The organism is Acinetobacter haemolyticus, assembly GCF_900406815.1.
Lineage (GTDB): Bacteria > Pseudomonadota > Gammaproteobacteria > Pseudomonadales > Moraxellaceae > Acinetobacter > Acinetobacter haemolyticus_A.
Genome location: NZ_OVCN01000010.1, coordinates 1 through 57,671 on the forward strand (window position 1 = coordinate 1; position 57,671 = coordinate 57,671).

Genomic DNA, 57,671 nt, shown 5'->3' on the forward strand with positions numbered 1-57,671 from the left:
GTTATGCTGAATCGTTGATAAATAATAAATTTTCATTTCAATGTTTTAGTTGTTATAATTTTTTAAAATCAAAGGGTTATTCATTTAAAAACTTTGATTCTCATAAACTTAAAGGGTGCTTAGATCATGCAATGCTATAAAAATGGACAGTTAATTGATTCCATTCCTTTACTTGATCGGGCATTTCATTATGGAGATGGTTGTTTTACAACGGCACGTGTTTTTGATGGGTGTTTTGAGTTAAAAGAACTGCATTTTGCACGTTTACAACTGGCTTGCCAGCATTTGAGTTTAAAAACGGATTTATCTTTGATCGACAAGGTTTTTGAACAATTACAACAGCAATTTCAAACTTTAAATGGCACACTCAAAGTTGTGATTAGCCGTGGTGAAGGTGACCGAGGTTATAGTTTACCTTTGCACGCTGCTGATCTTTACGTATGGTATTACCCTAAAGTAACGCAAGCTTTTCAACCAGAATGGATTGAGAGTGGCTTATTAAATCATGCCATAGGTTTAAATATGCCACACCTTGTAGGTTTAAAAACATTGAATCGCCTTGAGCAGGTTTTACTTAAACAAGAAGCAGATCAACGTGGTTGGTTAGAAGCTTTAGTGAGTGATGTGCAGGGTTATATCGTTGAAGGGGTGAGCAGTAATTGTTTTATTCGTATAAATGATCAGTGGATTACGCCTGAACTTCGCTATAATGGCGTCCATGGTGTGATGCGAGCCAAAATCCTATTTCGAATGCAACAATACAATGTGACATGCGAACAACGTTGTATCGGCATGGATGAGATTGATCGTATTCAAAGCCTATTTTTTTGTAATGCATTGCATCCAATGCGAGCGGTTGTACGATTGAATGATCGCGCTTTAGCGCAACAACCATACCTTGATTTATTTGAAACTTTAAAACTTAGCCAGATTGATTAATATGCCGAAGCCACCAAACTCAAGCAAAAGTAAGAAAAAACCAAAAGCAAAGCCGAAATCCAGATTTACATTTAAAGCATATTTTGTATTTATCTGTGTTTTCACCGTGGTGGTCTTTGGCGTGATATGGGCAAATTTATTCAAGCCTTATCCAATGGAGAGTAAAAAACAATTATTGGTGATTTCATCTGGAGATACATATTCTCGTTTTATTGATCGTTTGGCTGAAGACCAGAAGGTGAGTTTTCCGATTATTTTAAAGCTCTATCAGAAATTTCTGATACATGACACGATGAAAGCGGGTGTCTATGAGCTGACCAAAGGAATGAGTGTTCGTCAGGTTTTGGATATGCTTGCCAATGCAGATAATGCCCAAATGAATCGAGTATTGGTTATTGAAGGTACAAACTTCAAACAATTGGTGCAGAAATTAAAAAATGATCCGAATGTGACCAAAACAATTTTAGATTTGCCACAAGATCAATTATTAAAAGCTTTAGATATTTCGTATGCTCATCCTGAAGGGTTATTTGCACCGGATACTTATTTTTTTGCGAAGGGTGAAACTGACAAGAAAATTTTAACAGATCTCTATCGTCGTCAGATGAAAGCACTGGATGAGGCATGGGTCAATAGAGCGGAAAATCTTCCTTATAAAAATAAATATGAAGCATTAATCATGGCTTCGATTATTGAAAAAGAAACCAGTTTAGATAGTGAGCTTCAGCAAGTGTCGGGTGTGTTTGTTCGTCGGCTAAAGGTCGGCATGCGCCTACAGACTGATCCAACGGTCATCTATGGTATGGGAGATAATTACAGAGGTAATATCACGCGTAATGACCTACGGACACCGACTGCATATAACACCTATACCATTTTTGGTTTACCTCCAACGCCAATCGCTTTGCCAAGTAAAAAAGCAATTGAGGCAGCTATGCATCCTGATGATTCACAGAACCTTTATTTTGTTGCTACAGGAACAGGTGGGCATACATTTACAACCAATTTGCAAGATCATAATCGTGCAGTACAAGAGTATTTGGCGGTTTTACGTGCCAAGAAGCAGGAGCAACAGTAAATGTTTATTAGCTTTGAAGGTACAGAAGGCGTAGGTAAAACTACACTGATTCGTAAAATTCATCAGTATTTTGAACAACAAGGTAAAGAAGTTGTATTAACCCGTGAGCCGGGTGGGACGCCTTTGGCTGAACAAATTCGGTCTTTATTATTGGCAGTCAATCATGAAGAACAAATGAGTCATGATACTGAGCTGTTACTGATTTATGCAGCACGTGCACAGCATTTACAGCAAGTGATTTTACCTGCCTTAGAGGCGGGGAAGATTGTGTTGAGTGATCGTTTTACCGATGCCAGCTTTGCTTATCAGTGTTCTGGTCGTGGCTTAAGTCAGGAAAAGTTGCAACTGTTGAATCAAACTTTTGTGGCGAAAATGCCGAATATTACCTTTTGGCTGGATGCACCAATTGAGTTGGGGATGACACGTGCGCGAGAGCGTGGCGCATTGGATCGTTTTGAGCAAGAGAAATTGAGTTTCTTCGCTAAAGTTCGTGCGGGTTATGAGACTTTGTGGCAAGCAGAGCCGGAACGGATCAAGCGCTTGGATGCAACACAGAATGCGGATGTTGTGTTTGCAAATGCTTTAAGTTTTTTTTAGTATAAAGATTATTACTCTAATAAACTTTTAAATATGAAATTTCATATAAAACAAGACTTAAGCATAGGGCTAAATTTGTTTTTTATGGCTATAACAAATATTCTCATTCTGTATATTTGTTATAGTTTTTTCACTAGACATATTTTTCATTTAAATCCAAATATTTTTTTCATTGTACTAAATGTTTTGTCATTTTATTTAGCTTTTAAACTATCTAAGTACAGAATTTTTATTCCAATAAAAATAACGTTCATCATGATTTTTTCTTTTTATATAGCAGCATTATGCTCTTGGGTTCTCACTAGAGAGTATTATCAATATTTGGGAGCTGAAGACCTATTAATATTGATAATATTGCCATTTTTAGGCTTTATATGGATGAAATTATATATAATCATTCCACTAATTATTGCTATCTATACATTTATGATTTTTATTTTAAATAGAAAGCATTAGTCTGATCTTATCTTTGAATAAGACCAGACTATTTAGATTTCTACTCATTCACCAACGGCTGTTCCACCTTAAAGTTTGGTGGAGTTAACACGGTCTTGCGAATTTCATTTGAAAGTTCTGGATAATCCAGTGTGTAATGCAAACCACGCGATTCCTTACGTTCCATTGCACAACGTACAATCATTTCCGAAACCAAAACCAAGTTACGCAATTCAATCAAGTTCTTGCTAACACGGTAATCTTGATAGTATTCATTGATTTCGCGCTTCAACATCTCGATACGGTGTAAAGCACGTTGTAGTCGTTTAGTCGTACGAACAATACCAACATAGTTCCACATGGTAGAACGTAGCTCATCCCAGTTTTGTAAGATGACAACATCTTCATCCGCATCGGTGACTTGAGATTCATCCCAAGACGGTACATCTGGAAATTCAAAGCCCGCATTGTGTTTGCTCTGTATATCTTCTGCCGCACTCATGCCATAAACAAAGCATTCAAGCAATGAGTTACTTGCCATACGGTTAGCGCCGTGTAGACCTGTATAAGAGGTTTCACCAATCGCATATAAGCCATCTAAATCAGTTTGGCTATGTTCATCGACGACGACACCACCACAGGTATAGTGAGCCGCAGGAACCACAGGAATCATATCTTTGGTAATGTCGATCCCAAGCTCAAGCAAACGTGCATATAGTGTAGGGAAGTGCTCAGTAATAAACTCAGGTGATTTATGTGTAATGTCTAACCAAACATGACGAATACCTAAGCGCTTGATTTCATGGTCAATGGTACGTGCCACAATGTCACGCGGTGCTAATTCCGCACGTTCATCAAAACGCAACATGAAACGTTCGCCGTCTGGTAAACGTAGATATGCACCCTCACCACGCATTGCTTCGGTAATTAAGAAAGAGCGCGCTTTCGGATGATATAAACAAGTTGGATGGAATTGGTTAAATTCCATATTGGCGACACGGCAACCTGCACGATATGCCATTGCAATACCATCACCTGTCGCAATGTCAGGGTTTGAGGTATAAAGATAAGCTTTCATTGCACCGCCACATGCAAGAGCAGTGAACGGTGCTAAAAAGGTATGAACTTGTTCGCTATCTTCATGCAGTGCATATAAACCAATTGCACGATTCGTTTGATCTTGATGACCGAGTTTATGTAGAGTAATTAAGTCAATCGCGATGTAATTTTCAAAAATTGTAATATTTTCACGTTCTTTAGCGCGCTCAACCAAGGTTGTTGAAATGGCTTTACCTGTTGCATCGGCAGAGTGAATGATACGCCGTTGGGAGTGGCCACCTTCACGAGTGAGGTGAAGTTGTTCATCCTCGTCTAAAGTGAATTGCACACCTTGTCCAAGAAGAAAATCAACAGAAGGTTTTCCGCCTTCAACTGTATGTTTGACAGCATCTAATTCACATAGATGCCCGCCTGCAATCATAGTGTCATTAATATGTTGTTGAATAGAGTCAGTTTCGTCTAAGACCGCAGCGACACCACCTTGTGCATAAAAGGTGCTGGCTTCTGTCAATGCCGCTTTTGCTAAAATCGCAATGTTGTAATGACTTGGTAAAGAGAGTGCAAGACTTAAACCTGCACCACCACTGCCCACAATAATCACATCAAAATGGTGAATTGTTTTTAAATCAGGCATGTCGATCTGCTTCAGTTTTAAACGTTCGCTAATGACACCGCTTTTTTATCAAAAAGGCAAGGGCTAATCTGCCTGAAATTGGGTGAATTTTTAGCGAATGCGATTTATTTGCCGATTATTTTTTGCTGAATGTGTCTTGATGATAAAACGATTATGTTTCAGTACATTGTTTTAATCTAGACTTAAGCTGTCCAGTATAAAACCTTTAAATGAAAAGTGAATGCTTGGAATTGTCTCCATAATTCATTCACATTTCATCATTCTATTTCGTTGTATACATTGAAAATATAAACATTTTTTTACGAAAAGAATGGTGGGGTTATGCTACAAACATAGACCATAACTTTTATTTTAATCATCAGTATGTAGGTTCTTGCTTCATGAAAAGTCGCTATTTACAACAAGGAATGTATGCTGCGGTATTTACGATAGCAGCTTCTCAAGTCAACGCTGCTGCGCCAGTAGATTTTTCAAACCTCGTTGAGCAGGTGAGTCCTGCTGTTGTGAGTGTCAATGTTGTCAAGAAAATGACTCAGGAAGAGTTGTTGCAGCAACAAGTTCCTGAAATTCTAAGACGCTTTTTCGGCAATCAGGTCATCATTCCACAACGACAAGGACCACAAGAAAAAACCGCATTTGGTAGTGCTTTTTTTATCAGTAAAGATGGCTACCTCGTGACAAACCATCACGTCATTGCAAATGCGTCACGTATCAGTATTACGTTGAATGACCGTCGTGAATTTGATGCTACTTTAGTGGGGAGTGATGAGCGTACTGATGTCGCTGTGCTAAAAGTACAAGGGGCAAATTTCCCAGAATTAAGAGTAGGGGATGTCAATCAATTGCGAGTAGGTGAACCTGTCCTCGCGATAGGATCACCATTTGGATTTGATTATTCAGCATCAGCTGGGATCGTCAGCGCGAAGTCTCGTAATATGAGTGGGGAAACATCCGTACCCTTTATTCAAACAGATGCAGCATTGAACCCTGGTAACTCAGGTGGGCCATTATTCAATCAAAGAGGTGAAGTGGTGGGCGTAAACTCTCGTATCTTTAGTGGTACGGGTGGTTATATGGGCTTGTCCTTCTCGATCCCGATCGATGTTGCGATGGATGTGGTTCAGCAATTAAAAGCTAACGGAAAAGTAACCCGTTCTTATCTAGGTATTATGCTGCAGGATATTGATCGTAACCTCGCCGAGGCTTATAAATTATCAAAACCTGAAGGTTCGTTGATTACTCAAGTTGCACCTAAGTCGCCTGCTGAAAAAGCGGGATTGAAATCAGGTGATGTGATTTTAAAAATTAATGGTGCGCCAATTTCACGTACCAGTGATTTACTTTATACCTTGAACCGGATTTCTCCGAATCAGACCATTCGATTGGAAATTTTGCGTGATGAAAGAGTTCGTACTATTTCTGCGACATTAGATACAGCACCTGATGATACACCTGCAACAGGTGATAAAAATAGTCCGACGAGTGGATTGGGGATGAGCATCCGGAATCTTACGCCAACTGAGCAATCTCGCTTGGATATTCGTGGTGGTATCCTTGTGCAAGAAGTACAACGTGGCGGTTTAGCTTCTTTATCTAATATTGTTGCTGGCGATGTCATCTTGCAAGTTAACGGCACTGCAATTAATGATAGTGCAAGCTTCGCGAGAGTGATTGCTGGCTTACCGAAAGGCAGTGTTGCCCGTGTAGCGATTATTCGCCAAGGACAACGTGCAATCTTAGGTTTGCGTCTCCAATAAAATTGCATAACGTCATAAAAACCACTCGATTCAGAGTGGTTTTTATTTTGTAATCTTGATGTGTTTGGACTACTGTATGCAGCAGCGGATTGAGGTAAGAAGTACAGCGAAAAATGAGTACGATTTTTGATTTAAGAATAACTGTTCGACCTGAGCATATTGATGTTCTAGGCCATGTTAACAATGTGATGTATGTTCAGTGGATGCAGGATGTAGCGGCTGCACACATTGAAACTTTAGGTTTAGGTGTGGCTCAATATTTGGAGCTTAAACATGCGATGGTTGCAGTGGAGCATCATGTCCAATATCGCAAAGCTGCACTTGAAGGCGAAGAAATTATTTTGCGCACTTGGCTAGACGATATTAATGCACTGTATTCTTTTAGGCAGTACGCATTTTATCGTGAAAAAGATCAAAGTATATTATTTTTAGGAAATACCAAGTGGGCGTGTATTGAGATTGCCACTGGTCGTCCAAAACGTATGTCCCCAAGTTTTATCCAAGCTTATCAACCGATTCCAACTGATTTAAATCCCTTGGATTTTTCCGTTTTATATGAGCAGATATAAATCATAAAATCATGACAGCGTGGTTTAGATCGGTAATAATTATTTTGAATACTTTGAAAGGTCGTTCTGTTATAATCCCCAACAATTTTGTTAAACCGTTTTGGCTCATAACTTTTTAAAAGTATAGGGCGATTTATTTTCTCAAGGTAACCCATGGCGCAAGCTAAAAAATCCGTAGATATCAAAAATATACGCAATTTCTCGATCATTGCTCATATTGACCATGGAAAGTCGACTTTGGCTGACCGTTTTATTCAAATGTGTGGTGGTCTGCAAGACCGTGAGATGCAAGCTCAGGTACTAGACTCTATGGAGCTTGAGCGTGAGCGTGGGATTACCATTAAAGCTGCATCGGTGACGTTGTATTATACGCATCCAAATGGTCAAGAGTATCAATTGAACTTTATTGATACCCCAGGACACGTTGACTTCTCTTATGAAGTATCACGTTCTTTAGCAGCATGTGAAGGGGCTTTATTGGTCGTCGATGCTGCACAAGGTGTTGAGGCTCAATCCGTAGCAAACTGCTATACCGCTATTGAACAAGGTTTAGAGGTATTACCGATCTTAAATAAGATTGATTTACCACAAGCAGAACCTGAACGTGTAATCCATGAAATTGAAGAAATTATTGGGATTGAAGCAACTGATGCACCGACATGTTCAGCAAAAACTGGCTTAGGTGTTGAAGGCGTTTTAGAGCGTTTAGTTGATGTGATTCCAGCACCTGAAGGTGATCGTGACGCGCCACTTCAAGCTTTGATTATTGATTCATGGTTTGATAATTATCTAGGCGTTGTCTCGTTGGTTCGTATCAAACAAGGTCGTATCCGTAAGGGCGATAAAATGTTGGTTAAATCAACCGGTCAAACTCATCCAGTTACTTCAGTTGGTGTATTTAATCCAAAACATACAGAAACTGACATCCTCGAAGCGGGCGAAGTTGGCTTTGTGATTGCAGGGATTAAAGACATCTTTGGTGCGCCTGTGGGTGATACCATCACTTTGGCATCTTCGCCTGAAGTTGCAACTTTACCGGGTTTTAAAAAGGTTAAACCGCAAGTATATGCTGGTCTTTTCCCGATTGATTCAAGTGATTTTGAACCATTCCGTGAGGCTTTACAAAAGCTACAGATTAACGATTCGGCATTATTCTTTGAACCTGAGAGTTCAGATGCTTTAGGCTTTGGTTTCCGTTGTGGCTTCTTGGGTATGCTGCACATGGAGATTGTACAAGAGCGTTTAGAGCGTGAGTATGATCTTGATCTGATTAGTTCTGCACCTACTGTAATTTATGAAGCTTTAACGAAAAAAGGCGACATTATTTACATTGATAGCCCATCGAAAATGCCTGATGGTTCAACGGTTGAAGATCTGCGTGAACCTATTGCAGAATGTCATATTCTTGTGCCACAAGAATACTTAGGTAATGTGATGACGCTTTGTATTGAGCGCCGTGGCGTGCAAAAAGACATGAAGTTCTTGGGTAACCAAGTGTCTGTTACCTTTGAAATTCCAATGGCTGAAGTTGTGATGGATTTCTTTGATAAATTGAAATCTTGTTCACGTGGATTTGCATCACTCGATTACAACTTTGTACGTTTTGAAAGTTCAGCCTTAGTTAAGGTTGACGTGTTAATTAATAGCGAAAAGGTAGATGCCTTAGCGATGATTTGTCACCGCCAAGATGCTCGTCATCGTGGTATTGCCTTGGTCGAAAAGATGAAGGATTTAATTCCTCGTCAAATGTATGATGTAGCGATTCAGGCGGCAATTGGTGCACAAATTATTGCTCGATCTACCGTAAAAGCCATGCGTAAAAACGTTTTGGCAAAATGTTATGGTGGGGATGTGTCTCGTAAGAAGAAACTTCTTTCGAAACAAAAAGAAGGTAAGAAGCGTATGAAACAAGTGGGAAGTGTAGAAATTCCACAAGAAGCCTTCTTAGCTGTATTGAAAGTAGATAGATAAAGAAAGATCAGGCTGGGAAAAGCATCGCTTAACCCAGCCCTAAGACGAGCAGTCAGACTGCGGGTGAGGGTTTGTGGATTTTGATTTTAATTTGATTCTAGTACCAGCGACACTTATTTTTTTCCTGGTGTGGTTGCTTGATAAGTTCGTATTCAAACAACGTGCAAATCGTGGGCGTAACCAAGAAAACTTTATCATTACATGGGCTTATGATTTCTGGCCTGTGTTGGCCGTTGTGCTCGTTTTGCGTTCTTTCTTATATGAACCATTTAATATTCCTTCTGACTCGATGGTCCCAACCTTAGAGACAGGCGATTTTATTTTGGTAAATAAGTTTGATTATGGGGTGCGCTTACCGATCGTTAATACCAAAATTATTGACGTTGGTGAACCTAAACGTGGTGAAGTGATCGTTTTCCGTTACCCACCACAACCGAGTATCAGTTATATCAAACGTGTAGTTGGTTTGCCAGGTGATCATATTCAGTTTAAAGATGGTCAATTGGTCGTAAACGGTGAACGCGTTGCTAAAGTTGTAACAGAGGTGAGTCGTGAAAAAGACGCTTTAGAAACCCCAGCAGTTTCATATTTTAAAGAAACTTTAGGTGATCATCAGTATTCAGTTCGCTATTTAGATGGACGAAATACACTTGTTGAAGCTTATCAGTTTGCTCAAGCCAAAGGTGCGGATTCATTCATTCCATTTGTTGCAAAAACCAATGATGTGTTTATTAATACACAAGGGCATAATTGGGATGTAACTGTACCAGAAGGCCAGTATTTTGCGATGGGTGATAACCGAGACCAAAGTGCAGATAGCCGTTTTTGGGGATTTGTGCCTGAACAGAATTTAACTGGTCGTGCTTTTTATGTATGGATGCATAAAGAACCAGGTCTAAAACTTCCAAGTTTTAGCCGAAATGGTAAAATTGATTAATAAATATAAAACACATAGGAAAGACAAAAATGCGTAAATCTCAACAGGGGACTTCGTATATTGCAATTTTATTTGGGGTGGTTTTATTTGCAATTGCTGTGAAAGCAGCGATTGCAATTTGGCCAGCATATTGGGATGACAAAATTATTGACAGTCAGATTGAAGGCTTATTGAAAGATAGTCCACAAAATACGACGCCAACCAAGTTTGCATCTCAGATGGATCAACGTTTGGATATGAATGGTGTACGAGATCTTCGCTTTAAGGATGTCGCACAAGCTACATATAAAGATGATTTGATCGTCGTGAAAAAGTATGAAGTGCGAAAGCCTTTCATGCTGAATATTAGTTTAGTGATGACTTTTGAGAAGACTTTTGACCAAAAATCTGCCAAACAAGCTCAATGATACAAGACTGCAAGCAAGGATAGGTTACCAATTTCAACAAATTGATTTATTGAAATTGGCTTTAACTCACCGCTCTGTTAGTCATAAACACAATTATGAACGCCTAGAATTTCTAGGCGATTCGTTATTGGGGATGATCATTGCGAATTATTTATACCATACTTATCCAACTGAAAACGAAGGTCGCTTGACGCGTATGCGTGCAACTTTGGTTCGACAGGAGGCGCTAGGTAAAATAGCCAATGACCTGCAATTGAGTCGGTCATTAATTTTAAGCACTGGTGAATTAAAATCGGGTGGTCATCATCGTGAATCTATTCTCGCTGATACGGTGGAAGCCATTATTGGTGCGATATATATAGACAGTAATGATCTCAACTTGCTACAAGGCATTGTGTTAAAATGGTATGAACCTTACTTCGACCATATCGAACCGACGGACCAACTGAAAGACCCAAAATCACGGCTACAAGAGTATTTACAAGCACGTAAAAAACCTCTCCCAGTTTACGAGGTTGTAGATATTCAAGGCGATGCACCCAATCAACATTTCAAAGTGGAATGTTTGGTTGATGGATTGCCGAAACTTCAAGGCGAGGGCTCAAGTCGTCGTTTCGCCGAACAAACGGCAGCGGCTGAAATTTTAAAATTATTGGAGCAATAACCTGATGTCTCATTCAAATGACAATAAGCCAGAAGCAACTGAACAGCAAGACGGCAATAACTTAATTGATCAATTCTTTAGTTCTCAAGGAACTACGATTCCTTCTGATTTTAAGAGCGGTTTTGTTGCAATTGTAGGTCGCCCAAATGTGGGTAAATCGACCTTGATGAATCATTTACTGGGTCAAAAATTATCGATTACATCACGTAAACCACAAACCACTCGTCATAAGATTGTTGGTATTGATTCACGTGAGAAATCACAGGCTGTATTTGTCGATACCCCAGGGATGCATAAAAAAGAAGTGCGTGCGATTAACAAGATGATGAATCGCGCCGCGCACTCAGCGTTGCGAGATGTAAATTTAGTCTTATTTGTAGTGGATGCTCAGAAATGGACTCAAAATGATGAGCTCGTTTTGGAAAAACTTAAAAATGCAGATATGCCTGTCATTTTGGTGATTAATAAGCTAGATACTTTTGAAAATAAAAATGAAGCTTTACCTTTGATTCAAGAACGTGCCAAGTTAATGAACTTTGCTGAAATCGTTCCTGTGTCGGCTTTACGTGGTGCAAATTTAGAACATTTGCGTGACACGATTGAAAAATATCTGCCTTATCAACCGCCATTGTATTCATTGGATCAAATCACTGATCGTTCTGAGCGTTTTCTTGCGAGTGAAATCATTCGTGAAAAAATCATGCGTCAGTTGGGTGAAGAGCTTCCATATGATTTAACTGTACAAATTGAGTCATTTAAAACAGAAGAAGCCACAGTCAATGAAAAAACAGGCCGTTTAAAACCGCCTTGTACCTATATTGATGCAACGATTTTTGTAGAGCGTCAAGGTCAAAAAGCAATTGTAATTGGTGATAAAGGTGCCAAACTCAAGAGTATTGGGATGGATGCACGTGCAGACATGGAAAAAATGTTTGAGCAAAAGATCATGCTGACGCTTTGGGTAAAAGTTAAAGGCGGTTGGTCTGATGATGAACGTGCTCTTAAAAGCTTAGGTTATAGCGATATTTAATTGGGTAAATCAGGTATGAAAGCAACAATCCGTGTATTCGCAATTGTAGTCTGTATGTCTCTACTACAAGGTTGTATCCATAAAGTTGTCACTGTACCTGTTAAAGTCGCTTATAAAACTACCAAGGGTGTAGTGAAAGGAACGGCTGCTGTTGTGGGAGCTGTGATTCCTGATGGCGACGAGGATGAAAAGGACCAAGTCAAAAAGGATTAGTGTCGCCTTATGATGCGTAATGAAGTCCTACATGGCTATTTGATTCATCATCGTAAATATCGGGAAAAGAGCCATATTGTGCATTTGTTTACACAAGAATATGGTCGGGTGGATGGAATTTTAAGACAAATTCCACCACCACAATATCAGCCGATTCGTTTACAAGCTACTGGAAAATCAGAGCTTAAAAATCTCACCAAACTGGAAATTTTGAATCAACCTGTATTTTTTCATGGTGATGCTTTTTTTGCAGGCTTTTATTTAAATGAAATTGTATTGCGCCTTTGTCCTTTAGAGGAGGCAATGCCGCAAACTTTTCAACAATATCAGCTAATTCTTTTGCAACTTCAATTATTAGCAACACATGAACAACCTTCATTGTTTCTTCGCCAAATTTTAAGACAGTTTGAGCATGTGTTATTACAAGAATTGGGTTATGCCATTGATTTTTCGATTGATGCTAATCAACACGTCATTCAGCATGAACAAAATTATCAGTTTCAATTGAATGATGGCTTTATGCCTGTTGCTCAAGCGTCACGCTCATCCATGGTTGGACGGCTTATTGCGACGATGCAAAATTATGAGCAAGGACAAGATTTTACTCACGATCAATTGCAATTATTGGCTAAACTATACCGCCAAATGATTAGTTCTTTATTGGGTGATCGACCATTAAAAAGTCGTCAACTTTGGATTCAAAATACACAAACTTAATCTATTTAAAGTATTAATTGCTTTAATTTGATAAACAATAGGATATTTTTATGGCTGCAATCTTGGGTGTAAACATTGATCATGTTGCAACATTAAGACAAGCACGAGGTACTGTTTATCCTGATCCTGTACACGCGGCTCTGGTTTGTGAACAAGCTGGTGCAGAAGGGATTACCTTGCATTTACGCGAAGATCGCCGCCATATTCAAGATGACGATGTTCGTCGTATGCGCCCATTATTAAAAACAAGGATGAATCTTGAATTGGCTGTCACCGACGAAATGGTCGCATTTGCTCAAGAGATTCAACCACAACATGTATGTTTTGTTCCTGAGCGTCGCCAAGAAGTCACCACTGAAGGTGGATTAGATGTGGTGGGACACTTTGAAAAAGTTAAGGCAGCAACAGAAGCATTGAAAGCAATTGGTAGTGATGTGTCACTTTTCATTGATGCTGATCTTGCTCAAATTGATGCAGCGGTGGCATGTGGCGCGCCAACAATAGAAATCCATACAGGCGCATATGCAGATGCTGAAACAGATGAGCAGCAACAAGCTGAATTGGCACGGATTATCAAAGGTGCGGAATATGCTGCCTCTAAAGGTTTAGTGGTCAATGCGGGTCATGGATTAAACTTGAATAATGTGGCACCTATCGCTGCAATTCCACAAATTCATGAACTCAACATTGGGCATTCAATTATCGCTGATAGTGTGTTTGTTGGTTTGGCTCAGGCTGTGAAAGATATGAAAACAGCGATTCAGGCTGCGGCGAGATAAGTAAATGAGTAGTGTAAATTATGATGAGTTGATGCAACCTGTGATCAAGTTTTTGGGTTGTACAACACCTCAGGCTTGGCTAGATGAAGCCATCAATAATTTAGATATTCTCATGCAGGATCATGCGAATTGTGAGAAAAAAGCAGCGGGGACAGCAATGAATTTGATGTTCCGTTATAGCTTTTTCACTGACTTACAAGTAAAGCTAGCACAGCTCGTACGTGAAGAAATGCTGCATTATGAGCAAGTTTTAGAATTTATGACCAAACGTGGTCAAGAGTGGAAAGGTTTGAGTGCTGGACGCTATGCAGGTGAACTGCGTAAAGAAATCCGTACTTATGAGCCTGAAGCTTTAATTGATGTCATGATCATTGGTGCATTTGTAGAAGCGCGTTCTTGTGAGCGATTCTATTCGCTGGCGCCCATAGTCGATGATGAGTTAGGGCGTTATTATCGCTATTTGCTTAAATCGGAATCCCGACATTTTGAGGATTATTTGGCTTTGGCTTTGGATGTTGCAAAAACAGCAAAACTTAAAGATCCAGAAGAAAATATTCAACAACGGATTGATCACATTCGTGAAGTTGAAAAGAACTTGATTTTAAGCCCAGATGATACTTTCCGTTTTCATAGTGGTGTACCAGCGAAGACTACTATCTTATCTTAATGAGATAGTAATCTTTACCTATAAAAACAACTTGCTTGAGAATTATAAATGAGGCTTTTTCCGAAAATAGTATGTGTACTATTTTGTATTTGGGGTGGGATTATTCATGCTAAGAATATTGAGTTTATCAATGTTGATCGTCATGTTATAAAATGGAAAAAAATACCACAAATTCTATTTAGTCCTTCGGTGCTGCAAGGTAAAGATAGGGATCTAAATGTTGTGATAGATGTAAACGAGAAGGGGGAGGTCGTTGCATTAAGAATTAAGGAAAGTAGTGGTATTTCAGAACTAGATGCTTTGGTTATGACTGAAATTAAGAAATATAGCCTCTATCCCTATGAAATAAATGGTAAATACTATCCTGTGCGTGTTGAGCAACCATTCAAATTCCTTATTAATTCTGATCAAGTCAGTGATCCAGCTTTAAAAGAAATTGATAGAAGAAAATTAATAGAAGATAGAATGCATAAAGAAATAATGGACTTATGGGACGTTCCTGCTGGTAGTGAAAATTTAAGTAATTTAGTGAGATTCAATATATCAAGAAATAATTCCATTGACTCTATACAGATTCTTCAGAGTAGTGGAAATAGAAGTTTTGATTTGTCTACGAGGCAAGCAGTGCGATATTCAACACTTGTGAAAAAATTGACTAATGATGAGAAAAATGCTTTTTTTGATGGGTTGGAATCAAGGATGATAACCATATCATTCCGAGCAAGGTGAATTATATTTTTGTGTATTAAAAAAGCCCATATCAATGATATGGGCTTTTTTGAATCTTGGCTCTCCCACCTGGGCTCGAACCAGGGACCTGCGGATTAACAGTCCGTCGCTCTACCGACTGAGCTATGGGAGAATCTGAGAGCCATTATAGGCAGCTTTTGAAATCGGTCAAGCTAAAAATGTCATGTTTCTTTCATTTTGATGCCATATGCTTTTTATTTGCACAATTGACGGTAAAAATCAAAAAAAACTTGAACTTTGATTTGGCTATTGTTAGATTCGAGTCAGAAAGAGCGTTTAGGTAAGACCTAAACAGTGTGGATTTAACTCTACTTGCCAGCACTAAAATGGCTAAACCGGAGGTCAAAATGACTATTCTTAATATTCAAACTATTTTCTCAAATTTCTCTTTTTATCAACAAAACTATCTCGATATTTTGCAGGATTCTGAGCGTTATTACACACCTGTAGAAAATGCATTTTTAAATACTTTTCCGTTTAAGCAAAATACCTTGTATTTAGGTGACTTGTTACAGCTATGGTTTGGAAATAAATGGAAAATTGAAAATTCTAGTAATTTGTTAACTCAAAAGAATTCACTTTTAGTGAATGACCAATCCCCATTATATTTATTTCAACTAGGTGGGGAACTTATCCTCGGTGCAAATACTGCATTAGCATGGTCTGTTGCTGAGCAGAAAGTAGTTACTGTACAAGTTAAAAGTATTTGGCAATATGCTGTTTTTAGTCATTTATGTGATCGTCCAAAAAATGTGAAGTGTAATAAGGCAATTGCATAATTGCCTTAGTTTATTTTTATGGGTGGTATCTTTGGATTAAAATGTAGCGTAGCGATGTTAGAAGTGTATCAATAGCACCCTGTGATAGCACTGCGCTGATGACAAGCTAAAACCTATATTTACAAATTATTCATTGCGAAAGAGATGAAGTGTTTTAAGCTATTTATTCATGAATAATAATTTAAACAAAAGGTAAATTTTAAAATGAATGGACGGTGTATTTGTGGTGAAACCACTTTTGAGGTGAAATTAAAAAATCATGATGTTCATGTCTGCCATTGTTCCATCTGTCGGAGACAGACCAGTGGTGTGATTATGACGGTTGATGTAGAACAAGGGAGTTTAGTGTTTTTAAAGCACGATCATCTTACCGTTTATAATTCATCAGAATGGGGAGAGCGTGGCTTCTGCAATGCTTGTGGTACCAACTTATTTTGGCGTACAAAGGATCAGAACTATTGCAATATTAACGTATTTTCTCTAGATGAATCACCGCAAGATTTAAAGTTAGATCTTGAAATTTTTATTGATAATAAACCTGAATTTTATGCTTTCCAAAATTCAACTAAGAAAATGACTGAGGCTGAAGTAGTTGCGTTATTTAACGGTGAGGCTGGGGAATAGGAAGGCTTGAGAACTGGACTAAATTGAGAATATAAAAAAAGAAGCTTCTGTTGAAGCTTCTTTATCTTAACTCAGATTATTGGGCAGATTTTTCTGCTGCAATCGAAGCAATTGCGGCATCAACGCCTTCAATTGAATCAGCTGCTTTTTTGATACGCGCTAAAGCATCCACGAGAACTTCATCAGCAGTGGCGTAAGAGATACGCATAAAACCGCCTAGACCAAATGCATCACCTGGAACGACTGCAACGCCAGTTTCCTCAAGCAACCATTCAGAGAATTCTGTGCAAGATTTTAAGCCTTTTGCACGAATCAATGGACGAATATTTGCATAAGCATAGAATGCACCATCAGCAGGTAAGCATGAAATACCTTGGATGTCATTTAAGCCATTAACAACTAAATCATGACGGCGTTTGAATGCTTCAATCATCGGTTGTAAAACGTCTTGCGGACCATTCAACGCTGCTTCAGCTGCAACTTGTGAAATCGAAGTTGGGTTAGAAGTTGATTGAGACTGAATCTTTTTCATCGCGCCAATGATTTTTGCAGGACCAGCAGCATAGCCAATACGCCAGCCTGTCATTGCATAGGCTTTAGATACACCATTTAAAACGATGGTACGGTCATATAAGTCTGGTGCAACAGTAGCAATGTTGTAAAACTCATCATCCCAGCGAATTGGTTCATACATGTCATCTGAAGCAACAAAAACTTGTGGATGACGGCGAAGAACTTCAGCCAACGCTTCGAGTTCTGCTTTGGTGTAGATCATACCTGTTGGGTTAGACGGGCTGTTCAATACCACTAAACGTGTATTTGGTGTAATAGCAGCTTCGAGTTGTTCAGGTGTGATTTTGAAGCGTTGCTCTTCACCACATTTCACGATCACTGGTGTGCCTTCAGCGATAATTACCATGTCTGGATAGCTTACCCAGAAAGGCGCAGGGATGATGACTTCATCACCTTTATTTAACAAAGCAAGGGCTAAGTTAAAGAAGCTTTGTTTACCGCCACAAGAAACCAAAATCTGATTTGCTTGATAGTCCAAGTTATTATCACGTTTCAATTTTGCAATAATTGCTTTTTTGAGGCTTGGAGTACCATCGACAGCCGTGTATTTCGTAAAGCCTTTGTTAATCGCTTCAATTGCAGCATCTTTGATGTGTTGAGGGGTATCAAAGTCTGGTTCGCCTGCGCCTAAACCAATCACATTCTTACCCGCAGCTTTAAGCTCAGCAGCTTTATTGGTTACTGCAAGTGTAGGGGACGGTTTGATGGCATTGACACGATCAGAGAGACGTACGTCCACGGCATTATTCCTTCTTATGGGATTAAAAAATAAAAAGCAGGTTATCTTAGCTTAAATAGAGCTTTTTGTGGTCAAAACTTGCCTTAATCGAATAAAAAGTTACCAAATTATAGGGTGGTGGTTGGCTTTTCTTTTTACATATTTTATTTTTATAAAATTCGCAAAAATCTATTACAATAGCGTTTAGAAATCTAGATTTCGAGAGAATTTCAATGAGTACTCAATCACCCAAGGCAAAAAAGGCTTTGGTTAAATTGCCATTTCCTATGCCATCTACTCAGGATGATTCTGAAGATGCAACGCATAATCAGGTTCGTCCAAAACCTGAGCAATATGCGGATCGAACCTGGATGCCACCGCGTGGCACGCGTCGTTCGATGGGAAAACGTTAAATCGAAGAAAAAAGGATATCTTAAAGATATCCTTTTTTTTAATACCCCTTCAATTAAGGTGCTTTATAAAGCAAACGATTTGGACTACCCGCTGAATCCTTTACGATATTTGTCGTTGCTTGTTTCAGCAAATTGGTTGTAATCGTCTGAGGTGTTGCGGTTGGGGTGCTTTGTAACATTTCGGCAACAACACCTGCTACATGAGGTGTTGCCATAGATGTCCCATTTGAAAGTCTAGCTGCAGTATTGCTGTCGTACCACGCCGATGTAATTTGTGTTCCTGGCGCAAAAATGTCAACACAACTGCCGTAGTTAGAAAAGCTTGCTCGTGTATCAGTATTGTCGATTGCTGCAACGGTAATCGCTTTGCTTGCTCTAGCTGGCGAGGAATTACATGCATCCGTATTGGAATTGCCCGCAGCGACGACAGGAGTATAACCTTGATCATAAAGCGTGACGATTGCATTATCTAAAGAGTTGCTTACGCCACCACTTAATGACATATTGACCACTGCTGGTTTTTTACCATTCTGAACGATCCAATCTAAGCCAGCCAAAACGCCACTGGATGTACCTGAACCATTACAGTCTAGAACACGAATTGGAATTAACGTTACATCTTTCGCAATGCCATACGTTGTTCCACCTACGGTTCCCGCAACATGTGTGCCATGACCATTGCAGTCTGCTGTCCCTTTACCATCATTGATCGCTGTATATCCTGATTTGACTCGGCCTGAGAATTGTTGATGAGAGGCTAATACGCCTGTATCTACAATATAGGCTGTAACACCTGCTCCTGTTTGTGTATAGCTATAATTTGTATCAAGTGGAAGACTCTTTTGGTCAGTACGATCTAGTCCCCATACTGCATTACTTTGAGTGCTACTATGAATACTCATTACAGTGTCTTGTTCAACAGAGAGGACATTCGGATTCTTTTTCATTGCCTCTACAAAAGCCTGACCCGCATTGCTGGGTAGCGAAATTGCAAATCCTTTCAGTACAGATTCATAGGTATGTAAAACTTTTCCGCCATGAGGTTTGGCCAATGTCGCTGCTAAATCTTTAGAAGATGTCTGTGTTTTATTAAAGGTTACAATGTATTGATCTTTGATTGGGCCATGTTTTGTTGAAGGGGTAGGTGGGGCTGCATTAGCAAAACTAATGCCAGTCGTAAAAATTAAGGCAAATAAAGGCTGCTGAATATTCACTCGAATCTCCATTTTTGTTGTATATCTATATTCTTATACTGGTTTGTCTTTTTTGTTCGTGCTGCTAATTAAGTTATGAGGTTTTTAGGCTTTACCTCCTGTTTGTAGTGATGAGTTTATGTGGATTTAGCGGCGATTAATCGGGTGTTGAATGGTTAAATCACCGCGCCATAATTTAATAAAATCTTGTTCATCGATATCGTAAAGTTCCATCAATGCAATAATCACGCTGACAAAAATCATTGCACCTTCTGAATTGCTTTGAAAATTAAATATTTTCCCATTTAGCTTGCCTAAGATATCTTTAATTTCATGTTCTCGACCCCGTCCATAGCGGTCGCGTGGATAAAGTTCTTCATTGAGTACAATCAAAGCGATCGCTTTTTCATTGGTCGATAAATTTGTTTTTGCCAAAGCTTCTTCGAAAGATTCATAGCCATGATCGAAATAGAAAATAACGTCATCTTTGATAAAAGCGTGAACGATTTCTGCCGTTAAATCGGGGAATTTAGATACGGCATCTTCCTCTATAAAGGGACGAAATGATTCAGGGAAAATAACATTTGAATGTATGCCTTTAAATAGAGGCGCTATTTCAGAGACTTTATATCCAGCAATACCACAACCTAATGCCGTTAAGAAATACTTCATTTTGGGATGATTCTTTGCGTAAACCTTAAAGTCATCAACATAATGAGCGATTTGTGACAGGGGCATTTGTTGCATATGTTCATTCAGTGTCGGAATTGCAAAGCTTTGTCCAGCCCATCCACGGCCGACACCTTTTACTGCCGCGAAGTGCTGGGCAGCAACGCGTGCAGCGCCACTGTCATGTCTTCCTGCTAAGTCACTACCAAAAACAAATACTGTATCTTCTGGAAGTTCAGTGACAATCGTTTCATCATGATATTGGTAAGACATATTTTTATCATAAGTAATTAAGTATTAGCTCATGTTGCAGGCGTTTGTGGTATGGGTCAAGTGATTTTAAGAAGTCAATGCAATATGACTTCCCCAATTTTGATTTGCTGCATAAATTAGGTGCCTAACTATAATATTAACCAGATTAAAACGGCTGACATTACGAGAAAGTGTTCCACTATTGGGCTGATATTTTTTGATGCTAGGGGCTATATAATTGATGGTCGAAGCACTGACACTAAATTGGCCACTAACCGTAGCATTCTGAATCTGAGAACGTGATGAATATGTGATTGCTTGAAAATTGTAGTAGTTTTTCGTCTTACTCGGATTTAGGGTTGTATCTGAAAGATTAATCTCAATATCATAGAACAATAAGAGCGTAGCAAGATGAAGAATATGCAAGAGCAAGAGTCTGGCCAACCATTTGAATTAGTCACCAATTACCAGCCAGCAGGTGATCAACCTCAAGCAATTGAAAAATTGGTGAGTGGTATTGAGCAAGGTTTTCGCAATCAATTGCTCCTAGGTGTGACAGGATCAGGTAAGACTTACACCATGGCGAATGTGATTGCACAAACGCAACGTCCGACTATTGTGATGGCACATAATAAAACACTTGCTGCCCAGCTTTATGGTGAATTCAAAGCATTCTTTCCAAATAATGCAGTGGAATATTTCGTCAGTTATTATGATTATTATCAACCTGAAGCATATGTTCCTTCCTCAGATACCTTTATTGAGAAAGATTCAGCAATCAATGATCACATTGATCAAATGCGACTCTCAGCGACACGTGCACTATTAGAACGTCGTGATGCGATCATTGTCGCATCTGTCTCAGCGATTTATGGTTTGGGTGATCCAAATGCTTATATGCAAATGCTTTTGCATATTGTACAAGGGGATCGGGTTAGCCGTGATGACATTATTCGTCGTTTAGTAGAAATGCAATATACCCGTAACGAGCTAGAGTTCTTACGTGGTACATATCGAATCCGTGGCGAGATTATTGATATCTTTCCAGCTGAATCGGATCAGGATGCTATCCGGGTTGAATTGTTTGATGATGAAGTCGATTCGATTCGTTGGTTCGACCCTTTAACTGGAAAGCTCGTTCGTAAAGTTCCGCGTGTAACGATTTATCCTAAAAGTCACTATGTTACGCCCAAGGATCATTTGACGCGTGCTATTGATACCATTCGGGATGAGTTAAAGGATCAGCTTAAATTTTTCAAAGAACATGACAAGTTACTAGAAGCGCAACGAATAGAGCAGCGTACACGTTATGATTTGGAAATGATGCAACAGTTGGGTTATACCAATGGCATTGAAAACTATTCCCGTCATCTCTCAGGTCGTACAGCAGGTGAAGCGCCACCTACTTTATTTGACTATGTACCAGAAGATGCTTTGTTGATTATTGATGAATCGCATGTGACGGTTCCACAAATCGGTGCAATGTATAAAGGTGACCGTTCACGCAAAGAAAATTTGGTGAATTACGGTTTCCGTTTGCCGAGTGCTTTAGATAATCGTCCGATGAAGTTTGAAGAGTGGGAGCGTATTGTTCCGACAACCGTATTCGTCAGTGCAACGCCAGCCTTATATGAATTGGAAAAATCTGAGCAGGTGGTGGAGCAGGTGGTGCGTCCAACAGGATTGATTGATCCTGAAATTGAAGTGCGTCCAGTATTGACCCAAGTAGATGATGTATTGTCTGAGATTAACATCCGCAGACAGTTGAACGAGCGGGTTCTGGTTACAACCTTAACCAAGCGCATGGCTGAAGATTTAACTTCATATTTGAAAGAGTATGGCGTAAAGGTTGCCTATCTACATTCTGATATTGATACGGTTGAACGCGTTAAAATCATTCACGAACTTCGGACAGGTGTGCACGATGTCCTCGTAGGGATTAATTTATTGCGTGAAGGTTTGGACATGCCTGAGGTTTCTTTGGTTGCTATTCTCGATGCCGATAAAGAAGGCTTCTTGCGTTCAGAACGGTCACTGATCCAGACCATTGGTCGTGCAGCGCGTAATGTAAAAGGTAAAGCAATTTTATACGCAGATCGTATTACTGATTCTATGCGTAAAGCGATTGATGAAACCGAGCGCCGCCGTAATAAGCAGATTGAGTTTAATGAATTGCATGGCATTACGCCGCGCAGTGCAGTGCGTCAAACCATCAAGGAAATTGATACGGGTGAGGTTCTCACCGATGATGAAATTGATGAAAAAATACTAGAACAAGCTCACTCCATTAGTGCGGATGAACAACATTTACTCTCTGATCCAAAGCTGTTTGCAAAACATATCAGTAAATTGGAAAAGGAAATGCTGAAAGCATCAAAAGAGTTGCAGTTTGAACAAGCTGCTAGACTACGTGATGAAATAGTTCGTTTAAAAGCACATATGTTGCAATCTTAACAAATGAAGGGAATTCCTCAAAAAGTGATACATATCGCAACAGTTTTTGTTTATAAAATAGACTAGTTTTATTAGTTAACTATATGACTACTTTATAACAAATTATGTTTTGAGGATTTCTCATGCCATTTATTAAAAATATCCCAAAAGCAAGTTGGCGCCTAGCAAAAATTGCAGTGGGTGGTGCGGTTTTGACTGGATTGGCGGTAGGCACACTTGCCTATGCACAAACGAAACCCTTAGCGACAGTTGAAAAAGTTGAATTAGATAGATATCTCGGGGTTTGGTATGAAGTCGCTCGAAAACCTATATATTTTGAGCGAAAGTGTGCCTATAACATTACCGCAACCTATACGATCAATGAGAACGGTAATATTGTTGTCGATAATAAATGTTTTGATAGTAATGGAAATTTACAGCAAAGTTTAGGGGAAGCTTTTGTTGCTAATGCACCATTTAATAGTAAATTAAAAGTAAGTTTTTTACCCGAAGGTGTGCGATGGATACCAATCGGTCGTGGTGACTATTGGGTTTTAAAGTTGAATGAAGATTATCAAACAGTATTGGTCGGTGAACCCCGTCGAAAATATTTATGGGTGTTATCACGAACTCCAAATCCGAGTAAAGAAGTTATCCTTGAATATTTAAATTATGCCAAGTCGGTTGGTTATGATATTGGCGATATTATTTATCCTGAGCATCGTTAAATAAGTTAAATTTATTTAAACCATGCTTGCATGGTTTTTTTATTTTCATATAGTGGACAAATCAAGTTCTTTATAAAATTTTCCCACTTTAGAGGTTTACGATGTTTAAAGGAATTGCTTATTCAGTTTTGGCATCTGTAACTTTTGGGGTTCTGTACTACTATACTCAATTACTTGGCGCCTTTGATAGCGAACAGACCTTTGGCTGGCGTGTTATTGCGACCTTGCCATTTTTAACCTTGTTTATGTGGTTCAGTGGGGATTTCTTTCATATCAAAGCCATTTTTAAAAGAGTGATTGCCACACCCAGTTTATTATTGTTGTTGATCATTACCTCCATACTTACTTCATTGCAATTATGGTTGTTTTTATGGGGACCGATGCATGGACGTGGACTACAAGTTTCCTTGGGTTACTTCCTTTTGCCTCTGGTCTTGGTGTTGGCTGGTAGCGTGCTATACGGAGAAAAGCTTTCAAAGTTTCAAGCATTAGCTGTTTTTCTCGCCGTATTGGGAGTGGGGCATGAAATATGGCGTTTGGGAAGTATTGCTTGGGAAACGGCATTAGTTGCGATCGGTTATACCGCATATTTCGTGATTCGAAAGCAAATTAAGACAGATAACTTGGGTGGATTTTGGTGGGATATGTTAATTATTCTGCCCGTTGCGATTTTCTTCACTCAAACTGGGGATACGCCATATTTCAAGTTTCTAGATCAGCCAAGTTTAGTTCTTGTGGTAATGGGACTTGGTTTGCTGAGTGCGATTGGTTTGGGGAGTTATCTTCTTGCAAGTCGCTATTTACCGTTGATTATTTTTGGTCTGTTGGGATATTTGGAACCAGTTTTGTTGGCACTGGTTTCATTTGCACTGGGAGAAAAAATTGGTTCAGAAGAATGGCTGACTTATATTCTCATCTGGTTGGCCGTCTTAGTGCTTGTAGTTGAAGGGGCTGTTCATCTCGTACAACAGAAACGACGAAAACAGCAGCTTGAATTAAATCTCAAATATTATCCAAAGCGGCTTAACAATGAGGAAGACTGATTCAATACTCCAGATCATATCGCCAAAATGATCATCATGCTTTTTTATAGCGGTTGCTATTGCGATGATAGGAAAAGATTATTAACCAAAATCACAAAAATAATTATAGGTATTTTATGAATTTATAGTCAATTGGCACAAAATCTTAGCTCGTTTAGCAGCTTTTGATTCAATCTTGATGATAATTCTATTACAATTATGGCGTTTTAAAATTTCACGCCCAGTATAGATATTAAATTAGAGGACGTAACTGTGAGCAAAGACACTATCGTTGCCCTACATGCAGAACACCAAGGTCGTTGGAAAAACCGTGAAGAAATCGCGGAACGTATGATTGCCTTGATTGGTCAATTGTACCGTGAGAAAAATATTGTTGTTTCTGTTTACGGACGTTCTTTAATTAACCGTTCAGTAATCCAAATCTTAAAATCACATCGCCGTACTCGTATGCTTGATGTTGAGCTTTCAGTTGTAAATACCTTCCCAATCTTGGAAGCGTTAATGAAAGTGGAAAACATTGGTTCTGCTGAAGTTGATATCGGTAAACTCGCGGTTGAATATAAAAATGAAGGCGGTGATGTAGACGCTTTTGTTGCTAACGCTGTTGCTTCGATCCAAGGTAAGGCAACTGCGGTTGAACCTAAAGATGTTGTTCTTTACGGTTTTGGTCGTATTGGTCGTATTCTAGCGCGTTTAATTATCAGTCAATCTGGTTTAGGTCGTGGTTTAAGCCTTAAAGCGATTGTTGTACGTAAATCATCTGACGGTGATTTGGCAAAACGTGCTTCTTTATTACGTCGTGATTCTATTCACGGTACGTTCGATGGCACTATTTCTGTTGATGAAGAAAACGAAGCAATTATTGCAAATGGTCAATTCATCAAAGTAATTTATGCATCAAGCCCAAGCGAAGTTGATTACACTGCTTACGGTATTGAAAATGCTCTTTTGATCGACAATACAGGTAAATGGCGTGATGCTGAAGGTTTAAGCCAACACTTGAAATGCGCTGGCGTTGCACGTGTAGTGTTAACAGCACCAAGTAAAGGCGAAATGAAAAACGTTGTATATGGTGTAAACAACACTGACATCTTAGATGAAGACAAAATCATCTCTGCTGCAAGCTGTACTACTAACGCAATTACACCTGTATTAAAAGTTTTAGACGACAAATACAAAGTATTAAATGGTCACGTGGAAACTGTTCACTCGTTCACAAACGACCAAAACTTGATTGATAACTATCATAAAGCTGACCGTCGTGGCCGTGCAGCGACTTTAAACATGGTTATTACTGAAACAGGTGCAGCGAAAGCTGTTGCGAAAGCATTGCCTGCGCTTAAAGGTAAGTTGACAGGTAACTCTGTACGTGTTCCAACACCTAACGTTTCTCTTGCAATCTTGAACTTGAACTTAGAGAAAGAAGTTGATCGTGAAGAAGTGAACGAATACATTCGTCAAATCTCGATTAACTCTAATTTGCAAGGTCAAATCGGTTATACCAACTCAACTGAAGTTGTATCAAGTGACTTCATTGGTTCGCGTACTGCGGGTGTGTTTGATGCGCAAGCAACAATTACTTCAGGTACACGTTTAACTGCTTATGTTTGGTACGACAATGAAGTAGGTTATAGCTGCCAAGTGTTGCGTATCGCTGAACAAATGTGTGGTGTAAGCTATACAAAAGTTCCAGCTGAAACAAATGCATAATATTTGTTGGTAAAGCTATACAAAAAAGCCCAGTTACCGCTGGGCTTTTTTATTGACTGTACAGAATCTATGCTGATTTAAACAAAAAAATCAAAGAGAATAATGAAAAAGGGAAAACTTGGTTAGGAATACATCATTGTTGCAGTTTAAACGTTTGTTTGCAGTTTTTGCGTTGATTGTGGTTGCCAACTTGTGTGGCGTTTATATCGCAATGTGGGTGTTTAAGCATTTTAATATTTACATTCCATTGAAAGATCAAAAAGTTGCGATTGACTTACAAGAGCCGTTGCAGGTTCGAGTCAAAGTGAAGGATGCATTAGATGTCGAAGTAAATGGTCGCGTGGATGCACAGATTCCGATTAACGAACAACTCAGCGTTCCTTTAACTCAAACATTAACTCCGCGGGTTTATTTTGATAGCCAAGTCCCGATCAGTACGCTTATTCCTGTTCAGGAAGTCATAAAAGTTCATCAAGAACTCCCTATTGACACCAAAGTTCAAGTAAAAATCCTTGGTAAAGATGTCACTTTACCTTTAAAAGGTTCTATTCCTCTAAAGCTGGATGTGCCAATTAATATCAAAGTGCCACTACAGCAGAAAGTACATTTAAAGTTTGATGCACCTGTAAAAACAGTATTGAAAGAAAATCTTAATATCCCATTGAAGACACAACTCAATGCCAATATTCCTGTACAAGGCAAGCTAAATGTTCCAATTACTTCAGACTTGAACGCGGCGGTGGATGTTAAAAATACTTTACCTGTCAAAATTGCAGAAGGTGAACTCAAGATTCCACTATCAAGTATGTATCTGGATCGCGTTGTTTCTACAACGGATGAAAAGACACCTCATAAAACAGAAATAAAAGTAGGTGAATGATCCAGATGTTTAAATCATACAAAAGTGCATTTATTAGTTTTGTGATATTGACCACGCTGGTCGCAATCTTGTTTTGGTTTTATTTGAATATCCAAGCATCGGTGATGGTGTCTGCACAGCAGGCTGATATACGATTGCCCGAATCCTTGGTGACTCAGATCCAAGTTGGAGAGCATTTACAAGTAAGATCAAAAGGTGAGTTAACTACGGATTTACTTATTGATCGTAGCTTAGAACTGCCGCTTCAAGGTAAATATTTAGCAGATTTAAGTTTTGAAGTTGAAACACCGATTACTGTGGATATCAATTATCAAACAATGCTCAAGGTGGATGAGGTGATGCCGATTGAAACCAATACCGATCTCATCTATCAAAATAAATTACTTCCCAAATTTCCTCTCAGTTTAAATATACCCGTAAAGTTGGATATACCGTTTGAGCTTAAACGAACTTATACGGTTCCAGTTAAAATTGTGTTTGATGGACCTGTACATTTTGCATTTAATGAATCTATTCATTTGCCTGTGAAGCACCAATTTCATCCACGTTTGAATATCAATGATGAGATGAATATGAGTTCTATTTCATCGTTCAATGCGACCATGTTTAACTCCGTGCAAAACACAAAAGCAAATTTAGAAATGCAAATGGATTTGCCATTGAGAAATGTAAGACCTTAAACAAATAAAATCTGCTTTTTTAAAGCCAAAATCATATTTGCTGATTTTTCTATTCGAGAATTTTATTAAAATGTGGCAAAATAGCCCGTTTTAAAGAATTTAGAGGATTGGCACATGCGCTTTGTTGATGAAGCAGTCATTACCGTAGAGGCTGGCGACGGTGGCAATGGCGTAGCCAGTTTTCGCCGTGAAAAATTTGTCCCTTTTGGTGGCCCAGATGGTGGTGACGGAGGGCGTGGCGGAAGTATTTACATCCAAGCAGATGATGATACCAGCACACTTGTAGATTACCGATATACACGTCGCTATCGTGCAGAACGTGGTAAGAATGGTTCGGGTGCGAACTGTTCTGGTCGTGGCGGTGAAGATGTTATTTTAAAAGTGCCAGTGGGTACAACCATTGTTGATACTGAATCAGGTGACATTATTGGTGACTTGGTTGCAGATGGTCAGCGTGTCAAAGTCGCCAATGGTGGTGATGGTGGTTTAGGCAATACACACTTTAAATCATCAACGAACCGTGCACCACGTAAATGTACGCATGGTATCAAAGGTGAATATCGTGAAGTACGTTTAGAGTTAAAAGTACTTGCTGATGTAGGCTTACTGGGTATGCCAAATGCGGGTAAATCAACTTTCATCCGTGCGGTGAGTGCTGCAAAACCAAAAGTTGCCGATTATCCATTTACAACGATGGTGCCAAACTTAGGTGTAGTCGATGCGGATCGTCATCGCTCATTTGTGATGGCCGATATTCCTGGATTAATTGAAGGTGCTGCAGAAGGCGCAGGTCTTGGTATCCGTTTCCTTAAGCATTTGGCGCGTACACGTATCCTTTTGCATATTGTGGATGTTCAGCCGATCGATGGATCTGATCCAGCACACAATGCCAGAGCGATTTTGGGCGAATTAGAAAAATTCTCTCCAACTTTGGCGAAGCTTCCTGTGGTATTGGTATTGAATAAATTAGACCAACTTCCAGAAGAATCACGAGAAGAATGGTGTCAGCACATTCTTGATGAGTTGCAATGGAAAGGTCCAGTGTTTAAAACTTCTGGTCTTATGTCTGAAGGAACCAAAGAAGTTGTGTATTACCTCATGGATCAAATCGAGCAACAACGTGAGCGCGAAGTTGAAGATCCTGAGTACGCAGCAGAAGTTAAAGCATTCCGTGATCAGCTTGAAGCTGAAACACGTGAACAAACTATCGCAGCAAAAGAAGCTTATCGTGCATTGCGTAAGGCCCAGCGTGAAGCAGGCCTAGAAGATGACGAAGATGATTTTGATGATGATGAAGATGAGGGCGGCGTAGAAAGCGTCTACGTTCGTGATTAATTTAGACAGTTAAACTCCCTTTTAATTCCTCTTGTATAGCGATTATGACTGTGCAAGAGGAAAAATAATTTGAGGAAAAAATGATAGAAGTGGTCGATGGGCAACGTCAGCTCAATGCGTGTAAACGAATCGTTGTTAAAATCGGATCATCTTTACTGACTGCAAATGGGCAAGGTTTAGATTTACAGGCAATTTCGCATTGGGCGAAACAAATTGCAGATCTACACAATGCTGGACACGAAATTATTTTGGTGTCCTCTGGCGCAGTAGCAGAAGGGATGGTACGCATGAAACTTGCGAGTCGACCCACTGATCTACCCAGTTTGCAGGCTTGTGCTGCGATCGGTCAAATGGGCTTGATTCATACATGGTCAAGTGTATTAGATCAACATGGCATCCGCACTGCTCAGGTTCTTTTGACTCATGATGATCTTGCTGATCGCCGTCGTTATCTCAACTCATGCGATGCATTGCAAAACTTGATTGATTGGCGTGTGATTCCTGTCATCAATGAAAATGATACGGTTTCTACAGATGAAATCCGTTTCGGCGACAATGATACTTTAGCTGCAATGGTTGCGGGTCAGGTGCAAGCTGATTTGTTGATCATTTTAACGGATCAACAAGGCATGTTTGACTCAGATCCACGCAATAATCCAAATGCCAAACTGTTTTCTTCTGTTCGCGCACTTGATGATCGCTTGTTTGAAATGGCAGGTGGTGGTGGCGTGTTAGGACGTGGCGGTATGGTGACAAAAGTTCGTGCAGCACGTCTAGCTGCTCGTTCTGGTTGTCCAACATTGATTGCAAGTGGTGAAAGTGAAAATGTACTCGCTCGTTTAATGTCGGGTGAGATGATGGGAACGTTATTTACCACTGACAATGATCGGGTTACCGCACACCAAAAATGGTTAGCGGCTCATCTACAGACCGCGGGACGTTTAGTTATTGATGATGGTGCTGTAGAAGCGATTAAACTGAAACACCGTAGTCTATTACCCGTGGGCGTGAAAGCGATAGAAGGGCATTTTGATCGCGGTGATGTGGTTGAGTGTGTAGATAAAAAAGGACAACGTATCGCAGTTGGACGTGTCAATTTTAGTTCACGCTCTGCTGACCTTGTAAAAGGATTGTCATCAGATAAAGTCCATCAGATCTTAGGTGAGGCACGTTCTTTGGAAATGATTCACCGTAATCACATGGCGATTTACTGATCCAAACATCGTCTCGACCCTATAAAATAAAAAAGACTTCTCTCGGGAAGTCTTTTTTATTTGAGCTTTTAAATTATTTCTGCTGTTGAATATTTTTACCCATTTTTGCCAATAAAATGACGGGAATCAGCCCAACTAAGACGATTAACAACGCTGCGATTGCACCATCTTCATATGTTCCTCTAGCCGCTTCAGCATAAAGTTGAGTTGCTAGTGTTTCCATGTTGAGTGGTCTGAGCAATAAGGTTGCAGGTAGTTCTTTCATACAATCTACGAAAATGAGTAGAGCTGCTGAAATAATGGCAGGGCGTAATAACGGTAAATGCACGCGCCATAAAATAGAAAAACGATTTTGGCCTAGGTTACGTGCAGCATCATCAAAAACACCATGAATACGATTATAGCCTGACTCAATGCCGCCAATGGCAATTGCTAGAAAACGGACGCAATATGCATAGATCAAGGTAAATGTAGTACCTAAAAATAATAAGCCAGTGTGAATACCAAGTTTAAATTCCAAGAAATCAGCAACAGCGTGATCTATCTTGCCTAGTGATAACATGAGTCCAATTGCAAGGACAGTTCCAGGAATCGCATAGCCTAAGCTAGAAATACGGCTAAACCACGTATTTTGAGTAAAACGGGCAGTACTGACGATGATAAAACCAATAAAAATCGTGATCACAGTTGCCATGCTGGCCAGGCTTAATGTATTGATTGAAGCTTGCAGGAGATAATCAGAGAAACCCGCATATTGAAATCGTTTATATGATTCTACAAGTAGATGACTGATCGGAATCAAAAAACCGATACAGATTGGAATTAACCCTAAGCCTAGAAATAACCATGCTTTGCTTCCTGTGACGTGTTGTGCAGGCATTAGTCGACTACGTTGAGCTGAATTCATATAGCGCTGTTTACGTCGGCCAAGTCGCTCTACGATTACCAATAAAGTAATGATCATTAGCATGAAAATAGCAATCTGTGCTGCACTGGCGAGATCGGATTGGTTTATCCATGTAGAGTAAATGGATAAAGTGAGTGTTTTAACGCCTAAAAATTCGGTTGCACCAATATCATTGATGGTTTCCATTAAGGCCAAACTCGCACCCACAGCAATTGCTGGACGAGCCAAAGGAATAGCAACACGTAAGAAAACCTGATTGGGCTTTAATCCTAAACTTCGTGCGACTTCAATCAAGCTAGCCGATTGCATTAAAAACATGGCACGCGTACTTAGGTATACATAGGGATACAACACAAAACTTAAGAGAAAAATACAGCCCCAAACTGATCGAATATTCGGAAACCACCAAGGCTGTGCCTCCCAACCAAACCAAGCACCTAAGATAGTTTGAATGGGACCGATTGGATGCAGAATATCAATATAACTATAGGCAATAATATAAGTAGGGACAGCGAGAGGAAGCAACAAGGCCCAATCTAAAAAAGCACGTCCGCGAAACTGATATGCTGTCACCAGCCACGCACTACCAGTCCCAATTAAAATTGTGAGTAGACCGACACCAAATAAAAGAATGGTGGTATCAACCAAAGTGGGTGGAAGAACATAGCGCAGCAAATGTCCCCAAATATCGCTGTTGCCTTGTAATGCAGTCCAAATTAAAGCCAGTACAGGCAAACAGGCCAGTAGTGTCAAAATACCACTAAGCGAAAATAGTAAACGAGGTGAGTCTTTCTTTTTGATCATCGAGGGTATTGGAGGACTAAGTGAGAGAAAGGCAGATCAAATGAGTGAACAGGCAATCGTAATAATCGCCTGTTCCACATAATGAGGCTTAGTGATTAAATTGGACTTTATCCACTAAAAGATTGGCTGTTTTACGATGACGTGCAATATCACTTAAACGAATTTTGTCAGCTTCAAGTTTACCAAAGCTTGCAATAATTGGATCAACTTTAACGCCAGCTTTGACTGGATATTCAAAACCACTTTGTGCATAAATTGCTTGGGCATGATCAGAAGCTAAAAACTCAAGTAACTGAACAGCCTGTTTTGGATTAGGGGCATATTTAGCGACAGCAGCACCTGAGACATTGACGTGAGTACCACCATTTTTAAAGCGTGGTAATACAACATTGATGGCATTGCCCCAACGTTGTTGCTCAGCATCTCCAGTACGCATCGTACCTACATAATAAGTATTTGCTACACCGATATCACAGATTTTACCTAGAATATCACGTGCTACGTCACGGTCACCACCACTTGCTGGACGTGCCAAATTTGCTTTTAAGCCACGTAGCCATTGTTCGGTTGCTTTCTCGCCGTGATGGGTAATATAAGCTGCAATTAGGCTGGTGTTATATGAATGGCTGCCTGAACGAATACAGATTTTGCCTTTCCATTTTGGATCAGCTAAGTCTTCGTAATTGATTGCCGTTAAAGGCGTGCGTTCTTTTGATGCATAAACAGCACGTGCACGCATTGATAATGCATACCAGTGACCATTGGCTGCACGCAAGTTTCCTGGAATAGCGGTGTTGAGGACTTTTGAGTTCACACGTTGGGTTAACCCACCTTCAACTAAATCAACTAAATTGCCAAAATCAACCGTCAACATTACATCAGCTGGTGAGCGTCGTCCTTCAGCTTTAACTCGCTCAAGTAGTCCATCTTTGATAAAAACCGTATTTACCTTCACGCCTGTCTTTTCACTAAACTCTTGTAAAAGTGGTTGAATTAAAACAGGTTCTCTAGTGGTGTATAGGTTTAATTCAGCAGCATTTACCCAGCTACTTCCCAGTGCTACCAATCCAGTTAAAGCGATATGAAGCTTTGACAGTTGTTTCATTTTTTCTCATCCCTAATCACAAGGTTTAAACATTGAGCGTTTGTTTGGTGTGAATATTCTTGATCTGTGTTTGATCATCCAATGTGTAAAAAAAGCAAGTGGTCAAATCTACATGGATATACACTTGTTCTGCTGTACTAAAATTCTGTTGATAGTCAACCTGTGCCAATAACGTACTATTTTCATTCTCAATTTGTAGACGTAATTGTTGAGTATGTCCCATAAAACTTGAAGAAATAACTTTTGCCGGCAATCTATTTTCAGCGGCATCTTTGAAAATATGTATCTGATGCGGACGAAAACAACATTGAATCGCTTTATCCGTTTGTTTTAAGTGTTGGGGCGTTGGGATCGTGCCAAAAATTGTATGAAGTTGATCCGTTTCTATTTGTGCAGGTATTTCATTAAGGGCAGAAAAATAACGTGCTGCAAATAAGGTTTTGGGTTGTAAATAAAGCTGTTGTGGTGTTCCGATTTGAATAATTTTACCTTGATGCATCAAAATGATTTGATCAGCAATTTGCAAAGCTTCTTCAGGGTCATGCGTTACGATGACAGTTGTTGTGTCTGTCTTTTTTAAGATTTCGATGGTGCTTTGACGAATATGATCACGCAAACGGTGATCTAGATTAGAAAAGGGTTCATCCATAAGTAGGACCTGGGGTTTAGGCGCGAGGGCACGAGCCAATGCAACACGTTGTTGCTCACCACCAGATAAAGTATATGGATAGCTATATTGGTGATGGTGCATAGAGACGTGTTTCAGTGCTTGTTCTGCTATTGCCTGTCGTTGTCGTTTGGGAAAATTTTTTAGACCAAACATGACGTTTTCCAACACACTAAGATGAGGAAACAACGCATAGTCCTGAAAGACCAAACCAATATTTCGTTCTTCTGCTGGAACTTGTTGTTGAGCATTCCATAGAATGTCTTGTTCAAGTTGAATTGAACCACTGCTAGGCGTTTCTAAACCCGCAATCAAACGTAGCATGGTCGTTTTGCCACAACCTGAATGTCCGAGTAAACAGATAATCTGTCCGCGAGTGGCAGACCATGTTGCCTGATTGACCGCAAATCGAGCCCCATATTGCTTGCTCAATTGTTGGATGGTTAAGACATTGGCCTGAGGTGCAGTATGAGCATTCATGGTCAATTCACAGTACGATTTATTTGAGCAAATAATAACTAATAATTCTTCTCATGTAGAGTCTTTTTCTAATTTCTTTTGCGGTTGCCATTCATCCATATGCTGAGGATGTATAACGCGAGGAAGGGTTAAATCTTGACCTACCATGTAAGCATGATCCGTCAAGCTGAACATTTCAAGATCTTCATGGCTATTACCATACGCATAAACTTGATGGTACTCATTCAGATTGTATTGTTGCAGAACTCTGATTTTTTTTTGTTCACAGCTACAGTCTAAAGATTGATAATGACCTGAGAGCGTGCCATTAAGTATTTCGGTTTTAGTGCAAATCAATTCGATATTTAATAATTCACAAATTGGCGCTAAATATAAGTCAATTGAAGCAGAGACAAGTACAACATGGTCACCATGCTGCTGGTGTAAATAAAGTTGCTGGAGTAAGTCTGGATCTAACTCTTTAATAATTTGCTGCGCATAATTGATCGCGATACGTTGTATTTGATCGGCTGTTATACCTTTAAACATGGTTTGAAATAAGCGAGGTCTCATCGCATGTGCAGGGTATAAACCGAGATAATAGGCTTGGATCCAAGGGAGGATTTTCAAGCCTTTTAAAATAACGTGATGTTTAGGAAGGGCGAAAAAAATAAATCGGGTAAAACTGTCTTTGGGATAAAGCGTGCCATCAAAATCAAATAAAGCAAGGTTTACAGTTTTAGTTGTTTTACTCTTTGCATGCATGTTTCATATCGTCCATTTACACGGCTTGCAAACCAATTGGTATTATAATCACGGCTCAATTTTGGACCAGAAATTACGACTTGAGGCATGATCGCATATTTTGCGTCTTTGCCTGTTTTGCTTTGATATAAGTTTTGTAGCGCAGTATAAGTCTGTGTATTTTCAAATTTCTTTGATTTTTCTTTTTTTAAGTCCGTACGAATTTGACGTGGCGTCACCAAGACACCATTTTCAGCAAATACTGAAATCAAAGCTTTTTCAGTTTGGCTTTGAGTGGTACGAACACTGCCTTCTTTATTATAGATAAGCAGGTCACCATCTAAATCAATTTCAATATCAGTTAATGTATCTAACATGCTTTGAAATGCTGCATTACGGCTAGAATACATTCCTGAATTATAGTCAGCAAAACGATAAATTGCGCGATCATAATCTGCAGGATAAACCATTAAACGATGGATGCCATAATATAGGCCGCCGTATTGAGTATAAAGATCATTGCGTAATTCAGCCGTACTCATACCGATACGTTTATGTTCTTTGGCATAATTAATATGAACTTGCATTGAACCTAATGTAGTAATCGGGTTCATTTTTTCACTAACATCTTGACCTACTAATTTTGCAGCACCAGTTAAAGCACTAATATGGTAATGCTTCGCCATATAATCAAAAATTTCACGATAAAGTAGATCAAGCTCACGTTCAGTTTTAACTCTGCGCATTTGACGCATATAGTTGTCTTCAGGTGACGGTTGATTTTTTAGGACTTCCTCGAAGTAACCCGCCACGGTACCACCAATCGTCTCCCCAAGTTTTGCCTCAAATTTTTCATTTAAACGCGTATTAATTTCCTGAACTGCTTTTTCGCCCAAACCTGCGACTTGTGGATCTGCAACAAAGTTTGACTCTTGATCGACCACTGCGACAATCGTGCACACGTTTTGTTTAGACTGCGTGATATTGAGTTCTTGCATAATATCATAAATATCTTGCGCCCAAGATTCACGATCACGTACACGAGCAGGGATTACCTTTTTAATCTGATCGGCTTTTAAAACAGGTTCCTTATCATTTGCCCACCATGCAAAATCATCACAAGCAGTGAGACTGACACAGCTGATGATAAGACCAAGGGTTTTTAATAGAGGATGAGATGAATACGATTTGTTCATGATCAGGACAGCACCACATAAAAAGATGAGTCGAATGGGCGAATGAAGTATACTATGGCGATCAGAAATTGTAAGAAAATATATGTATATTGGTTCATATCAACTGTCAAATAATTTGATCGTTGCTCCGATGGCGGGAGTTACAGACCGACCGTTTCGAACATTGTGCAAATACTTTGGTGCTGGACATGCGGTTAGTGAAATGATGACTGCTGACAAAACCCTGCGTATGAGCAAAAAGAGTTTGTATCGTGCAAATTTTGACGGCGAATTAGCACCAATTTCGGCACAAATAGCAGGTTCTGATCCAGAGCAATTGGCTGAGGCGGCACGCTACCAAGTTGCCAATGGCGCGCAAATTGTTGATATCAACATGGGCTGTCCTGCAAAAAAGGTTTGTAACAAACTAGCGGGTTCGGCTTTGTTGCAAGATGAAGATCTGGTTGCACGTATTTTGGATACGGTCGTTGCTGCTGTCGAAGTTCCAGTGACATTAAAAACCCGTCTTGGTTTTCTGAATGGTCAAGAAAATATTTTGCGTGTGGCGAAACGAGCTGAAGATGCAGGTATTGCAGCGTTAGCTTTGCATGGCCGTACACGTGAAGACATGTATTTAAACCATGCCCGTTATGAACTTATAAAACAAGTAAAGCAACTTATCAGTATTCCTGTGATTGCCAATGGTGATATTGATAGTCCAGAAAAAGCAAAGTATGTATTGGATTATACGGGTGCAGATGCCATCATGATTGGGCGTGCCGCGCAGGGGCGACCTTGGATTTTTAGAGAAATCGCGCATTACTTAAAAACAGGTGAGCATCTCGCTACGCCTGATATTGCTGAAGTTAAAGCTGTTTTATTGGGACATTTGTCTGAACTTTATCAATTTTATGGTGAATATTCAGGTTGTCGTATTGCCCGTAAACATATTGCTTGGTACACCAAGGGTTTACGTTCAAGCAATGAGTTTCGACAAAATATGTATAAGGTTGAAAGTACCGCTGATCAGGCAAAAGTCGTTGAAGCCTATTTTGATCAATTACTTGATCTCGGTCAGCGGATGAGTGATGTGCAAGTGGAACAAGTAAATTTGTTAGAGATCAGATAAGCAGAATTTGCGTATTTGAAAAAGCCTGTAATTCGATTTGAATTACAGGCTTTTTATTACGCTAAATGAGCCGTAATTTTTTGCAAGATTTGCAAGATCACATCAAACTCACTTTGTAGTGGTGTGCTTTTGCGTGTCACTAAAGCTAAAGTGCGGCTTGGAGCATCTTCGATAGATTTAATTGAAATCGTTTCATTACCATTTAGCATGCTATTTTTAATCGCAATTTCAGGTAAAAGTGTGAAACCAAGATCTGAGGATACCATTTCGACCAATGTTGGTAATGAACTTGCTTTCAAGCGATGATCATTTTTGCGTTCACCAACAGGGCAGGCACTCAATGCATGATCACGTAAACAATGGCCTTCTTCGAGTAACATCAATCGTGACAAATCAAGATCATCTAGAGAGTTTGCATTGGCAGCATTGCTGTCATTTTTATTGTAAACCAGTGATAAATGTTCTTTTGCGATTTCAGCAACTTTTAAACCGCGTGTATCAAATGGAAGTGCAAGAACAATCATATCTAGATTGCCATGTTCCAACTTTTCTACAATCTTTTCACTTTGTGCTTCGTGTAGGTGCAGTTGAATTTTTGGCAATTGCTGATGCACTTCATCCAAGAGTTGAGTCAAGATAAAAGGCGCAATTGTTGGGATAATACCAAGATGTAAGTCGCCCGTTAGCGGCTCACTCATTTCTCGGCTTAAACGCATAAGGTCTTGTGCATCAGCTAATAGTACACGTGCACGAGCAACAACTTGTTCACCTAGAGGGGTTAAACGGACGTTTTGACGATCACGTTCAACTAAGACGCCACCTAACAGTCGCTCTAGCTCCATGATTCCCCCAGACAAAGTAGACTGGGTAACAAACGAACGGCGTGCTGCTTCAGTAAAATGTAATGTTTCTGACAACGTAACTAAATATGATAGCTGTCTTAATGAGGGTAATGCAGCCATAGTGTCCTAGTGTGATGATCTAAAATGATGAACAAACAAATCGCTAAGTTGCGGGATGAAATGTGCAGGAATATCATGCCCCATTCCATGAATTAATTCAAACTTAGCACCCGTAATTGCTTTTGCAACCGCTTTACCATGACTTGGTGGCAATAAACGATCTTTTGAACCGTGTACAACCAAAGTGGGTTGAGTGGTAGTCTTGTTCAATGGTAACAAAGAACCTGTACATAATATTGCTAAAAATTGTTGAAGTACACCCGCTGGATAAAAACTACGGCGATATAATTTTCGAATGGTTTGAATTGCTTCAACTTGGTTCACATAACCAGGTGAGCCAATAATTTGAAATACTCTTAGACTATGGTTAACAATCGACTCTTCATCGCGTGCTGGAGGCTTACCCAATAAACTGAAAAGTTGTTTTGGATAAGGAAAAGGAAGGAAGGGTTGATTATTACTCGTAAATAATAATCCAACTTTTTCAACTTTTTCAGGATACTTTGCCGCGACGATTTGAGAAATCATGCCACCCATTGATGCGCCCAGTAGATAAGTTTTTTCAATACCTAATTGGTCGATCAGCATGGCGACATCATCTGCCATATCATAAAGTGTGTAAGGTGCACCTTCATTGCCAAGTCCACACATGAAGCGTCCCATGAGCTTCATGGTATTGAGTCTTTTACCTTTGTTTCTAATCTTGGAAGATAAGCCAATATCACGGTTATCGAAACGAATTACACGAAATCCTTGGTCGATCAGTGCCTTACAAAAGAAGTCAGGCCAAAATAACATTTGTGCGCCTAATCCCATGATGAGCAGGATTGTTGGATGCTCAGGATTTCCGCCCATCTCAACATGGAGTTCGATGCCATTACCCAAATTTACTTTGGTCTCATGCATAAATGCAGTATAAGGCGACACATTAAAATGAAGGGCACTGTTCATGATATTCGTTCCAAATAGAATTATTTTTCTCAGAATATAAAGTTTGCTGAAACCTCATTTTTCAACAAACTTTATTATTTAATAAACCTTAATTTTGTGCAGGAATCAAGTCAGGCACAAGTTTGGTTAAGGTTAAACGTTGTTTACCAGCCGTTGGACCTAAAAGTACAAAGCCTCGTAAAGTACCTTCGGCATCAACCGCTTTTGCTAACATTCCATCTTCAAAGTCTTCCATATCCCAAGTTACTTCTGTATCTAATGGGGCAGGTAATACTGTGAGTGGTGCTGCAGGAGTTTTTACTGCAACAGGCATCGCTGGATAGTGTACGGCAGTGTTTTGACCACTTAAAGTTTTAGCCAATGCTCGAGCTTGTTGCATGATTGGCATTACATAAGGAAGTAAAGTTCCATTGACTTCCGCACAGTCGCCCACGGCATAGATATCAGCTTGATTGGTTTCTAATAAAGTGTTGGTAATAATGCCACGACTTGTTTGAATCCCTGCTGATTTTGCCAAAGCTGTATTCGGTTGTAAGCCAATGGCTGAGAGAACGATATCCGCAACCAAGGTCTGTCCATTTGCAAGGGTTACAGCATAATCTTCACCATCATTGATTTTGGTGATTTTTTCAACTGTTGTCGAAAGAACAAATTTAATGCCAGCTTGTTCTAAGTTGTTTTTGAATAGGTCTGCAACATGGCTAGGCAATAAACGTCCTAATGGTTGTGGAGCCAGATCGATCACCGTAATGTCATATTCACTATGCAGTAAATCATTGGCAAACTCACAGCCAATCAAGCCCGCACCCAGAATAACAACACGTTTATCTTTGCGTTGAGCAAGGTTTTCACGGAAGTTACGATAGTCAATCAATGAGTTGACGACATGAATATCATCACTGCCGTCACCCGAAATGGCTAAACGGATTGGATTCGCACCGACTGCAAGGACAAGTTTTGAATAGGGTTGCGTAATTGTCTCACCATTTTTTTCTAAAATGATTTCATGTGCTTCTGCATGGATTTCTTTTACCCAAGTTTCTGCTTGAATACGCATATTGAGTTGAGTTGCCATTTTGGCAGCGTCACCTAAAGCAATTTGCTCAGGCGCTTTATTTCCTGCGAAAGCATTGGATAATGTTGGTTTTGCATAATTTACCGCATCATCTCCACAGATCATAACGAGTTCTTGTTCTGGGCTTAGTTTGCGAAATTCACGAGCAACGGTATAACCAGCCATACCAGATCCGATGATGACGATAGGATGCATGAGATTCTCCAACATTTTTTATATAAAATTAAACTATAGAAAAAAAGACCATGTAAGCATGGTCTTTTTGACAATCTTAGATTTCAATCATTTCAAAATCGGCTTTTGAAACACCGCAATCTGGGCAAGTCCAATCATCAGGAATATCTTCCCATTTAGTACCTGCTGCAATGCCGTCTTGTGGCCAACCTTCTGCTTCGTCGTAAATCCAACCACAAACGATACATTGATATTTTTTCATGTGACTCTCCAAACTGATAGGTATGCTCAAATTGCCTTTCAGTAAAACTATTCCATAATGTCGCTACGATCGCTGCAATATAGTACTAACTTGTGTTGATCGGGAGTTAGATTTTTACGCAGAACGACATTTAAGTAAAGTAAATGCAAGAGTTTAATCATTTATAAGAAAAGTAATATGGCAATTCAAGCCGAAAGTCTTGTTATTTGAGCAATTGCTCTAAATTTATTTTGTTCGTTACTGATAAATGTAATTAAAAATATCGAAACGTATAAAATTGGTGTGAATAAAAAATAAACATTTGAACGAGCAGTATCATAATCGAAGTGCAAATCATTGGAGAATTATAAATATGGAAACCTTGGTATACAGTATAAAAATTCATGCCCCTCAGCAAAAGGTGTGGGACGTACTTTGGACTCTTGAGAGCTACCAAGCTTGGACAAAATTCTTTTCACCCAGCTCAACGATGCAAAGTGATTGGAAAGTCGATGGAAAAACCTATTTTCTGGATGGGGAAGGCAATGGGATGGTGTCAACAATTAAAAGTATAGAAGAACCCAAACACTTAATCTTCAAACATCTCGGTATGATTCAAAATGGTCAAGAAGATTTAGAAAGCGATGAAGTAAAGTCTTGGGCAGGCACTTTGGAAAAGTACTTTTTACTGGAATCGGACGGTAATACTGAACTACATGTTGAAGTAGATGTGCAGCCTGAATACATTGAAATGATGGATAAAGGGTTTAAGCAAGGTTTGGAAGCGATTAAACAAATGGCAGAAAGTTAAGTAAAATAAATGCATAGATCGGGGTGAAAATCTGAGTGAGAAAAGCAAGGAAAACTGATAAATATCTGCTTTTTTCATGAATGTCAGATCGAAAAGATACGAAAATGTTTTGCGATCTGCTATTCTATGTGCCTTTATTTTTACTTAAACCGAGGCAGAGATGACGCAACAAAACGCTCAATCGACTTCTGAACAGACACTTTCCGAAAACGATTTAATCGCACAGCGTCATGCCAAATTAAAGCAAATCCAAGAAACCGCTAAACAAACTGGCAAGAGCCCTTGGCCAAATACCTTTAAACGTGAACACTATACCGCAGATTTACAAGAACAATTCAAAGATCAAGATAAAGCACAAATCGAAGGTGCTGAAAAAGTTTATGTAAAAGTTGCGGGTCGTGTCATGCTCAACCGTGGATCATTTATTGTGATTCAGGACATGACAGGTCGTATTCAACTTTATGTGGACCGTAAAGGTTTGCCGGCAGATGTTTTAGAAACAATTAAAAGTTTAGACCTTGGTGATATTATTGCCGCTGAAGGTTATATTGGTCGTTCTGGCAAAGGTGACTTATATGTCCACCTTGAAGCGTTTGAGTTATTGACTAAGTCGCTTCGTCCACTTCCAGATAAGTTTCATGGTTTAACAGATACAGAAGCTAAGTATCGTAAACGCTATCTAGATTTGATTGTAAATGAAGAAACACGTAAGACTTTTGAGATTCGCGCCAAAGTAGTCGCAGGTATTCGTGCATTCTTAACAAATGAACGTTTCATGGAAGTAGAAACACCGATGATGCATGTCATTCCAGGTGGTGCTTCTGCAAAACCATTTGTGACCCATCATAATGCGTTAGATATGGAACTCTATTTGCGTATTGCGCCTGAGTTGTACTTAAAACGCTTGGTCGTGGGTGGCTTTGAGCGTGTCTTTGAAATTAACCGTAACTTCCGTAATGAAGGGGTTTCAACACGTCATAACCCTGAATTTACCATGATTGAGTTTTATCAAGCTTATGCAGATTATAAAGACTTGATGGAACTTACTGAAAACATGCTTGAGAAATTGGCAATTGATATTTTAGGTACAACTGATGTGCCTTATGGCGAAGAAGTTTATAGCTTCAAAGGTCCATTCAAGAAAATTTCAATGTTTGATGCGATTCTTGAGCATAACCCTGATTTCACGCCTGAAAATGTCAATGATCGTGAATTCTTGGCGAAATTTACTCAAGACGTATTAAAAGAAAAAGTTAAGCCAGGTTTTGGTTTAGGTAAGTTGCAGACGATCGTATTTGAAGAAACGGTTGAAACAAAACTTCGTCAACCGACATTCATTACAGAATATCCTGCGGAAACTTCACCACTTGCACGTCGTAATGATGATAATCCACATATTACAGATCGTTTTGAATTCTTCATTGGCGGTCGTGAGTTAGCGAATGGCTTCTCAGAGTTAAACGATCCAATTGATCAAGCAGAACGTTTCCAAGCTCAAGTTGCGGAAAAAGATGCGGGTGATGATGAAGCAATGCATTACGATGCGGACTTTATTGAAGCGCTTGAATACGGTTTACCTCCAACAGCGGGTGAAGGAATTGGTATTGATCGTTTGGTAATGTTATTCGCTAATGCCCCAAGTATCCGTGATGTGTTGTTGTTCCCACATATGCGCCGTAAAGACTAATTGTCGAGTTATACGGAACATCAAAGACCACTTTTATAAGTGGTCTTTTTTTGCATTCTACGTTAAGAAATGTAATTGTTCGGTTTGGTGATTGAAAACAATGTATAAAAAAACGATGATGTGTTCATAAATAAATTTGAGAACAGTCTGGATATGTTTTTAAAAAAATCGCTTTATGTCGCATTATTTGCGTCTCTCTCTTCCGCTGTATTTGCGCAAGGTATTGTGTTAAATGATGAAAACTTACGCACCGACCTAAATTGGTTAAATCAACAAGGCGTTATTCAAATCAGTACCTCAACATGGCCTCTAAGTGGAGATGAGATCAAACGTGCTTTATCTCAGGCTCAGGTAACCAATAAAGCACAACAGAAAGTTATCGACTCTGTTATGCATGCGATTGCTGCGGACAATGCAACAGCAAAAGTAGGATTACATGCAGGTACTGATCTTAAAACTGTGCCTCAGGCTTTTGGTGATAGTCAAAAATCTCAATACCAAGCCGCTTTAGAGTTTAATGCAGGTAGTGAAAATTGGGATGCAAAAATCCGGGTGAATGGTGAAAAAGATCCTTTGATTGACAGTGGGAATGATGTCAACGTTGAAGGTTCATATATTGCAGGAAAACTTTGGAATCAGTGGGTGATTGCTGGACAAATCCCAACCTATTGGGGACCAGGACATGATGGTAGTTTGATTCGCGGTGATGCCAGCCGTCCAGTTTATGGGGTCACAGTTCAACGAGCAGTACAAAATGCATTTGAAACAAAATGGTTGTCTTGGATTGGCCCGTGGCAATATCAAGCCTTTGCAGGACAATTAGATGACTATGAAGCAATTCCAGATACAAAGTTAATTGGTCTTCGATTCACAGCACGTCCGTTCCAAGCTCTGGAAATTGGTGCTTCACGTGCTATCCAGTGGGGTGGAGATGGACGCCCTGAGAGTTTCAGTTCATTGTGGGACGCAATGTTAGGAACGAGAGATAATGGTGGTCGAGGTAAACCAGATCCTGCCAACCAGATTGCAGGCTTTGATGCTCGCTTGTTCTTGCAACCATTATGGGATGTGCCAATTAGCGTATACACCCAATTCGTTGGTGAAGATGAAGCGGGTGGTTTACCTGCAAAATATCTGTATCTAGGTGGTGCTGATTTCTCATCAAGTTATAAAAATATGCCTTACCAATTATATGCAGAATGGGCAGATACACGAACCAATGGCGAAGCAAAGGGTATTTCATATAGCCATACAACTTATAAAGATGGCTATTATCAACATGGTTTCCCATTAGGACATGCTATGGGCGGAGATGGACAAATGTATTCCGTTGGGGGAGATATTCGCTTTGATACCATGAATCGCTTAAGTGGGCGAGTTATGTATGCAAACGTTAGCCAAACACAACGCGTAGAGTTAAATAATGCCGCATTCCCTAAATCAGATAAGATTAAAGGTTTAGATATCACTTGGACACATTATGTCAAACCAACCATCCCATTAAAAGTGAATGGCTGGGTGAGTGATTCTGATGTACATGGTAATGATGGTGGTGTTTCTGTTGGTGTAGAGATTCCATTAGAAAAAAATATGTTCCGTTTCTAAACCTATTTTATTGCTAAAAGAAGTCTTTATAGGCTTCTTTTTTTATGGGTAAATCATGTGAATTAAAGAATATTTTGGAAATTTTATTATTCATTACATATCACAATTTTGCATATTTATATGAAAAAACAAGCTAAAGAACTCATTCTAAATTATTATAATGAATAAACTTTGCTAGCTGATGAAAAAGTCTGTTAGTAAGCATATTGATATCATGAAAAATTGGAGTTGTTATGGCACTCGTTCCTCCACACGGTCTTCCAAGTGGTGGTGTAAAACCACTTATAGATTTTATGGGTAACATGGATAAGGAGGTAAGTGTACATGACTGAGAATAGATTAACGCACCTCAAGCAACTTGAGGCTGAAAGTATTCATATCATTCGTGAAGTTGCGGCTGAATTTGAAAATCCTGTAATGCTTTACTCGATTGGTAAAGACTCAGCAGTGATGTTACATCTTGCACTTAAAGCCTTTTATCCTGCGAAACTTCCATTCCCTCTATTGCATGTAGATACGGGTTGGAAATTTAAGGATATGATTGCATTTCGCGATAATATGGCGAAAACACATGGCTTTGATCTGATCGTTCATCAAAATGTTGAAGGACGTGAGGCAGGTATCAATCCATTTGATCATGGTAGCTCTAAATATACAGACATCATGAAAACGCAAGGTTTAAAACAAGCGTTAGATAAATATCAATTTGACGCTGCTTTTGGTGGTGCACGTCGTGATGAAGAAAAATCACGTGCGAAAGAGCGTGTTTATTCATTCCGTGATACGAAGCATCGTTGGGATCCGAAAAACCAACGTCCAGAACTTTGGAATCTTTACAATGGTAAAGTAAACAAAGGCGAAAGCATTCGTGTATTCCCATTATCTAACTGGACTGAGTTAGACATTTGGCAATATATCTATCTAGAAAATATTCAAATCGTTCCTCTTTATTTCTCTGCTGTACGTCCAGTGGTAGAGCGCAGTGGTACGCTTATCATGGTGGATGATGAGCGTATGCGTTTAAAAGAAGGTGAAGTTCCACAAATGAAATCGGTACGTTTCCGTACACTAGGCTGTTATCCATTAACGGGTGCAGTTGAATCGGAAGCGGATACATTACCTGAAATTATCCAAGAGATGCTTTTGGCCACCAGTTCAGAGCGTCAAGGTCGTATGATTGACCATGATGAAGCTGGCTCGATGGAAAAGAAAAAGCAGGAAGGTTATTTCTAATAAATCTCCTCCAGCCCCTCTTTAAAAAAGAGGGGGAGTTTAGGAAATTCGATTTCAAATTTTGTGGAGTTTTGAGCAATGTCTCATCAATCAGATCTTATTAGCCAAGACATCTTGGCATATTTAAAACAGCACGAAAATAAAGACCTTCTACGCTTTTTGACTTGCGGTAACGTAGATGATGGTAAATCGACGCTCATTGGTCGTTTACTTTACGATTCAAAATTGATCTATGAAGATCAATTGCAAGCTGTCACACGTGATAGTAAAAAAGTGGGTACAACAGGGGATGCGCCTGACCTTGCACTACTTGTAGATGGTTTACAAGCTGAGCGTGAGCAAGGTATTACCATTGATGTAGCATATCGTTATTTCTCGACCGAGAAACGTAAATTTATCATCGCTGATACACCTGGACATGAGCAATACACCCGTAATATGGCTACGGGGGCTTCTACGGCTGACCTTGCTATCATTTTGATTGATGCACGTTATGGCGTACAAACCCAAACGCGTCGCCATACCTTTATTGCAAGCTTACTTGGTATTAAAAATATCGTTGTTGCGATTAATAAAATGGATTTGGTTGAGTTCTCGGAAACTCGATTCAATGAAATCCAAGTTGAATACGATGCGTTTGTGAGTCAACTTGGCAATCGCCGTCCAGAAAATATCGTCTTTGTACCAATCTCTGCGTTGAATGGCGATAACGTTGTAAATCCATCTGCAAATACGCCTTGGTATAAAGGGCAAACGCTGATGGATATTCTTGAGTCAGTAGAAATCAAACGTGAATCGAACAAGCATGAATTCCGTTTCCCAGTTCAATATGTGAATCGTCCAAACCTTGATTTCCGTGGTTTTGCGGGCACGATCGCACTGGGTGAGATTAACGTTGGTGATGAAATTGTTGCACTTCCATCAGGGAAGAAATCAACAGTTAAAGAGATTGTGACTTTTGATGGCAATCTTGAGAAAGCAGGTGCTGGTCAGGCTGTTACTTTAACGTTGAATGATGAAATTGATATTTCACGCGGCAATGTGTTGGTGCGTGCTGGTGAACAACCTTTGATTTCACGTAGTGTTCGTGCTTCAGTGGTATGGATGACTGAGCATCCTTTGGTTAAAGGTAAGCTTTATAACGTTAAAATTGGTACTCAAACTGTTCCTGCGAAAGTTACGGAAATTAACTTCCGTGTCAATGTGAATACACTTGAGCATAGTCAGGTTGAAGAGCTTGAGCTGAATGCAATTGCTGACGTTGTAATTGAGTTTGATGCGCCAGTAGTATTTGACCAATATCAGGACAGTCGTTACACAGGTTCATTTATCTTTATTGACCGTTTAAGCAACGTCACTGTTGGTGCAGGTATGGTTGAAGCTGCTGTTGAATGGACGGCGCATAGCAATCCAGTGACTGCGGAAGATCGTGCGGCGCGTTTAGGTCAAAAACCTGCGGTGATTAGCGTTTCAGCAGAGTTGATTGGGCAGGCTCGAGCTATAGAAAGCCTACTCATCCAACAAGGTGTCGTGGCGATTGCTAAAGCAAATTTAACTGCTGATCAAATTAATCTATTACGTGAAACAGGTGTGGTGGTGATTACTACGACTGTTGACGGTACGGATACAGACATTACAGCTGAAACTGCTGAAGAAGCTGCTGACCAAATCGTGGAGTTGGTTCGTTTGTAATTGATTTAGTTGGTTTAACAGAGCTCACCAGGTAGGTGGGCTTTGTTGTTTTTGATATTCAACTGGCGATGAAGAAATTAATAAAATAGATCAAACACGTAGGAGATTTATTTTAGAAAGAAGTTTGGCCTTTTAGTTTTCTTTTAAGGCTGCTTTTATGAGACAATATCAGTTCATATTTTTTGTATTTGGACTCCCATGACTGAGCAATCTCCTGAATCTTTAAGCGATATCGAAATTTTAGACATTTTACAGTCTATGAAAAAAGATGAGCTAGATATTGAAGCCAAAGAGATCATTCGTAATGGGGGGAAAGCAGGTCGTCAAGAAGCGCACAAACTCGCTTTGGTTGCATTAAATACAAGCTTTGAAGAAAAATTTGTTGAAGCTGTTACTTTGGCTTTAGGTTTAAATGCAGGGCAGGCTAAAAAGATTCGTTATAAGAAAGATCGTATCCGCATTTTAAAAGTACGTGGTATCGATTATCTCGCAATTGACGGAGCAGAAACGGCACAAGTATTGGCTCAAATCGCACAAGCAATCACACGAGAAGACGCAATCGTTACTGAAGGTTTGCATAACATTTTCCCATTTTGGAAAGAAGGCTGGCCGATGGTTCAATTTGATAACGCCTATAAAATTCTGGCTGAAGATATATTGATTCATTACCAAGCCACTTTGGATGAATTAATCTCTTTATATGGTGGGAATTAACATACGATAATCAGTGATTCATTTAAAATAACAAGGATTGTTAACTTTATGAACTTACCCCATAAAATTCCGTCAGAAGCATTGCAAATGCTTCGTGATGGGCAATTAATACAGGCGATTAAGATTACTCGAGAAAAAACAGGGTTGGGTTTAAAGGAATCTAAAGATCTTATTGATCAATATTTAAATGAGCATCCTCAAGAACAAACGAGAATTCAGGAACAATTAACTCAGCGTAGTCGGAGTGGCTTAAAAGTTTTTGTTCTGATTTTTCTGGTATTGGTTGTTTTGATTTGGTTTGTGACGCATTAAAACAGCAAGTTTAAAAAAAACTTGCTGTGAAGAGGGTTATTCCTCTGTAACAACTGGGCTTTCACTCTCTTGGCTAGGGAGAATTTGCGTGACAAGCAATTGGTCAATTTTATAATGGTCAATGTCAACAACTTCAAATTTGAAGCCAGCGTATTCGACGGCATCCGCAGGACGAGGGATTTTGCGTAAACGATACATAATGAAGCCTGCGATCGTTTCATAATTTTCATTTTCGGGAAATTCCTCAATCTCCAAGACATGTTTCACATCTTCGATCGGTGTACTTCCATCGATTAACCATGAATGGTTATCGCGCTTAATAATTTGCTGATCTTCTTCCATAGGTGTAACCCAATCACCCATGACGGTAATCATGATGTCACTGAGCGTAATAACACCAACAACCAATGCATATTCATTGATAACGACAGCAAACTTTTCCTTGGTCGAGCGGAAACGGTCGAGCAACTCAGAAAGAGTGAGTGTATCTGGAATAATCAGAACGTTACGAATCGTTGATTCATTTAATTGGAGTAAAGACTGATTATTTAAAATACGAACAAGTATATCTTTTGTATCAACATAACCAATAACTTGGTCAATATGCTCATTACACACTAAAAATTTTGAATAAGGATATTCAGCCAATTTTTGGCGAATACTGCTCTCATTTTCTTTTAAGGTAAAGTACACGACATTTTCGCGTGTGGTCATGCTAGAGGGTACAGTGCGTTCTTCGAGTTCAAATACATTTTCAATAAAATGATGTTCTTGCTTTTGTAAAACGCCTGCTTGAGCACCTGCGTCCATGACAGCAGAAATATCATCGAAAGTTATATTGTCATCGCGTGTGGTATTTACCTTAAATAGCCTAAATAATAGATTTGCGATCGCATTGATACCCCAAGCCAAAGGTTTGCAAATTTTGATAAAAATTTGAATAGGCTCGATCACACTGATTGCAATTTTTTCTGGTGCAATCATAGCCAAACGCTTTGGCATTAAATCAGCAAATAAAATAAATAGGGAGGTAACGAAGGTAAAAGAGAGTGCAAAGCCTATGGTTTCTAACCATGCACCAGTATAGAAGCGACCAATCAGGTCAACGAAAAAAGGACGGAAAGCAGCTTCACCTAAAATACCGCCTAGAATTGCGACCGCATTTAATCCAATTTGAGAAGCAGCAAAAAAATCTGCGGATTGTTCTTGCAGATCCAGAACCTTTTGAGCGCGATGTTCACCTGATTCGGCTAGAATTTTAAGCTTTACTTTTCGTGCACCTGCCAGTGCAATTTCGGTGAGAGATAAAAAACCAGCTGCAATAATCAGCATTGCGATGATAATGATATTTTGAAAGAGACTCACACGTCACCTGAATTTGAATCATTATTATATTAATGTTTTAACATAAAAAAGTTGTCAAGTTAATCTTTAGATTAACTCGACATTGTTCATCTTTTATCGTTAATTTTAGTATTGTGAAAATTGAGAGTTATTTAATAAAAACTCTCGGTTTTCTTCCTCTATCATTTGTCGAGCTACAAATAAAATCAGTTGTCTTAACCAGCGATGAGCTGGGTGATGATGGAGCAAAGGGCACCAAGCCATTTTTAATTCGAATTCTGGAATATAAAATGGAGGATCTTTGATTACTAATCTTGGGTTTTGTGTTTGAAGCTGAGCCATACGCGTTGGTAGGGTTGCAATCAAATCTACATTTTGTGCTAAGAGGGCAGGCATTTGATAATGTCGTGTGAACACGGAAATCTTACGACGTTGCCCAATTCGCTCGAGGGCTTGGTCAATCCAGCCTAAACCCGCTTGTTTATCAGGATTGACACCGAAACCGACACCCATACCTGTTTTTGATACCCAAATATGTTGTGCATCTAAATAACTTTTAAGATTTAAATGCTGAACGGCAGGGTGCTTATCATTTAAAATACAACTAAAGCTGTCACGCCATACCAAAACCTGATGGAAACTTTGCGGAATTTCATTGAAGCGATTAATGGCTAAATCAACTTTACCTTGTTCCATATCGCGGTAGGACACATCACTTGGTGTTAAAAAGTCGAGTACCACGTTCGGGGCTTCTGAGCGTAATGCTTTAACTAAACGCGGAACTAAAGTCGCCTCGGCATAATCAGATGTCATAATACGGAACACACGATTACTGGTATATGGGCGGAATTCAGTTCGAGGTTCAAGAATCATGGAAAGATCAGACAGCGCATCGCGAATACGAGGTTGTAATTCCAATGCACGTTCTGTTGGGGTCATCCCTTCAGATGATCGAATCAAGAGTGGATCATTAAATAAATTACGTAATCGACGCAAAATATTACTCATAGCTGGCTGAGTGACACCAAGTTGCTCAGCTGCACGGGTGACATTTTTTTCACGAAGAAGTACATCAAGATAAATTAATAAATTAAGATCGACTCGCTCCAGATTCATAAAAAAAATACCGAAAATAAAATCCTTGAATTGTGATGAATTATGACATATCTGAAGCCATTTGTGTAACTTAATACTACAAAAAGCAACAGCTGAATTGTGAGGGGTGTGCACTTTAAAGGAGTTCACTTTAAGCAGATATAATTAAGTATATTTGGTCATGTATGTGTGGCTCTTCGAATGTAAAATAGAGGAAGAGCTTATGTTCAATAATGCTATTTTAGTACACTGGGTTGTTTACAGGTTGAGATCAAAATCTCTGAAAATAAAATAATTCAAGGATGATTTAACCTAAAAAGAGCTTTTTTGTATTTTTAAAATTAATTTAAAAACAATAATTTATTTTACGTTTTTTGAGGGTGTTGAAAAATGCCGCTTCATATATTTTTTAAGAAAATACTGAAAATTAAGCTAGAATATTGGATTAATCCCTTAGCAAAGACTAAGCTGTGCTCATATTGATGCATTGCTCGAAATCTCGCCGACATTAGAAGCATGATTTTCAGCGTCCAATCGATGCCAATCCCTTAAAGGAAAATATCATGACATATCAATCAGCTTTAGAGCACGTTCGTGCCGTTAAAGAAAAATTAGGTGGCACATGGGGTGCGATTCGCCCAGAAGATGCTGCTCGTATGATGGTTCAAAACCGTTTCCACACTGGTTTAGACATCGCTAAATATACAGCTGCTATCATGCGTAAAGATATGGCTGAATACGACGCTGATAATAGCAAATACACTCAATCATTAGGTTGCTGGCACGGTTTTATCGCGCAACAAAAAATGATTGCGAACAAAAAATACTTCGGTACTACAAGCAAACGTTACATCTACCTTTCTGGTTGGATGGTTGCTGCTCTTCGTTCAGAATTTGGTCCACTTCCTGACCAATCTATGCACGAAAAAACTTCTGTGCCTAAATTAATCGCAGAAATCTACACATTCTTACGTCAAGCTGATGCGAAAGAATTAAACGATTTATTCCGTGCTTTACAAAAAGCTGAAGCTGCTGGCGATGCTACTAAAGCTGCTGAAATCGTTTCTCAAATCGACAACTTCGAATCTCACGTTGTGCCAATCATCGCTGATATCGATGCTGGTTTCGGTAACGAAGAAGCAACTTATTTGTTAACTAAACAAATGATCGAAGCGGGTGCATGTGCAATCCAAATCGAAAACCAAGTTTCTGACGCTAAACAATGTGGTCACCAAGCTGGTAAAGTAACTGTTCCACACGAAGACTTCCTAGCTAAAATCAATGCTGTTCGCTACGCGTTCCTTGAGCTTGGTGTAGACGAAGGTGTTATCGTTGCACGTACTGACTCTGAAGGCGCTGACTTAACTCAAAAGATCCCTGTATCTAAAGAGAAAGGTGACTTAGCTTCTCAATACATCAGCTACTTAGACACTAAAGAAATCGATATTTCTGAAGCTTCTGATGACGAAATCCTGATCAAGCGTGATGGCAAATTACACCGTCCAACTCGTTTAGCTTCTGGCTTATACCAGTTCCGTGAAGGTACTCAACACGACCGCGTTGTACTTGACTGTGTAACTAGCTTACAAAACGGCGCTGACATGATCTGGATCGAAACTCCAACTCCAGACGTTGCTGGTATCGCTGGTTTCGTAAACGACATCAAAAAACAAGTTCCAAATGCAAAACTTGTTTATAACAACTCTCCATCGTTCAACTGGACGTTAAACTTCCGTCAACAAGCTTACGATCGTTGGGTTGCTGAAGGTAAAGACGTTTCTGCTTACGACCGTGCTAAATTGATGAGCGCTGAGTACGACAACTCTGAACTAGCTGCTGATGCTGATGAAAAGATCCGTACTTTCCAAGCTGATGCTGCACGTGAAGCAGGTGTATTCCATCACTTGATCACTCTTCCTACTTACCACACAGCAGCTCTTTCTACTCATGAGCTTGCTAAAGGTTACTTCGGTGAAGAAGGTATGTTGGCTTATGTTGCTGGCGTACAACGTAAAGAAATCCGCGGTGGTATCGCATGTGTTAAACACCAAGCAATGGCTGGTTCAGACATCGGTGATGATCACAAAGAAATCTTTGCTGGTGAAAATGCACTTAAAGCTGGTGACGCTAGCAAAAACACGATGAACCAATTCGGTGGCTAATCGCTTCTGATTGATTCAAAAAAACCCTGCTCATGCAGGGTTTTTTTATTGTGGGGTGCAAGTAGTATAAAGTTCACCATTCTATTGATGAGCTTTTACTAGACTTATTCAGCTTCTTTTTTAAGCTCGTATTTATCTGCCAATTCACCAGTAATTTCTTTACCTTCTAAATCTAAAGCTTTTAAATAACCTTCAGCAACGAAATATTTACGTCCATCACCTGATTGGTCAAGCTCAATAATTGAGGTGTTGGTATTATTGAACGTAAATTTACCTTTGCTTTCAAACGGCTTACCGTCTCCTTTCCCAAGATAAACTTCTTTTAATTCGTAAGTTTTATCTAAGTTTAGTTCGAGCTCTGTTTCTATCCCTTCACAATCGGCGCAAGGTAATACACCTTTGTAGGTGCCATTCCAATCTAAGGAGTTTTCTGCAGTATGAGCATTATCCACTGCAATCGCTTCGCTAGCAGCAGGGGCTGGCATATGCTCCTCATTCTTTGCGTTATCATTTTTGCTACATGCAACTAAAAAAACAGAAACCAGAGAAAGAGCTATAATTGATTTTTTCATTTTAAATTGAACCTTATAACGAGAAATACTCGTGTCCTAAGTTATGGGTTTTTAACGTGAAAGGGTAGTTGGAGAATGTAAGTTTATTTAACCTTTGGTAAACATGTAGTATTTTAATTTTTAAATTGTTGCTATCAAATTTGCGAAATCCATCTAGTATCTAATATCGTAATTTTAAGTTTGTTTGAAATAAAAAAAACCCTAATCAAACGATTAGGGCTTTTTTGAATTTTGGAGCGGGAAACGAGACTCGAACTCGCGACCCCAACCTTGGCAAGGTTATGCTCTACCAACTGAGCTATTCCCGCAATATGGACGCATTATAGAGAGTTTAACTCAACTGTCAACTCTCTATGATACTAAGTGTTGAATTAATCAGCACGTCGCCAAATTGTTCCTTGACGAGTATCCTCTAAAACAACCCCTTGATCTAATAGAGATTGGCGAATACCGTCAGCTTTGGCAAAGTCTTTTGATTTTTTTGCATCTACACGTTGTTGAATCAAATCTTCAATATCTGCATCAGAAAGGGTAAGGGCATCTTGACCAATATCTGATTTGAGGAATTCATCTACATCATGTTGAACTAATCCAAGAATATGGGTTAAGTGACGTAGTGTGGAATAAAGGACAGTAGCTTGCTCCGCCTGTTCTTCTTTTACAGCTCTATTTAACTCTTTATTCAGTTCAAACAGTAGCGCCATTGCTTCTGCTGTATTGAAGTCATCACACATGGCATTGTTAAAGCGCTCAACAAAGCTTTGTTCTAAGCACTCAGTGGTCTTTTGTCCATACGCTTGCTGATAGGCTTTAAAAGAATGATAGAAACGGCTTAGCGCAGTTTTTGCTTCTTTTAAGGCAACATCAGAGAAATTGACAGGGCTACGGTAGTGTGATGAAACAATGAAGTAGCGAATGACTTCAGGATGGAATTTCTCCATCACATCCCGGATGGTAAAGAAGTTGCCTAAGGACTTAGACATTTTTTCGCCATCCACGTTGATGAAACCAACATGCATCCAATAATTTACATATTGTTCGCCAGTTGTTGCCTCACTTTGAGCAATTTCATTTTCGTGATGAGGGAACATGAGATCTGAACCACCACCATGAATGTCAAAGTGATTGCCTAAGCAGCAGGTTGACATTGCTGAACATTCAATATGCCAGCCCGGACGACCATTCCCCCAAGGTGAAGCCCACGCAGGTTCATTTTCTTTAGCATGTTTCCAAAGTACAAAATCAAAAGGATGTTTTTTGTCGACTTCCACATCCACACGCTCTGATGCACCCGCTTGCATATCTTCAAGCTTACGGCCTGATAAACGGCCATATTTTTCAAACTTACTTACTTCAAAATATACATCGCCATTGTTTGCAGGGTATGCAGCACCTTTATCTACCAAAGTGCTAATCATGTTTTGCATTTGATCAATATATTCTGTTGCTTTAGGGGCTTCATCAGGCGCAACACAGCCTAAGTTTGCAGCATCTTCATTCATTGCATCAATAAAGCGAGCAGTGAGTTGTTGGATGCTTTCACCATTTTCGTTTGCACGTGCAATGATTTTGTCGTCAATATCAGTGATATTACGAATATAGCGTACTTTCCAGCCTTGGCTACGTAAGAAACGAATGATGTAGTCAAATGCAACCATAACGCGAGCATGTCCAATATGACAGTAATCGTATACGGTCATACCACAGACATAGATATCGATTTGACCTTCATTACGTGGGACAAATTCAACTTTTTTACGTTGCTCAGAGTTATATAAAACAAAAGGTTGCATAAGGGTTTTCAAACACTCTACAAAATTAGCGTTACATCATAACGTATGCATCATTTTTCATAAAGTTGTCTGGAGAAAAAAGATTGGTTTGGCACTCAGGTGTAGATTGACCTTTTACAATGGGTTGGTTTTTAAAAAGTAGTTTCTCCATCTTCCTTGAAAACTTATACATTTGGAAACGTGTATGACTGACAGTTGTGCTAGAATCTCCACAATTGTTTCGATTAAAATCATCCATCATCAAGTGGATAGAGTATTACTTTGAGTCAGACTCACATGTCACAAGCTATAAATTTTCAGAAAAGTGCATTGGAAACTTTGCGTATTGAACAACAAGCAATAGAAGTGCTTGCAACTCAGATCGATGAGCGTTTTGATCGTGCATGTGAAATTCTATTGCAATGCTCAGGACGTGTCGTTGTTACGGGTATGGGAAAATCAGGTCATATCGGACGAAAAATGGCAGCGACATTTGCTTCTACTGGCACGCCATCATTTTTCATGCATCCAGGTGAAGCTGGTCATGGTGATCTCGGTATGCTGGTTCGTGGTGATGTGCTGATTGCGATTTCAAACTCTGGAAAGAGTGATGAAATTATGATGCTCATGCCGCTGATCAAGCACCTAGGTGTACCTTTGATTACGATTAGTCGTGATGATAAGGGGCCTATGCCACAAAATGCGGATGTTGCTTTAACACTCGGTGCGGCTGACGAAGCTTGTCCACTAGGTTTGGCACCTACTTCAAGTACGACAGCAACCTTAGTGCTCGGTGATGCCTTGGCTGTTGCGCTATTAGAGGCGCGTGGTTTTACCGCTGATGATTTTGCGCGCTCACATCCTGCCGGTGCTTTAGGTAAACGTTTGTTATTACATGTGAAGCATTTGATGCATACGGGTGCTGAATTACCAAAAGTAAAACCTGACACACCGATGAATAAGGTGTTATACGAAATTTCTGATAAACGTTTGGGTTTGACGACGATCGTAGATGATCAAGATACTCTGTTAGGCATTTTCACTGACGGTGACTTGCGTCGTATGATTGATCGACAACAAGGCTTTGATGTGACTGCTGCAGTATCTGAAGTGATGACCAAAAATCCGCTTACTATTTCTCAAGAAGCTCGTGCAGTTGAAGCTTTAGAAAAAATGCATGAGAAAAAAATTAACCAATTCGTTGTTGTTGATGATGCTAAAAAAGTGATTGGTGTTATTAGTATGCACGACCTTATTGAAGCTGGAGTAAATTAAGCCATGGCATCGTATGCTTTACAAGAACAAGCACGTCATTTACAAGCCTTAGTGCTGGATGTGGATGGGATTTTAAGCGATGGCTTTGTGACATTGACCAATTCAGGTGATGAGATTAAATCATTTGATATCCGTGATGGTTTAGGCATGAAACTGGTTCAAAGAGCAGGGATGAAAGTTATTATCATCACTGGTCGAAAGAGTAATATCGTTGAAAAACGTATGTCAGACCTGGGCGTTGATTTAATTTTTCAAGGTCGTGAAGATAAAGGGGTTGCCCTGCGAGAAGCATGTGCTCAGCTCAATATTCTTCCTGAAGATTGTCTATATATGGGTGATGATTGGCCTGATTTATCTGCATTTTCAATCTCTGGTATGTGTATCACTGTACCCAATGGTCATGAAGAAGTCCGTCGACGTGCGCATCTTGTCACTCAGGCAATGGGTGGGCGTGGAGCGGTAAGAGAAGTTTGCGATATGTTATTAACGGCAAAAGGTGTTTACCAAGAACTGCTTGAAAAATATCTTGCTGTGCCACATTAATACAAGTATAGAGT

General features: G+C 39.5%; 54 protein-coding genes and 2 tRNA genes. 37 read left to right on the plus strand and 19 right to left on the minus strand.

Going from position 1 to position 57,671, the window contains the following annotated elements:
- The first annotated feature begins 126 nt into the window (after positions 1-126).
- Genes pabC through tmk form a run of 3 tightly spaced genes read left to right on the plus strand, consistent with a single transcriptional unit; the run spans position 127 to position 2,614 of the window.
- A complete protein-coding gene (pabC, locus tag DK207_RS08350) occupies positions 127-939 on the plus strand; it encodes an aminodeoxychorismate lyase (protein ID WP_109440770.1) in 813 nt (270 codons plus the stop codon).
- A 1-nt stretch (position 940) separates the two neighbouring features.
- Positions 941-2,017: an endolytic transglycosylase MltG gene (gene mltG / locus DK207_RS08355; RefSeq protein WP_109440771.1), complete on the plus strand. Its 1,077-nt coding sequence runs from the start codon at positions 941-943 to the stop codon at positions 2,015-2,017.
- On the plus strand, positions 2,018-2,614 hold the full coding sequence (tmk, locus tag DK207_RS08360; RefSeq protein ID WP_109440772.1) for a dTMP kinase: 597 nt from the start codon (positions 2,018-2,020) through the stop codon (positions 2,612-2,614).
- Positions 2,615-3,110: 496 nt separating this feature from the next.
- Here the strand turns inward: tmk and nadB are convergent, their stop codons facing one another.
- Positions 3,111-4,748: an L-aspartate oxidase gene (nadB, locus tag DK207_RS08370; RefSeq protein WP_171293655.1), complete on the minus strand. Its 1,638-nt coding sequence runs from the start codon at positions 4,746-4,748 to the stop codon at positions 3,111-3,113.
- Between the two features lie 374 nt (positions 4,749-5,122).
- On the opposite strand from nadB, the gene DK207_RS08375 reads away from it, so the two are divergent.
- The 12 genes from DK207_RS08375 to DK207_RS08430 all read left to right on the plus strand — a co-directional run bounded on the left by DK207_RS08375 (position 5,123) and on the right by DK207_RS08430 (position 15,182).
- Positions 5,123-6,499: a Do family serine endopeptidase gene (locus tag DK207_RS08375; RefSeq protein WP_109440775.1), complete on the plus strand. Its 1,377-nt coding sequence runs from the start codon at positions 5,123-5,125 to the stop codon at positions 6,497-6,499.
- Between the two features lie 113 nt (positions 6,500-6,612).
- The gene (locus DK207_RS08380; protein ID WP_109440776.1) at positions 6,613-7,068 is read left to right on the plus strand and encodes an acyl-CoA thioesterase; all 456 of its coding nucleotides are present in this window, start codon (positions 6,613-6,615) and stop codon (positions 7,066-7,068) included.
- Between the two features lie 153 nt (positions 7,069-7,221).
- Positions 7,222-9,039 carry a translation elongation factor 4 gene (gene lepA / locus DK207_RS08385; protein ID WP_109440777.1) on the plus strand — a complete coding sequence of 606 codons (1,818 nt, stop codon included), beginning with the start codon at positions 7,222-7,224 and terminating at the stop codon, positions 9,037-9,039.
- Positions 9,040-9,112: 73 nt separating this feature from the next.
- Positions 9,113-9,976: a signal peptidase I gene (gene lepB / locus DK207_RS08390; protein WP_109440778.1), complete on the plus strand. Its 864-nt coding sequence runs from the start codon at positions 9,113-9,115 to the stop codon at positions 9,974-9,976.
- A gap of 29 nt (positions 9,977-10,005) precedes the next feature.
- Positions 10,006-10,383 (plus strand): DUF4845 domain-containing protein, encoded by a 378-nt coding sequence (locus DK207_RS08395; protein ID WP_109440779.1) that lies wholly within the window; start codon positions 10,006-10,008, stop codon positions 10,381-10,383.
- Positions 10,352-11,047: a ribonuclease III gene (gene rnc, locus DK207_RS08400; RefSeq protein ID WP_109440780.1), complete on the plus strand. Its 696-nt coding sequence runs from the start codon at positions 10,352-10,354 to the stop codon at positions 11,045-11,047. Before DK207_RS08395 ends, rnc begins: the two co-directional genes overlap by 32 nt.
- Positions 11,048-11,051: 4 nt before the next feature.
- A complete protein-coding gene (gene era / locus DK207_RS08405) occupies positions 11,052-12,077 on the plus strand; it encodes a GTPase Era (protein ID WP_004640023.1) in 1,026 nt (341 codons plus the stop codon).
- Positions 12,078-12,092: 15 nt separating this feature from the next.
- Positions 12,093-12,290 (plus strand): NF038104 family lipoprotein, encoded by a 198-nt coding sequence (locus DK207_RS08410; protein WP_109440781.1) that lies wholly within the window; start codon positions 12,093-12,095, stop codon positions 12,288-12,290.
- A gap of 9 nt (positions 12,291-12,299) precedes the next feature.
- Positions 12,300-13,007, plus strand: coding sequence for a DNA repair protein RecO (gene recO, locus DK207_RS08415; RefSeq protein WP_100833859.1), 708 nt, complete (start codon positions 12,300-12,302; stop codon positions 13,005-13,007).
- A 50-nt stretch (positions 13,008-13,057) separates the two neighbouring features.
- Positions 13,058-13,786, plus strand: coding sequence for a pyridoxine 5'-phosphate synthase (gene pdxJ / locus DK207_RS08420; RefSeq protein WP_109440782.1), 729 nt, complete (start codon positions 13,058-13,060; stop codon positions 13,784-13,786).
- Between the two features lie 4 nt (positions 13,787-13,790).
- Positions 13,791-14,453 carry a tRNA-(ms[2]io[6]A)-hydroxylase gene (locus DK207_RS08425; protein WP_109440783.1) on the plus strand — a complete coding sequence of 221 codons (663 nt, stop codon included), beginning with the start codon at positions 13,791-13,793 and terminating at the stop codon, positions 14,451-14,453.
- Between the two features lie 48 nt (positions 14,454-14,501).
- Positions 14,502-15,182 (plus strand): TonB C-terminal domain-containing protein, encoded by a 681-nt coding sequence (locus tag DK207_RS08430; RefSeq protein WP_109440784.1) that lies wholly within the window; start codon positions 14,502-14,504, stop codon positions 15,180-15,182.
- 57 nt (positions 15,183-15,239) lie between these two features.
- Here DK207_RS08430 and DK207_RS08435 read toward each other — a convergent pair.
- Positions 15,240-15,315: transfer RNA gene (locus DK207_RS08435), tRNA-Asn, on the minus strand.
- Positions 15,316-15,550: 235 nt separating this feature from the next.
- Here DK207_RS08435 and DK207_RS08440 point away from each other — a divergent pair.
- Together DK207_RS08440 and DK207_RS08445 are read left to right on the plus strand one after the other, a co-directional pair.
- Positions 15,551-15,982, plus strand: a complete 432-nt coding sequence (locus DK207_RS08440; RefSeq protein ID WP_109440883.1) for a hypothetical protein — start codon at positions 15,551-15,553, stop codon at positions 15,980-15,982.
- Between the two features lie 204 nt (positions 15,983-16,186).
- Entirely contained in the window at positions 16,187-16,606 is a 420-nt protein-coding gene (locus DK207_RS08445; protein ID WP_109440785.1) for a GFA family protein, read from the plus strand.
- Positions 16,607-16,682: 76 nt separating this feature from the next.
- On the opposite strand, the gene DK207_RS08450 is transcribed toward DK207_RS08445, so the two are convergent.
- Entirely contained in the window at positions 16,683-17,918 is a 1,236-nt protein-coding gene (locus tag DK207_RS08450; RefSeq protein ID WP_109440786.1) for a pyridoxal phosphate-dependent aminotransferase, read from the minus strand.
- A 212-nt stretch (positions 17,919-18,130) separates the two neighbouring features.
- Here DK207_RS08450 and DK207_RS08455 point away from each other — a divergent pair, with 212 nt between their 5' ends.
- The gene (locus DK207_RS08455) at positions 18,131-18,310 is read left to right on the plus strand and encodes a hypothetical protein (RefSeq protein ID WP_109440787.1); all 180 of its coding nucleotides are present in this window, start codon (positions 18,131-18,133) and stop codon (positions 18,308-18,310) included.
- 53 nt (positions 18,311-18,363) lie between these two features.
- Here DK207_RS08455 and DK207_RS08460 read toward each other — a convergent pair whose 3' ends face one another.
- Complete coding sequence (locus tag DK207_RS08460; RefSeq protein WP_109440788.1) at positions 18,364-19,524, minus strand: S8 family peptidase; 1,161 nt, start codon at positions 19,522-19,524, stop codon at positions 18,364-18,366.
- Between the two features lie 126 nt (positions 19,525-19,650).
- The gene (locus tag DK207_RS08465) at positions 19,651-20,445 is read right to left on the minus strand and encodes a hypothetical protein (protein ID WP_109440789.1); all 795 of its coding nucleotides are present in this window, start codon (positions 20,443-20,445) and stop codon (positions 19,651-19,653) included.
- A 399-nt stretch (positions 20,446-20,844) separates the two neighbouring features.
- Between DK207_RS08465 and uvrB the strand changes: the two genes are divergently transcribed.
- The 8 genes from uvrB (at position 20,845) to proB (ending at position 30,447) form a co-directional block, all read left to right on the plus strand.
- The gene (uvrB, locus tag DK207_RS08470) at positions 20,845-22,878 is read left to right on the plus strand and encodes an excinuclease ABC subunit UvrB (RefSeq protein WP_171293656.1); all 2,034 of its coding nucleotides are present in this window, start codon (positions 20,845-20,847) and stop codon (positions 22,876-22,878) included.
- A 122-nt stretch (positions 22,879-23,000) separates the two neighbouring features.
- A complete protein-coding gene (locus tag DK207_RS08475; protein WP_109440791.1) occupies positions 23,001-23,585 on the plus strand; it encodes a lipocalin family protein in 585 nt (194 codons plus the stop codon).
- 101 nt (positions 23,586-23,686) lie between these two features.
- Entirely contained in the window at positions 23,687-24,628 is a 942-nt protein-coding gene (gene rarD / locus DK207_RS08480; RefSeq protein ID WP_109440792.1) for an EamA family transporter RarD, read from the plus strand.
- Between the two features lie 252 nt (positions 24,629-24,880).
- Complete coding sequence (locus tag DK207_RS08485) at positions 24,881-26,338, plus strand: glyceraldehyde-3-phosphate dehydrogenase (protein ID WP_109440793.1); 1,458 nt, start codon at positions 24,881-24,883, stop codon at positions 26,336-26,338.
- Between the two features lie 136 nt (positions 26,339-26,474).
- A complete protein-coding gene (locus DK207_RS08490) occupies positions 26,475-27,218 on the plus strand; it encodes an MFS transporter (protein ID WP_109440794.1) in 744 nt (247 codons plus the stop codon).
- Positions 27,219-27,223: 5 nt separating this feature from the next.
- Positions 27,224-27,898, plus strand: a complete 675-nt coding sequence (locus tag DK207_RS08495; protein WP_171293654.1) for a hypothetical protein — start codon at positions 27,224-27,226, stop codon at positions 27,896-27,898.
- Between the two features lie 114 nt (positions 27,899-28,012).
- Positions 28,013-29,233 (plus strand): Obg family GTPase CgtA, encoded by a 1,221-nt coding sequence (gene cgtA, locus DK207_RS08500; protein ID WP_109440795.1) that lies wholly within the window; start codon positions 28,013-28,015, stop codon positions 29,231-29,233.
- 80 nt (positions 29,234-29,313) lie between these two features.
- Positions 29,314-30,447 (plus strand): glutamate 5-kinase, encoded by a 1,134-nt coding sequence (gene proB, locus DK207_RS08505; protein ID WP_109440796.1) that lies wholly within the window; start codon positions 29,314-29,316, stop codon positions 30,445-30,447.
- A gap of 73 nt (positions 30,448-30,520) precedes the next feature.
- Here proB and DK207_RS08510 read toward each other — a convergent pair whose 3' ends face one another.
- From DK207_RS08510 to DK207_RS08530, 5 genes are all read right to left on the minus strand, one after another.
- On the minus strand, positions 30,521-32,158 hold the full coding sequence (locus tag DK207_RS08510) for an ABC transporter permease (protein ID WP_109440797.1): 1,638 nt from the start codon (positions 32,156-32,158) through the stop codon (positions 30,521-30,523).
- An 88-nt stretch (positions 32,159-32,246) separates the two neighbouring features.
- Positions 32,247-33,263: an extracellular solute-binding protein gene (locus tag DK207_RS08515; protein WP_109440798.1), complete on the minus strand. Its 1,017-nt coding sequence runs from the start codon at positions 33,261-33,263 to the stop codon at positions 32,247-32,249.
- A 25-nt stretch (positions 33,264-33,288) separates the two neighbouring features.
- Positions 33,289-34,410 (minus strand): ABC transporter ATP-binding protein, encoded by a 1,122-nt coding sequence (locus DK207_RS08520; protein ID WP_109440799.1) that lies wholly within the window; start codon positions 34,408-34,410, stop codon positions 33,289-33,291.
- A gap of 51 nt (positions 34,411-34,461) precedes the next feature.
- Complete coding sequence (locus DK207_RS08525; RefSeq protein ID WP_109440800.1) at positions 34,462-35,154, minus strand: HAD-IB family hydrolase; 693 nt, start codon at positions 35,152-35,154, stop codon at positions 34,462-34,464.
- Positions 35,121-36,329, minus strand: a complete 1,209-nt coding sequence (locus DK207_RS08530; RefSeq protein ID WP_109440801.1) for a DUF1615 domain-containing protein — start codon at positions 36,327-36,329, stop codon at positions 35,121-35,123. The genes DK207_RS08525 and DK207_RS08530 overlap by 34 nt, the downstream gene beginning before the upstream one ends.
- Before the next feature lie 82 nt (positions 36,330-36,411).
- On the opposite strand from DK207_RS08530, the gene dusB reads away from it, so the two are divergent.
- Positions 36,412-37,437: a tRNA dihydrouridine synthase DusB gene (dusB, locus tag DK207_RS08535; RefSeq protein ID WP_109440802.1), complete on the plus strand. Its 1,026-nt coding sequence runs from the start codon at positions 36,412-36,414 to the stop codon at positions 37,435-37,437.
- 56 nt (positions 37,438-37,493) lie between these two features.
- Here dusB and oxyR read toward each other — a convergent pair whose 3' ends face one another.
- The 4 genes from oxyR to rubA form a co-directional block, all read right to left on the minus strand.
- Positions 37,494-38,399, minus strand: coding sequence for a LysR family transcriptional regulator OxyR (gene oxyR, locus DK207_RS08540; RefSeq protein ID WP_004639978.1), 906 nt, complete (start codon positions 38,397-38,399; stop codon positions 37,494-37,496).
- A 6-nt stretch (positions 38,400-38,405) separates the two neighbouring features.
- Positions 38,406-39,350: an alpha/beta fold hydrolase gene (locus DK207_RS08545; protein WP_109440803.1), complete on the minus strand. Its 945-nt coding sequence runs from the start codon at positions 39,348-39,350 to the stop codon at positions 38,406-38,408.
- A gap of 88 nt (positions 39,351-39,438) precedes the next feature.
- A complete protein-coding gene (gene rubB / locus DK207_RS08550; protein WP_109440804.1) occupies positions 39,439-40,620 on the minus strand; it encodes a rubredoxin reductase RubB in 1,182 nt (393 codons plus the stop codon).
- A 76-nt stretch (positions 40,621-40,696) separates the two neighbouring features.
- Positions 40,697-40,861, minus strand: coding sequence for a rubredoxin RubA (gene rubA / locus DK207_RS08555; RefSeq protein ID WP_000760495.1), 165 nt, complete (start codon positions 40,859-40,861; stop codon positions 40,697-40,699).
- A 352-nt stretch (positions 40,862-41,213) separates the two neighbouring features.
- Here rubA and DK207_RS08560 point away from each other — a divergent pair, with 352 nt between their 5' ends.
- From DK207_RS08560 to DK207_RS08590, 7 genes are all read left to right on the plus strand, one after another.
- A complete protein-coding gene (locus tag DK207_RS08560; RefSeq protein ID WP_109440805.1) occupies positions 41,214-41,651 on the plus strand; it encodes an SRPBCC family protein in 438 nt (145 codons plus the stop codon).
- A gap of 160 nt (positions 41,652-41,811) precedes the next feature.
- The gene (gene lysS, locus DK207_RS08565) at positions 41,812-43,338 is read left to right on the plus strand and encodes a lysine--tRNA ligase (RefSeq protein ID WP_008942041.1); all 1,527 of its coding nucleotides are present in this window, start codon (positions 41,812-41,814) and stop codon (positions 43,336-43,338) included.
- Positions 43,339-43,491: 153 nt separating this feature from the next.
- Positions 43,492-44,943 carry a capsule assembly Wzi family protein gene (locus DK207_RS08570; protein ID WP_109440806.1) on the plus strand — a complete coding sequence of 484 codons (1,452 nt, stop codon included), beginning with the start codon at positions 43,492-43,494 and terminating at the stop codon, positions 44,941-44,943.
- Between the two features lie 324 nt (positions 44,944-45,267).
- The gene (gene cysD / locus DK207_RS08575; protein ID WP_005089695.1) at positions 45,268-46,176 is read left to right on the plus strand and encodes a sulfate adenylyltransferase subunit CysD; all 909 of its coding nucleotides are present in this window, start codon (positions 45,268-45,270) and stop codon (positions 46,174-46,176) included.
- Between the two features lie 78 nt (positions 46,177-46,254).
- Positions 46,255-47,868 carry a sulfate adenylyltransferase subunit CysN gene (gene cysN / locus DK207_RS08580; protein WP_109440807.1) on the plus strand — a complete coding sequence of 538 codons (1,614 nt, stop codon included), beginning with the start codon at positions 46,255-46,257 and terminating at the stop codon, positions 47,866-47,868.
- 198 nt (positions 47,869-48,066) lie between these two features.
- On the plus strand, positions 48,067-48,582 hold the full coding sequence (locus DK207_RS08585) for a hypothetical protein (RefSeq protein WP_109440808.1): 516 nt from the start codon (positions 48,067-48,069) through the stop codon (positions 48,580-48,582).
- A 48-nt stretch (positions 48,583-48,630) separates the two neighbouring features.
- Positions 48,631-48,894: a ribosomal protein L7/L12 gene (locus tag DK207_RS08590; protein WP_109440809.1), complete on the plus strand. Its 264-nt coding sequence runs from the start codon at positions 48,631-48,633 to the stop codon at positions 48,892-48,894.
- 36 nt (positions 48,895-48,930) lie between these two features.
- Here the strand turns inward: DK207_RS08590 and DK207_RS08595 are convergent, their stop codons facing one another.
- Together DK207_RS08595 and DK207_RS08600 are read right to left on the minus strand one after the other, a co-directional pair.
- Positions 48,931-50,259, minus strand: a complete 1,329-nt coding sequence (locus DK207_RS08595) for a hemolysin family protein (RefSeq protein WP_109440810.1) — start codon at positions 50,257-50,259, stop codon at positions 48,931-48,933.
- A gap of 105 nt (positions 50,260-50,364) precedes the next feature.
- Positions 50,365-51,354: a LysR family transcriptional regulator gene (locus tag DK207_RS08600; RefSeq protein WP_005084639.1), complete on the minus strand. Its 990-nt coding sequence runs from the start codon at positions 51,352-51,354 to the stop codon at positions 50,365-50,367.
- A gap of 539 nt (positions 51,355-51,893) precedes the next feature.
- On the opposite strand from DK207_RS08600, the gene DK207_RS08605 reads away from it, so the two are divergent.
- A complete protein-coding gene (locus DK207_RS08605; RefSeq protein ID WP_109440811.1) occupies positions 51,894-53,495 on the plus strand; it encodes an isocitrate lyase in 1,602 nt (533 codons plus the stop codon).
- A 104-nt stretch (positions 53,496-53,599) separates the two neighbouring features.
- Here DK207_RS08605 and DK207_RS08610 read toward each other — a convergent pair whose 3' ends face one another.
- The 3 genes from DK207_RS08610 to cysS form a co-directional block, all read right to left on the minus strand.
- Positions 53,600-54,067 (minus strand): copper resistance protein NlpE, encoded by a 468-nt coding sequence (locus DK207_RS08610; protein WP_109440812.1) that lies wholly within the window; start codon positions 54,065-54,067, stop codon positions 53,600-53,602.
- Positions 54,068-54,299: 232 nt separating this feature from the next.
- Positions 54,300-54,375 (minus strand) — tRNA-Gly (locus tag DK207_RS08615).
- A gap of 63 nt (positions 54,376-54,438) precedes the next feature.
- Positions 54,439-55,860 (minus strand): cysteine--tRNA ligase, encoded by a 1,422-nt coding sequence (cysS, locus tag DK207_RS08620; RefSeq protein WP_109440813.1) that lies wholly within the window; start codon positions 55,858-55,860, stop codon positions 54,439-54,441.
- Positions 55,861-56,136: 276 nt separating this feature from the next.
- On the opposite strand from cysS, the gene DK207_RS08630 reads away from it, so the two are divergent.
- Both DK207_RS08630 and DK207_RS08635 read left to right on the plus strand, forming a co-directional pair.
- Positions 56,137-57,114: a KpsF/GutQ family sugar-phosphate isomerase gene (locus DK207_RS08630; RefSeq protein ID WP_109440815.1), complete on the plus strand. Its 978-nt coding sequence runs from the start codon at positions 56,137-56,139 to the stop codon at positions 57,112-57,114.
- Between the two features lie 3 nt (positions 57,115-57,117).
- Positions 57,118-57,657 (plus strand): KdsC family phosphatase, encoded by a 540-nt coding sequence (locus tag DK207_RS08635; RefSeq protein ID WP_109440816.1) that lies wholly within the window; start codon positions 57,118-57,120, stop codon positions 57,655-57,657.
- The last annotated feature ends 14 nt before the right edge of the window (positions 57,658-57,671 follow it).

Bases quoted from the DNA above. Each gene is read 5' to 3' on its own strand.
- dusB (WP_109440802.1), top strand. From the start codon at position 36,412: ATGTATATTGGTTCATATCAACTGTCAAATAATTTGATCGTTGCTCCG.
- DK207_RS08495 (WP_171293654.1), top strand. From the start codon at position 27,224: ATGTTTAAATCATACAAAAGTGCATTTATTAGTTTTGTGATATTGACC.
- DK207_RS08530 (WP_109440801.1), bottom strand. From the start codon at position 36,329: ATGAACAAATCGTATTCATCTCATCCTCTATTAAAAACCCTTGGTCTT.
- DK207_RS08635 (WP_109440816.1), top strand. From the start codon at position 57,118: ATGGCATCGTATGCTTTACAAGAACAAGCACGTCATTTACAAGCCTTA.
- DK207_RS08560 (WP_109440805.1), top strand. From the start codon at position 41,214: ATGGAAACCTTGGTATACAGTATAAAAATTCATGCCCCTCAGCAAAAG.
- oxyR (WP_004639978.1), bottom strand. From the start codon at position 38,399: ATGGCTGCATTACCCTCATTAAGACAGCTATCATATTTAGTTACGTTG.
- DK207_RS08510 (WP_109440797.1), bottom strand. From the start codon at position 32,158: ATGATCAAAAAGAAAGACTCACCTCGTTTACTATTTTCGCTTAGTGGT.
- rubA (WP_000760495.1), bottom strand. From the start codon at position 40,861: ATGAAAAAATATCAATGTATCGTTTGTGGTTGGATTTACGACGAAGCA.
- DK207_RS08520 (WP_109440799.1), bottom strand. From the start codon at position 34,410: ATGAATGCTCATACTGCACCTCAGGCCAATGTCTTAACCATCCAACAA.
- DK207_RS08380 (WP_109440776.1), top strand. From the start codon at position 6,613: ATGAGTACGATTTTTGATTTAAGAATAACTGTTCGACCTGAGCATATT.
- cgtA (WP_109440795.1), top strand. From the start codon at position 28,013: ATGCGCTTTGTTGATGAAGCAGTCATTACCGTAGAGGCTGGCGACGGT.
- DK207_RS08515 (WP_109440798.1), bottom strand. From the start codon at position 33,263: ATGAAACAACTGTCAAAGCTTCATATCGCTTTAACTGGATTGGTAGCA.
- DK207_RS08475 (WP_109440791.1), top strand. From the start codon at position 23,001: ATGCCATTTATTAAAAATATCCCAAAAGCAAGTTGGCGCCTAGCAAAA.
- rubB (WP_109440804.1), bottom strand. From the start codon at position 40,620: ATGCATCCTATCGTCATCATCGGATCTGGTATGGCTGGTTATACCGTT.
- pdxJ (WP_109440782.1), top strand. From the start codon at position 13,058: ATGGCTGCAATCTTGGGTGTAAACATTGATCATGTTGCAACATTAAGA.
- DK207_RS08585 (WP_109440808.1), top strand. From the start codon at position 48,067: ATGACTGAGCAATCTCCTGAATCTTTAAGCGATATCGAAATTTTAGAC.
- DK207_RS08630 (WP_109440815.1), top strand. From the start codon at position 56,137: ATGTCACAAGCTATAAATTTTCAGAAAAGTGCATTGGAAACTTTGCGT.
- mltG (WP_109440771.1), top strand. From the start codon at position 941: ATGCCGAAGCCACCAAACTCAAGCAAAAGTAAGAAAAAACCAAAAGCA.
- cysD (WP_005089695.1), top strand. From the start codon at position 45,268: ATGACTGAGAATAGATTAACGCACCTCAAGCAACTTGAGGCTGAAAGT.
- DK207_RS08375 (WP_109440775.1), top strand. From the start codon at position 5,123: ATGAAAAGTCGCTATTTACAACAAGGAATGTATGCTGCGGTATTTACG.
- DK207_RS08410 (WP_109440781.1), top strand. From the start codon at position 12,093: ATGAAAGCAACAATCCGTGTATTCGCAATTGTAGTCTGTATGTCTCTA.
- DK207_RS08430 (WP_109440784.1), top strand. From the start codon at position 14,502: ATGAGGCTTTTTCCGAAAATAGTATGTGTACTATTTTGTATTTGGGGT.
- DK207_RS08570 (WP_109440806.1), top strand. From the start codon at position 43,492: ATGTTTTTAAAAAAATCGCTTTATGTCGCATTATTTGCGTCTCTCTCT.
- DK207_RS08525 (WP_109440800.1), bottom strand. From the start codon at position 35,154: ATGCATGCAAAGAGTAAAACAACTAAAACTGTAAACCTTGCTTTATTT.
- DK207_RS08425 (WP_109440783.1), top strand. From the start codon at position 13,791: ATGAGTAGTGTAAATTATGATGAGTTGATGCAACCTGTGATCAAGTTT.
- DK207_RS08610 (WP_109440812.1), bottom strand. From the start codon at position 54,067: ATGAAAAAATCAATTATAGCTCTTTCTCTGGTTTCTGTTTTTTTAGTT.
- pabC (WP_109440770.1), top strand. From the start codon at position 127: ATGCAATGCTATAAAAATGGACAGTTAATTGATTCCATTCCTTTACTT.
- tmk (WP_109440772.1), top strand. From the start codon at position 2,018: ATGTTTATTAGCTTTGAAGGTACAGAAGGCGTAGGTAAAACTACACTG.
- lysS (WP_008942041.1), top strand. From the start codon at position 41,812: ATGACGCAACAAAACGCTCAATCGACTTCTGAACAGACACTTTCCGAA.
- DK207_RS08395 (WP_109440779.1), top strand. From the start codon at position 10,006: ATGCGTAAATCTCAACAGGGGACTTCGTATATTGCAATTTTATTTGGG.
- era (WP_004640023.1), top strand. From the start codon at position 11,052: ATGTCTCATTCAAATGACAATAAGCCAGAAGCAACTGAACAGCAAGAC.
- DK207_RS08455 (WP_109440787.1), top strand. From the start codon at position 18,131: ATGAGTACTCAATCACCCAAGGCAAAAAAGGCTTTGGTTAAATTGCCA.
- proB (WP_109440796.1), top strand. From the start codon at position 29,314: ATGATAGAAGTGGTCGATGGGCAACGTCAGCTCAATGCGTGTAAACGA.
- uvrB (WP_171293656.1), top strand. From the start codon at position 20,845: ATGCAAGAGCAAGAGTCTGGCCAACCATTTGAATTAGTCACCAATTAC.
- DK207_RS08590 (WP_109440809.1), top strand. From the start codon at position 48,631: ATGAACTTACCCCATAAAATTCCGTCAGAAGCATTGCAAATGCTTCGT.
- rarD (WP_109440792.1), top strand. From the start codon at position 23,687: ATGTTTAAAGGAATTGCTTATTCAGTTTTGGCATCTGTAACTTTTGGG.
- cysN (WP_109440807.1), top strand. From the start codon at position 46,255: ATGTCTCATCAATCAGATCTTATTAGCCAAGACATCTTGGCATATTTA.
- DK207_RS08465 (WP_109440789.1), bottom strand. From the start codon at position 20,445: ATGTCTTACCAATATCATGATGAAACGATTGTCACTGAACTTCCAGAA.
- DK207_RS08445 (WP_109440785.1), top strand. From the start codon at position 16,187: ATGAATGGACGGTGTATTTGTGGTGAAACCACTTTTGAGGTGAAATTA.
- cysS (WP_109440813.1), bottom strand. From the start codon at position 55,860: ATGCAACCTTTTGTTTTATATAACTCTGAGCAACGTAAAAAAGTTGAA.
- recO (WP_100833859.1), top strand. From the start codon at position 12,300: ATGATGCGTAATGAAGTCCTACATGGCTATTTGATTCATCATCGTAAA.
- DK207_RS08545 (WP_109440803.1), bottom strand. From the start codon at position 39,350: ATGAACAGTGCCCTTCATTTTAATGTGTCGCCTTATACTGCATTTATG.
- DK207_RS08600 (WP_005084639.1), bottom strand. From the start codon at position 51,354: ATGAATCTGGAGCGAGTCGATCTTAATTTATTAATTTATCTTGATGTA.
- lepA (WP_109440777.1), top strand. From the start codon at position 7,222: ATGGCGCAAGCTAAAAAATCCGTAGATATCAAAAATATACGCAATTTC.
- DK207_RS08440 (WP_109440883.1), top strand. From the start codon at position 15,551: ATGACTATTCTTAATATTCAAACTATTTTCTCAAATTTCTCTTTTTAT.